Below are 57,266 nucleotides of genomic sequence, written 5' to 3'. Positions count from 1 at the left end.
GTCCGTCTCCTCCACCTGCGTGCCGCCGCCACGCGCCAGCGCCGTCACCCGGTAGCGCCAGTGGTTGCCCGAGTCGATGGCGCCGCCGAAGTCCACGGCCGCGTAGCCGTTGGCGAACTCGTTGACGCTCAGCTCCACGTGCCGGATGTGCCCTTCCACCGGCGGACGCTTGCCCACCATGTTGAGCAGACCGCCGGGAGACGTGCCGCCGTACAGCACGGAGGAGGGGCCGCGCACGGTCTCCACGCGCTCCAGGCCGAAGGTCTCCAGGCGCCAGGTGGCGAAGCTGCTGGAGTACAGCTGGAGCCCGTCCAGGAAGTAGCCGCCCTCCTGGGACGTGAAGCCGCGAATCAGGAACCAGTCGTTGCGCGGATCCGCGCCGAACGTGTCAGAGCGCACGCCCGGCGTGTAGCGCGTGGCCTCCGTCACGGACTGCACCTGCTGCGCGTCCATCTGCGCCCGGCCCACCACCGACACCGACTGCGGCGTGTCGCCAATCGCGGTGTCCGTCTTCGTGCCGCTGCCGCTGCGGCGCGCGGTGTAGCCCTGCACCGGGCCGTTGGCGCGCTCGCTCTCCACCACCACCGTGGGCAGGTCGTAGACGCCGTCGTCCGCGGGCGCGGCGGCGGGCTGCGGGTTCGAGGCCTGCGCGGGCGCCGGAGTCTCCGGAGCCGGGGCCTCCTGGGGCGCGGCGGGCTCCTGCGCCAGGGCAGGGGAGGCGAGGGAGATGGAGGCGCCAAGCAGCGCCCCCGGGACGAGGCGGCGCGGACGGCTGCGGAACGAAGTGGGCATGTTGAGAATGATTTGCGAAATCAGGGGGAGCGCCCTGCCTCGTAACACCCGCCCCCTGAGGCGGCAAGCCGGGAGTCGCCCACGCCCTCCCGGTCCTCGTCACGCCACACCGGATGTCTGCATTTACAGCCCCGGGTATGTGTTTACCCGGAGCTGTCTTTCCCTGCTATCCGGGGGGCCGGGTTTCAGGCGCGCTCGACGCGAAGCTTCGCGGGGAGGCCGTTGAGGCTGGCCTCCTCCTCCGTGCCGGTGAGCCCCTGGGGGCCCACGTGGATTTCGGAGGCGAGCGTCTCGCGGGCAATCTCGTCGCGGGCGGCGTCGACGACGCGCTTCACGCGATCATCGCCGTCCACCCACAGGCGGATCCGGTCGGTGTAGCCCAGGTTCATGTCCTTGCGGGAACCCTGCACACGCGCCAGCAGCTCGCGCACCAGGCCTTCGTCCACCAGGGCTTCCGTGAGCTGCGTGTGCATCACCACCACGCCCACGCCTCCGCCTGCGGCGGCGTAGCCCGGCTGCGCCTCCACCAGCGTCTCCAGCTCCTCGGCGGGGAAGACCATGTCCTCACCGCCCACGTTCAGGGCGACCTTGCCCGTCTGGAGCAGCTCCTGGTGCAGCGCGCGGCCATCCCCCGAGTCGAACGCCTTGCGCACCGGCGCGAGCTTGGGGCCCAGCCGGCTGCCCATGGCGCGCAGGTTGGGACGCACGCGGTAGCGCACCACGTCCGCCTCCGGGCTGCCCGGCTCCACCAGCTTCACGGTGTGCACGTTCAGCTCGTCGCTGATGAGCGCCTGGTACACCGCCACGCGCTCCGTCAGCTCGCGGCGCGACAGGATGACGTCCGCGCGCGACAGCGGCTGGCGCACCTTGAGCCGGTTGTCCGTGCGGACCTTGAGGCCCAGCGACACCAGCTCGCGCACGGCGCCCATCTCCGCGGCCAGCCCCTCGTCGATGAGGCTCGCGTCCACGTCCGGGAAGCTCGCCAGGTGCACGCTCTCCGGCTGCGCCGCGCCCCACGGCTTGCCCACCAGGTTGCCCCACATGTCATCCGCGAAGAACGGGATGAAGGGCGCGGACATGGCGGTGATGGTCGTCAGCGCTTCATAGAGCGTGAAGTACGCGTCCTGCTTGTCCTGCTCGAAGCCCGGCGCCCAGAAGCGCTCGCGGCTGCGGCGCAGGTACCAGTTGGACAGCGCGTCCACCAGCGCCACCATCCGCTGGGCCGCGTCGTAGACCTGGTACGTGTCCAGCGCCTTGGCCACGTCGCGCAGGGTGAGCTGCACCTCGGAGAGGATCCACCGGTCCAGCACCGGCCGGGCCTTCACCTCGCGCCAGCCCTGGCTCTTGCGGATGGCCAGCCACGGGGCCTCCGTGCTGGACGCGGTGCCCTTCGCCGGGTTGAACCCGTCGATGTTCGCGTAGATGGTGAAGAACGAGTAGACGTTGCGCAGCTTGACCTGGAAGTCCTTCTGCAACAGCCGCACGTTCGCCAGCGAGTGGCGCGTGTTGGACCAGGTGGGGCTGGCCGCGTAGAAGAACCACCGGAACGCGTCCGCGCCCGGCGCCTTGGTGGCGGGGTCCTTGAGCACCACGCGCTCGGTGGCCGCCAGCCGGGGCACCTCCACCGGCATCACGTCCACGCCGCGCGCGGAGGGCTTCACGCCCAGCTGCTGAAGCTCCTGCGGCGCCAGCAGCACCACGCGGCGCTTGAGCTTCTTGTGCACCTTCACGGTGACGCTGACGGGCGCGTCCGGCCGGTCCGGGCGGAAGAGCAGCACCTTCGCGCCCTCCTGCGTGTCCAGGCCCTCCAGGTCCTCGCGCGCGATGAGCGCCACGCCGGGCTCCGCCGGGACGCCGGCCTCCGTGGCGCTGAGCACCGCGAAGTCCATGCGCACCTCGTCCAGGATGATCTCCGGCGGGGTGTAGTTGCCCTTGGACTTGGACTCCTTCTTGCCCTCCTTGTCGGAGACGTGCCCCAGCACGATGCAGCTCTTGTACGGCATGGGCCACTCACGCTTGGGCGTCAGGCCCATGCGCTTCTGCGTCTCCTCGTCGAAGAGGAGCGTGCTCACCATCAGCAGCGAGTAGAACCAGCCGCGCGTCTGGTCGATGGCCTCCGAGATGAAGTCCGCCGGGAACGCGCGGTTGAAGGTCTCCTTGCTGCCTTCCGCATGCGGGAAGCCCCACTGCGCGAAGGGCATGCAGCCGGAGTCGAACCACACGTCCACCACTTCCGGGACGCGCTGGAACTTCCCTCCGGAGCCGGCCTTCTCGTACGTCACCTTGTCGATCCACGGCTTGTGGACCAGCAGGTGCTCCGCGTTGGACTCGTGCGGCTTGCCAGCGAGGAACGCCTTCAGCTCCGCCTCCACGGCGGCCACGTTGTTGCCCGGCTTCTGGCGCAGCTCCGCGATGGAGGCCACGGCCTCCGTCTCACCCGTCTCCGAGTGGATCCACAGCGGCAGCGGCGTGCCCCAGTAGCGCTCGCGCGACAGGGCCCAGTCCACGTTGTTGGCCAGGAAGTCGCCGAAGCGGCCGTCCTTGATGTTCTCCGGGACCCAGTTGACCTGCTGGTTGTTGGCCTTGGCCTGCTCGATGACGGAGGTGGTGCGGATGTACCAGGCGGGGCGGGCGTACTGGATGAGCGGGTCTTCGTCCGCGCGCCAGCAGAAGGGGTACTCGTGGCGGTACTGCTCCGTGTGGATGAGCAGCCCGCGCTCCTTCAGGTTGCGCTGCAGGTCCTTGTCCGCGTCCTTCACGAAGCGGCCGGCGACGAGCGGCACCTCTTCAGAGAACGTGCCGTCCGGCTTCACCGCGCAGCGCATGCCCAGCGCGTCCGGGTCCTGGAAGCGCGTGGCGTCCTTGCGGTAGGCCTTGTAGTCGTCCTCGCCGAACGCGGGCGCCGTGTGGACGATGCCCGTGCCGCTGTCCAGCGTGACGAAGTCCGCCGGAATCACGCGCCAGCCCACCGTGTCCGAGCCGCCGTCCTTCAGGGGCAGCGTGGCGTCCGCCTCCTTCGCGAAGTACGTGTCGAAGGGCGGCGTGTAGCGCTTGCCCACCAGGTCGCTGCCCTTCTGCGTGGACAGCACGGGCAGGTCCTTCTTCAGCTTCTTGGCCAGTTCCTCGCGCAGCGCGGCGGCGAGGATGAGCTTGCGGTCGCCCGCGTCCACCGTGACGTAGTCCACGGACGGGTTCACGGCCGCGTACATGTTGGACGGCAGCGTCCAGGGCGTCGTCGTCCAGATGAGCAGCGACGTGTCCGGAGCGTCGCGCAGCGGGAAGGCCACGTAGACGCTGGGGTCGTCCACCGTCTTGTAGCCCAGGCCCACTTCGGCGGCGGACAGCGCGGTGCCGCCGCGCGGCCACCACCACACCACCTTGTGGCCCTGGTACAGCAGGCCCTTCTTGTAGAGCTCGGAGAGCGCCCACCACACGCTCTGCACGAAGCCTCGGTGATAGGTGACGTAGGCCTCGTTGAGGTCCACCCAGAAGCCGATGCGCTGGGTCAGTCGCTCCCACTCCCCCGTGTAGCGGAACACGGACTCGATGCAGCGCTCCGTGAAGGGCTCCACGCCGTACTTTTCAATCTCCGCCTTGCCGTGGATGCGGAGCTCCTTCTCCACCTCCACCTCCACCGGTAGGCCGTGCGTGTCCCAGCCCGCCTTGCGCGGCACGTAGTGGCCTCGCATGGTCTGGTAGCGTGGGAACAGGTCCTTGATGACGCGCGTGAGGACGTGGCCGTTGTGGGGCAGGCCGTTCGCGGTGGGCGGGCCTTCGTAGAAGACGAAGGAGGGCTTGCCTTCGTTCGCCTTGAGCGATTTCTCGAAGATGCCGCGCTCCTTCCAGAAGGCCAGGATGCGGCGCTCCTCGGCCGGGAAGTCCATCTCCACGGGGACCGCGTTGAACAGGGGCGAAGGCGTTTCAGGCATGGTGGCCTGCTTGATAGCACCGGAGCGGCCCTTTGGCAGTGAATCCAGGGCCTTGCGAACCCGCCCGCACGCCGGTGGATAGATTCGCCTAAGCCGAAATTCGTGCAATTCACGTGTCGGAGGTGGCACCCTGGATGCTCCCCGGGCAGCCACTGGAGGTCCTTGCGTGACGCACGTCCCCCCGAAGCCATCCCTTTCCTTCCTTCTGGCCGCGCTGGTGCTGTGCCTGGGCGCGGGCCGCGCGAGCGCTCAGGTGTCCCGGACGCTGAGCACGCCCGGACCCACGGCGCAGGCGCAGAAGGTCTACAACCTGCTGACGGACCTGGAGAACAACAGCCGCAACGGCGGGACGAAGCAGACCATCATGGGCCAGCACTGCGAGGCCCAGAAGGAAGCCTACGCGGGCGAGTACTGGGTGAAGGTGGGGGACATCTCCGGCCGCCACCCGGGCTTCGTGGAGTTCGACTTCGGGCCGGGCAACTATCGCAACACCTACGCGGAAGCGTACGTGGACTACGCGGTGGGCTTCGCGCGAGACCGCTTCAGCTACGGCGAGGGCATCGTGGGGTTCAGCTTCCACATGTCCTATCCGGGCGCGTCCGTGAAGAGCTGGCCGAACAACTTCCGGCAGTCATGGATGGATTACGCCTGGTTCGGCCGGGTCATCAACTGGCAGGCCAACACGGCGGAGTACCAGGCGCTGCTGAGGGATTTGTCCTTCGCGGCGGACAAGCTCGCGTACCTGCAGCAGCAGGGCGTGCCGGTGCTGTACCGCCCCTTCCACGAGATGAACAAGAAGGGGAGCGCGTCACCGTTCTGGTGGGCGAATCAGGATCCCGCTCAGTACAAGCAGCTCTGGAATATCGCGCACGACTACCTGGTGAAGACGCGCGGTTTGAAGAACCTCATCTTCGTCTGGTCGCCGTACGAGTGGGACGGCACCTACGGCGGGGACCCGTGGAACTACTACCCGGGCAACGACCGCGTGGACGTGGTGGGCGTGGACATCTACCACGGCAATCCCTACTTCCCGGCCCAGTTCTACACGGGGCTCGCGGGCTACAACAAACCACGCATGCTGGCGGAGACGGACAAGCTTCCGGTGCGCTGGGGTGACAGCCGTTACGGCACGGTGTCTGAGTTGGACTCGCGCCCGTGGGCCATCTACTCCATCTGGGGCGACTCGCTCGTCTACAACCTGGGCACGACGAGCCCCAACGACTGGAACGTGTCCAGTGGCTACAAGGCCATCAAGGACACGTATGGCTATTACGGCACGTACTGGCGTGTGCTGACCGGCGGGAGCAACGCGACCTACAACTGGGGCGCGTTGCGCTGAGGGCCGGGGCTCACCAGTTCGTGGGGCGGTAGTCCTTGAAGAAGTTGCCCCAGACGTACTCGCCGGTGTTCACGGCGGTGATGACGGGGTCCACGATGCGCGCGGCCCCGTCCAGGATGTCCAGCGGGGGCTGGAAGTCCAGCTCCTGCACCTTGCGCTCGGCATGATGGGCGGGGTCCTCGTCGGTGACCCAGCCGGTGTCCGCCGCGTTCATGAAGATGTTGTCGCGCGCGTAGTCCGGCGCGGACGTCAGCGTCATCATGTTCAACGCGGCCTTGGCCATGTTGGTGTGCGGGTGCTTGTCCGTCTTCGTCCCTCGGGAGAAGCTGCCCTCCATCGCGGACACGTTGACGATGTGGCCCGGCCGCGAGCGGTCCTTCAGCATCAGCGGCCTCAACTTCCCACACAGGATGAAGGGCGCCACCGCGTTCACCAGGTGGACCTCCAGCATCTCCGCGGTGCGCACCTCCCCCAGCCGCAGGCGCCAGGAGTTCGTGGCCCTCAGGTCCACCTGCTGGAGGTCCGCGTCCAGCCGGCCTTCCGGGAAGAGGGCGCGCGTGTCGCCCTCCTGCTCCATGGCGTAGGGCATCAGGGACAGCGCGGCGGAGGAGTGGATGCCCAATGCCGGGTCGCCGCTGCGCCAGGTCGCCACGGGCAGTGACGTGTTGCCCATCTCGCCCGGGCCCAGCGCGGGACGGAGCGCGGCGATGCAGGCCTCATGGCCCGCGAGCAGCGCGCGCAGCTGGGGCTCCAGGGTGCCGGCGTCGCGCAGCTCGCCCTCCAGCAGGTGCTGGTAGAAGCCCGGTGGCCGGCGCACGGTCTGCGCGGCGTTGTTGATGAGGATGTCCAGCCGCTCGTGCGTCTGTTCGATGTGGCGCGCGAACAGCTCCACGCTGGGCGCGTGTCGCAGGTCCAGGCCGTGCACCTGGAGCCGGTGGGCCCAGTCCGAGAAGTCCGGCTCGCGCGCGTAGCGGTGCACCGCGTCCTGGGGGAAGCGCGTGGTGGCGATGACGGTCGCGCCCGAGCGCAGCAGCATCAGCGACGCCTGGAAGCCAATCTTCACCCGCGCGCCGGTGATGAGCGCCACCTGGCCCTTGAGGTCCGCGCGCTGCGTGCGCCGGGCGTAGTTCAGGTCCCCGCACGGGAGGCACATGGCGTCGTAGAAGAAGTGGAGCTTGCGGTACTCCGCCTTGCACACGTAGCACTTGCGCGGCACCTCCAGCAGGCGCTCCGGGCCCGCTTCCGGCGGCGGCGCGGGCAGCGCGGGCAGACTGAGCACAGGCGCCTTGCGCAGCATGCGGATCTCCGTGCTGGAGCGCACGGCCCGGTCGTTGGCGCGCTGCGCGTCCTTACGCTCCTTCTTGAGCGCGCTCTGGAGCCGGTTCTTCGAGGCCTTGTCCGGGTAGACGAGCCGGCTCGCGGCGGCCAGCAGGGCGTGGTGGTCCTCGTCTGGGAGTCGGTGCAAGAGCACGCGGTGCTTGGCGAGCATGTTGAGCAGCGCCGTGGCGCGGCGCACGTCCTCGACGGAGACATCGGAGGGCGGGGCCGAGTCAGGTTCAGGGGACGACGGCGGGAGGTTCTCGACGGCCAGGTTCTTCACGCCCTGGTGCTTACCCTCCCGGGCGCGCCAGGGAAAGGTGCGACTTGAGCGGGCCTGGAGGGCGAGCGGCCAGGCCCCGGTTTCAGCCCAGGCCCAGGCGGGGGAGCGTCACCTCGCGCACGCGGGGGATGCGGAAGCGGTAGAGGAACGCGTCCGCGAAGTAGTGCGCCAGCACCACCGCGTTGGTGGCGAGGACCCCCAGGGACCACAGCGGCTGCTGCCTCAGGAAGAAGGCCGTCGCCGCGCCCTGGGTGACGCCGTCCGCCAGGGTGACGAAGGGGCTGTTGACCACGCCCACCAGGATGATGGGGGCCATCACGGCCAGCATCGCCGCCCACACGCGCGGGCCGCGCAGGCGGGTCGTGGTCTCCCCTGGCGTGGGCTGGAGCATGCGGCCGGTGAGGAAGAAGTACTCCAGACCATGGATGCACGCGCTCAGGATGGCGCCCCACAGCGGCCACACGAGGTACACCGCCACCACCGCCACGTGCGCCAGGAGGTACACGCGCCGGGGCCCGCTCTGTCCCGGAGGCCCGCGCAGCGCGAGCAGCAGCTTCGCGGCGAAGACGCACCAGACCGCGAGCAACACCCAGGTGAGTCCGTGCGGCAGCGAGCCTGCTTCCGCCTGACCGATGTTGATCATCGGCCGCGAGCCCAGGGCGCTGGTGACGGGCAGGGCCAGTGAGCGGAGCATCATCAAGGTCAGCGCGACGGGGACGAACTGGCGCTGGAGCGTGCGCTCGGACTCGGACAGGGGCGGGGCGCCCGCGGCGCGGGCCCGGAGGCCGTGCAGCGCCCAGAGCCCCTTCACCTACGACAGCGTGTGGTGCGCCGCGAGGACGTGGATGCCCGCGCCCAGCAGCAGCGCGAGCAGCGGCGCGTAGTTGTCCCCGTACCAGAGCAGCGCGAAGGTGAGCGCGAACACCGCCGACGCGCCGCCCACGAGCAGCCGGGATTGGTGGGGCGTGGTGTGCAGCAATTCGCGCCGCGTGCCCACCAACAGGAAGGTGAGGATGACGTGCGTGCCGTTGAGGAAGACGTACTGCGACGTCCACCGGCCAATGGACTGGGCGAACCCCTGCGAGCCCTCGCCGGTGAGGCTCGCGAGCCACACGGAGGCGAGCATCAGCAGCGTGGGCAGCACGAGGATGCTCAGGTCCGCCCGGGGCGAGAAGAGCCACAGCCCCTGGAAGCGCACGGACGCCGGGGCTGCGGACGCTTCGAGGGCGGGGGCGGGCAGGGTGGACATGCGCGCCGCAGTATAGACGTGTGTGGGACGGGGAGGGTCCGGTGGGCCTCCTCCTCCCATGCAGGGCGGGCGGGGAGGCTTCCTACGGGAGCGTGAAGAGGCTCCGGTACTGGGCCCACGTGGTCCGGTCTCCCGGCAGCCGGCCCTGCCAGTAGCGCACCATCAAGAACAGCTCGTACGCGACGAGCAACGCCAGCACCGCGCTCACGGCCTTGCGGACCGCGGAGCGCTCCAGGTGCGCGAGGAAGCCCGCGAGGCCCAGCGCGAAGAACGCGCTGCCCTCGGTGAAGGCGCGGTGGCCGAAGCTCAGGCCATAGGGCCAGTGCCACCAAGCGGCCGTGAGGTAGACCTGGAAGAGGGAGAAGAGCAGCACCGGCAACAGGTAGTCGCGCAGGTGCTCCCGGTCCCGCACGAAGCCCACCACCGCGAAGAGCCACACCGGCGTCCAGAAGAAGAGCCCCTTGCGGAGGCTGAAGAGGACGGCGAGGAACTGGGGTTGGGTGAACTCGAAGCCCTGGCCCCGGTAGGAGTACATCACCCAGCGGCCGGTGGCGTAGTGCCAGTAGAAGAACAGGATGCTCAGCACCGCGCCCATCGCCAGCAGCACCAGCGCGCCGCCGCCCTTGTGCTTCCAGAGGAACGCCAGCCGCGTCCGCTGCGTCAGGCCGTCATAGACGCCGTACAGCGGCACCAGGACGAGCGCCAGCCCGTTGGGGGGCCGCACCAGCATGATGTAGCCCGCCACCGCGCCCAGCAGCAGCGACGTGCGCACCGTGGGCGCCTGGTACCACGCGGGCACCAGGAGGAGCAGCGCGGCGTAGAGGGCGAAGGAATAGACGTGACTGAAGATGGCGTCCGCGGTGCCGTAGTGGAACAGGTTGGTGCCGAAGGTGACGACGGTCAGGGTCGCCAGCACCACTCCGGCGGGGAAGAGCGCTTCCAGGGCCCTGCGCAGCAGCGTCAGCCCGATGAGCAGCGCGCACAGTCCGCTGAGCGCCGCCGCGAAATGGTAGGGCAGCGAGAAGCCGTCCTGCCGGAACCCCAGGAGCGGCGCGCTGAAGTGCGCGGCCAGGAAGGCGGGCAGCATCAGCAGGGCCTGACCCGGAGGGAAGCGGTTCAGGTAGCGGCCGGTGGTCTCATCCCGCGTGAGCCCCATGTTGTAGTCCAGGTCCGCGCCCCACTCGGCGGCCTCGGTGCGGAAGGACAGGTCGTGCTGGACGAAGGCGGCCGTGAGGTAGAGGTGGTAGCCGTAGCCGTCTGACCGGATGAACGGAAGGTCCGGGTGCATCCGGTAGTAGGTGACCAGTGACAACAGCCCGAGGACCCCCACCACCGGAACGAAGAGCCTCAGCGCACGGTGGACCCACGTTCGCGCGGGCGGGGCGGACGAGGCCAGGGACGGGGTGGCGGAGGTCATGGCGCGGACTCTAGTCTCCGTTCATCACGACGACTTGAAGGTCTGGCTCCAGGTGGGAGCCACCTTCTCGATGAGCGTCACCAGCTCCGGCGGGATGTCTCCGGCGCCGGTGAGGGGGCGGACTTCCATCACGTCGTCGTTGCCCATGCCGCCCGGATAGCGGCGGGCCCATTCGATGGCCTCCTCCTTCGACTTCACCTCCAGCACGTAGAAGCCGCCGATGAGCTCCTTCGTCTCCGCGAAGGGGCCATCCTTCACGCTGGACTTGCCGTCCTTGAAGACGACGTGCGCGCCCGGGGAGGGGCTGAGGCCTTCCGAGGCGACGAGCACTCCGGCCTTGTGCATTTCCTCGTTGAATTTCATCTGCGCGATGAAGACGGCCTCGTCGAAGGGCGCGTCCGAGTGCGTGGGCTCGAGGGTGGAAGGGCGGGGGATGAGCATGAAGCGCATGGGGGCTCCTGGGTGTGAGGTGTGGCTCCATCCGCACGACGAACGGCCGTGCGGCGGATCGACACGGGTATTTCACGAGCCGGTGCGCTTGAAGCGCAACCCCCGGGCTCAGTTCAAGCGGGTCCGCTCCAGCTCCACGGCGTCCGCGCCGGCGGGCTGGCGGAGCGGAAGCGAGGGCTCGTTTACCGCGCGCCAGATGACCTCCGCCACGTCGAGCGACCGGGTGACCGGATCCGAGGTTTGCCCCTTCATCCGCTCGAGGAAGCTCCGCGCGAAGTCGGCGTACGGCTCGGGGACGGTGACGCCCTGGTCCTGCATCCGGGTCCGGGCGTTCTGGCCGAAGGGCGTCTCCGGGGACCGCCCCGGAATCACCAGGCTCACCCGCACACCGACGGACTGCAGCTCCAACGCGAGCGACTCCGTGAACGCGTTGAGCGCTGCTTTGCTCGCGGTGTACACGGAGAGCATCGGGAGCGGCTTCTGCGTCGTGCTCGACGAGACGTTCACGATGACCCCGGCCTTGCGTCGCGAGAACTGGGGGAGGAACGCCTGGGTCACGGCCATGGCGCCGAACGTGTTCGTTTCGAAGGTGCCTCGGATCGTCTCCATCGAGGTGCCTTCGAAGATGCTCATCAGGCCGATGCCCGCGTTGTTGACCAGCACGTCGATGGGGCCGGCGTCCTCCACCAGCTTGCGGATGCTCGCCGGGTCGGTGACGTCGAGCGGGAGCACGCGCAGGTGCTCGGAGTGGGGCAGCACGTCCTCGCGCGGCGTGCGCATCGTGGCGATGACCTTCCAGTCCCGCTCGAGGAAGTAGCGGGCCGTCTCGAGGCCAAATCCAGTCGAGCATCCGGTGATGAGAATCGTCTTCATGGTGGCTCCTTCGCGGTGGTGGCTTCGGTGACGGATATACGGAGCCGGAACCGGACGTGCTACAACAGGGAGTCCAGATTTCATTCGCAGGAGTCCAGCCCTGGTCGATCCGCTCGCTGAAGTGGTCACGCTGCTCCAACCGGGCGCGCCGTTCTCGAAGCGCGTCAGCGGGGCGGGCCTGTGGCGCGTGCGGCGCTCGGATCCCGGGCGGACCTTCTACTGCGCGGTCCTCGAGGGGCTGTGTCGCCTCGCGGTCACGGGAAGCGCGCCCGTGACGCTCCAGAAGGGGGACTTCGTCCTGGTTCCCTCGGCGCTCGAGTTCACGGTGTCGAGCGTCGAACCTCCGAAGGGGAAGCGCGACCCCGCGCACGTCATGTTGCCCGACGGCGAAATCCGCCATGGCGACCCCAGCGCCGCGCCGGACGTCCGGATGCTGGTGGGCCACTGCGTCTTCGCCTCACCGGACGCGCACCTGCTCGTCTCGCTCCTCCCTCGGTTCGTGCACGTTCGCGGTGAGCGGAGGCTCGCCACCCTCGTGGAGCTCGTGAGGGAGGAGTCCCGCGAACAGCGGCCCGCGCGCGACGTCATCCTCTCCCGCCTCCTGGAGGTGCTCCTCATCGAAGCGCTCCGCTCCTCGGCGGGCACCGCGGCATCTCCGGGTCTCTTGCGCGGGCTCGCCGACGAACGCTTGTCTGTCGCGATCCGCCGGATGCACGAGCGCCCGACCCAGGCGTGGACCGTGGCGCAGCTGGCGAAGGAGGCCGCGCTGTCCCGTTCCTCGTTCTTCGAGCGCTTCAACCGCGCGATGGGCGTGGCCCCGATGGAGTACCTGCTCGGCTGGCGCATGGCCCTGGCGAAGGACCTGCTGAGGCGCAAGCAGGAGGTCACCGTCGCCGAGGTCGCGGAGCAGGTCGGCTACAGCTCCGCGAGCACCTTCAGCGTGGCCTTCACCCGCCACGTCGGACTGCCGCCCACGCATTACGCGCGGGAGCAGGCGGCATCGTGACGAGCCTTCACGGAGACCCGCCGAGCGGCCAGTCCCCGGGCGGACGACCTGGAGGGGCGCCGGACGCGGCCCCATGCGTCGGACCCCGGTGGTAGAGCTGTCCCGCCATGGATGATCCCACCGACAGGGACCCGGACCGCCGCCGGGAACCTCGCAAACCGAAGCCGCCCCGGAAGGTGTCGCAGCGCTACCTGGAGAACGCGGCGCTGCACTACCTCAAGCGGTACGCGGCCACGGTGAGCCAGCTCAAGCGCGTGCTGATGCGCCGGGTGGACCGCTCCGTGAAGTTCCACGGCACCGACCGCGCGGAGGCCGTGGGCTGGGTGAATGCGCTGGCGGAGAAGCTCATCCGCAACGGCCTCGTCAACGACCGGACCTACGCGGAGACGCGCGTGCACTCGCTGCGCGCGTCCGGCCGCAGCGCCCGCGTCATCACCCAGAAGCTGCGCATGAAGGGCGTGGCGCCGGAGCTGGTGCAGGAGAAGCTGGCGGAGGCCACCCAGGACGTGCCCGAGGACGCCGCCGCCCGCATCTGGGCGCGCAAGAAGCGGCTGGGCCCCTTCCGGCGCGACCTGAGCACGCGCGAGGAGAACCGCAAGAAGGACCTGGCGGCGCTCGCCCGCGCGGGCTTCTCCTTCACCATCGCGAAGCGCGTCATCGACGGGACGGCGGAAGACCTGCCGCCCCGCGACTGACGGCGCTGGGGCTCAGTACATCTTCAGGTCGTACTTCGCGGTGGGCGTGTAGTCGGACCCCGACGGCCGGCCGCGCGTGTCGGTGATCTTCACCGCGTAGACGCCGTTCGCCACGACGTTCGCCGTCGCGCGGTAGACGAAGCAGGACGGGGTGATTTGCGAGCAGATGGTGCTCGACGTGCTGCCCACGAGCGAGCCCAGCGTGCGGGTGGCGTAGTTGTACGCGTAGATGTCGATGCGCATCCACGGGCCGTTGCGCAGGTTGTAGGTCTCCACCGTCATCACCTGGTTGATGGGCGTGGCCACCAGCACCCAGTCCACGTCGTTCTGACGGTGGAAGGAGTGGTTGAGCTGCGGCGTGCCCAGGTACGAGGACGCGGTGGTGTGCGTGTTGTCGCTCTCGTACGAATCCGGAGGCGCCAGCAGGCAGTTGGCGGGCGGGCTGAAGCCGCCGTCGTTGACGCAGACGTTGCTCACGCAGTTGCAGCCGGAGGTGCAGTCCGCCCCGGTGGTGCAGGCACGCACGGGGGCCTGGTCGCAATAGCCCGCGGGCGGCGGCGGACCGAAGACGGAGATGCACTGGCCACCTTCGCAGCCACAGCCGGACACGCAGTCGAGGTCCGTGGAACAGACCCGCAGCTCCGACTCCTGCGTCGCCAGCGCCTCCGACTGCAGCGTGGCCTCCTCCACGCTCCCGCAGCCCACGACGAACAGCGCCAGCACCGCCGCACTCCAACGAAGCATCTTCACAGAGCCCCCTCGGGTGGGAATCCCGGAAAGGGGCGCGGAAGTGCGCCGCCTGAAGGGAATCCTTGTTTCACCCAAAGTGAAGTCTGCCTTCCAGGGATTGGCTTGGCAATCCCTATCAAGTTCAACAATGGGTGAGACTCGGGACCTGGGAAAGTGCGCTTCCCAGAGGGGGGTTCCCTGCCCTGCAGGTGTTTGACGCGACATTGAGGGCTGCGGATTTGTGATGCCATTGCTACTTTCCGGCGCGAGCATTCTTCTCGTCCCCCGCGAGCCCCCTCTCATGTCTCTTTCTTTGTGGACCATCGATCCGGCCCATTCGGCCGTGCTCTTCATTGCCCGTCACATGGTGGTCGCCCGCGTGCACGGCCGCTTCGAACGCGTGTCCGGCACGCTGAAGGTGGATCCCCAGTCCCCCATGCAGGGCGAAGTGGACGTGCGGGTGGAGCTGGACATCCAGGCCACGCCCTCGAAGGGCTGAAAACACCACGGCCCGGCGCCCTCTCGCTTGGTGGAGGGACACCGGGCCGTTTTCGGCCTGCTGTCTGGCTTTGACTACTCCTGGAGGTGCGTGACGGTCAGCGCCGGGTCCGCGGCGATCTCCGCCTCCGTGTAGCGACGGTCCACCCACTGCTTCTGGGAGAACATCGCCGTCTGGTCCGCGTACCAGGGCGAGGCCGGGTTGGTGGACTGGGAGTAGGTGAGCACGGACTTCGCCACGGGGCCCGCGTCCGTGAAGGACACGGCCATGACGAAGCTGGAGCCCAGGACGGGCTCATACGTGCCGTCCGGCAGCAGCTGGTTGGCGATCTGGTTGAAGCAGCCCTCGTCGTGGGCGCAGCCGTGCACCGGGTAGAAGATGCCGTTCTTGCGCTTGCCCTGCACGGAGCCCGTCGTCGCGTCCAGGGCGATGCCGCGCTCGCGCAGCGTGCGGATGGCGGTGCCCAGCGCCTGGGCCACCTGCGGGTTCAGCGTGTTGAGCGTGCGCGGCGTGTTGACGGGGTCGTTCGCGTTGAAGGGCACCAGGTACGGACCGCCGGTGGCGCCCACCGCGGTGAAGAGGAACACGCGCCAGAGCAGCTCGCCCCGGCTGTCCAGGTCGCCCTTCAAATCCCACGCGGCCAGCACGGGGCAGGCGGGGCGCAGGTCCTCGAAGGAGAGGTCCGGCATCAGCACGAAGGGCGTGCGGCGGCACAGCGACACCGCGGCGTCGCGCAGCAGCTCGCCGGAGTAGTTGCGGTTGTTGAACATCACCGTCTGGAGCTGCTCGAGCGTGAAGCCCTGGCCCGCCAGTCCGTCCGTGCCCGCGATGCGGCCCTGCACCATCTTCAGGCCCAGGCGGGTGCGCAGGCTGCGCACGTTCTTCTCACCGCCCAGGATGCGCGGGAAGCCGGTGAGCGGCTGGGCGGGGTTGGGCAGCCAATAGCTGTCATTGGAGTTGGTGACGTAGTCGGCGCGGGTGAGGCGCGGCAGGCTGCCCGGGCCGAAGATGCCCGGCTCCACCGCGTCCGCGTCGCTGCCCAGCGCGCAGTCGGAGCGCGAGCCGTCCAGCACCGGCAGCCCCGCGCTCGCGAGCACCAGCAGCGGGATGGGGGACAGCACGCAGCGCAAGAGCTTCGCGTCGGTGACGTGCGGCACCACGCTCATGTCCGCGTAGTACGCGCGGCCCTGCGCGTCCGTGGCGATGGTGTTCACCCACGGGATGCCCTGCCAGGTGGCCTGCGCCGTGTGCAGTTCTTCCACGTTCGCCGCGCGGTCCATGGCGAAGAAGGCGTCCAGCAGGCGCAGGTTGGAGGCGTTGGCGTCATGGAACGCGTAGCCGGTGAGGCCGTTCCACGTCATCAGGCCGGACGGGTACTCCATCATCGGGCCCAGGTGCGAACGGTAGAAGGTGTGCTGCCGCGGCGTGAGCGAGCCGTCCGCCGCCTTCGCCTGCACCGTGACGGTGCGGGTGGTCATGTCGCGAATCTGGCCGTCGTACAGGTACTTCGTGGGGAAGCCCGGGATGAGCTTCAGCTCGAAGGGGGTGAAGCGGTACGCGGTGGAGACGGTGTGGCTCCAGGCCAGCGTCTCGTTGTGGCCGATGAGGATGGCGGGCACGCCCAGCAGGCTCACACCGGAGACGTTGAGCTTGCCCGGCACCGTGAGGTGGGCCTCGTAGAAGCGCTCCGAGCCTTCCCAGGGGAAGTGCGGGTTGGCCAGCAGCATGCCCTTGCCGTTGCGCGTGGCCTGGCTGCCCAGGCCGAAGGCGTTGCTGCCCAGGCCCAGCGTCTCGGAGCTGGGGAACACCTTGCGGTCCAGCGTGGCGGGCGCGGGCAACGGCAGGGGCAGCGTTCCGTCCGGCAGGAGGGATGGGGGCTTCGCGTCCACCAGCGCGTCCAGGAAGAAGAGGGAGCTGGCGAAGAGGCTGAGCTGGTAGTAGCGCCGGTACAGGTCGCGCTCGGTGATGGGGCGCACCCAGGCCGCGCCCTTGCAGCGAGGATCCGTCAGCCCGTCCACGCCGGTCTCCGCCAGGTAGCGGTTGAGGCCCGCGGTGTAGCCGCGCACCAGTTCGCGCGCGTCCTGGGACGGCCCCAGGGGCGGCGGCTTCGCCAGCAGTGCCTCCACCGTGCCGTCGTCGTTGATGGCCTGGTAGAAGAAGTCGCTCTTCAGGTTGTTGTACTGGCTGCCCAGCGCGGCCAGGTACGTGCCGTCCGGCCCGAAGTAGCGCGAGCGTTCGGCATTCACCGTCACCAGCGCGTCCATCAGCGCACAGAAGTTGTCCTGCGCGAACGCGTAGCCGTAGCCGTAGCCCACGCCCGCGAAGTCGTCCGCCAGCACGTGGGGAATGCCGTGCGCGGTCCTGCGCACGGTGGCGGAGAGGCTGCCCGCTCCCAGCTTCATCTCCGCCGTGGAGCCTTCCGGCGCCGGAGGCGTCGCGGTGCGCGGCTCACACCCGGTGGCCAGCAGCAGCGCCGTCAGCGGCAGCAGCCGGGCGCCGCCGGTCCTTCCGTTACGTCCATCCATTCGAGGGATTCCTTTCACGGCGAGGAGAAATTCCCTTCTAATTGTAGAAACGCATCACTCCTGGATCGCGCCGGGCCGCGAGCCGAGCGGAATCCCGTGTTTACGTGTATGGCTGCGGCCTGGGAGCCCGGAGTGCCGGTCATGGCGCGCGGGCCCGGTGTTTCACGAAAGGAAACCAGCACATGAAACGGATGTTCGCGGGCGCGCTCGTCGTCGCGGCGTTGGGGACCCTGGGGTGTGGTGGGGCGAAGGCCTCCGGGCAGGGCGCGGAGGTCGGGACGGCGCGGCAGTCGCTGGAGGATTTGCGCGCGGGTTTGAGGGCGGCGGACCAGGCCATGTCGGACGCGGCGGAGAAGGCCGGTTCGGCGCAGGCGTTCTCGGACTTCGTCGCGGACGACGCGGTGCTGCTGGTGGACGGCACGTACGCGCCGAAGGGCAAGGAGGCCATCCGCGCGTGGCTGGCCGCGCATCCGCTGGAGGCGGAGGGCAAGGTGCGCTGGGCGCCTGTGCGTTGGGACGTCAGCGCGGACGGGACGCTGGGGTACTCGGTGGGCAACGTGTCCGTGGAGTCGGGCGGCACGTCGGTGCGGCCGTCCTCGCGCTACATCACCGCGTGGAAGCGTCAGCCAGACGGGCAGTGGCGCGTGGCGGTGGCGGTGCTCAACGCAGCCAAGACGGCGATGACGGCGCCCGCGGGCTTCGCTCCTTCGTCCACGCTGCCGGCGCCGGAGCCGCGCGCGCTCGCGCCCGCGCAGGCGCTGGAGGAGGCGAAGGCCGCGGACCGCGCGTTCTCCTCCATGTCCACGTCCGAGGGCATGGGCAAGGCCTTCGCCGCCTACGCCGCGGAGGACGTGGTGATGCCGCTCGGATCCGCGGGCATCTTCGGCCATGACGCCATCGCGAAGGCGTACGCGCCGTTCACGCTGGAGGCCATCGACCTGCGCTGGGAGCCGGTGCTGGGAGACGCGGCGGGCTCTGGCGACCTCGCGTACACGGTGGGCCGCGCCATCGCCACGGGCAAGGACGAGAAGGGCCAGCCGGAGGTGGACCACGTGAAGTACCTCACCGTCTGGCGCCGGCAGGCCGACGGCCAGTGGCGCTACGTCACCGACGGCGGCAACTCCAGCCCCGGCCCTCAGGGGCCGTGACACATCGCCGTGGTTGGCCCCTCGGCGTGAATGTTTCAGCAATATTCCGTCAATAGCTGAAATAGCTGTTTAGTCTTGTATTCCGGACTGACGCACCGCAAGAAGGGAGCTCCCCCGTGGTGAGGAGTTCCCCTTCATGCGTACCCCTCGTTCCGTGCGTCGGTTGTCGCTGTCGTTCGTTCCGCTGTTCGCGCTCGCGGCCTGTGGTGGCCCGGCCGAGCCCGTCGCTCCTGAAGCTCCGGCACTCACCGCTCAGAAGGCCGCGCTCACCGAGTTGCTCACGAACGGCACCTTCAACTCCGGCTCGGTGGCGCCGTGGTGGAACAACGTCAGCACGCAGTCGTATGTGGAGAGCGGCAAGTGGCGTGTGGACGTGGCTGCGAACACGGCGAACCCGTGGGACGCCATCGTGGGACAGAGCGGCCTGACGCTCACCGCCGGGAAGACGTACACGCTGGCGTTCACCGCCACCGCCACGGCGACCATCACCGCGCAAACCACCGTGCAGCAGGAGGTGGCGCCGTACACGGCCACGCTCACGCGGACCTTCACGCTGGATGGCACGTCGCGCCGGTTCTCGTTTCCCTTCACGTCCTCGTTCTCGTCCGGCCAGGGGCAGGTGACGTTCCAGCTGGGCGGCCGCGCCAACGCCGTCACCGTGCGGCTGGATGACATCTCGCTCACCACCGAGAGCGGTACCGGCTCCGGTCCGGTGGCGATGACGAGCGGCTTCTACGTGGACCCCAACTCCAACCCCGCGGTGTGGGCGCGCAACAACAGCGGTGATGGCCGCGCGGCGCGCATCAACGCGTCCATCGCCTCGAAGCCGATGGCTCGCTGGTTCGGCAACTGGAACGGCAACATCGCCCAGGATGTGTCCAACTTCGTGGCCGCGGCGGACACTGCGGACAAGCTGCCCGTGCTGGTGGCGTACAACATCCCCGGCCGTGACTGCGGCAGCCACTCCGGCGGTGGTGCGGGCAGCGCGGACGCGTACCGCACCTGGATCTCCGCCTTCGCGACGGCCATCGGCAACCGGCCGGCGGTAGTCATCGTGGAGCCGGACGCCGTCGCGCAGCTCGACTGCCTCCCGAACGACGCGGAGCGCACCACGCGGCTGGGCCTCATCCGCTATGCCTCCGAGCAGCTGCGCGACCGCGCGCCCAACACCTGGACGTACCTGGACGGCGGCAACGCGAGCTGGATCGCCGCAGACACCATGGCGCAGCGTCTGGAGTCCGCGGGCGTGCGCAACGTGCGCGGCTTCTCCCTCAACGTCTCCAACTTCTATCCCACCGCTCAGTCCACCACGTACGGCAACGCGGTGAACGCCGCGCTGAACAGCCGCTACGGCTACACGCGGCAGTACACCATCGACACCAGCCGCAACGGCAACGGCTCCAACGGCGAGTGGTGCAACCCCGGTGGCCGCAAGCTGGGCGTGACGTCGCAGACGGGCGGCGGCGCGGAGATGCTCCTGTGGGTGAAGACGCCGGGGGACTCGGATGGCCAGTGCGGCATTGCTCCGGGCACGCCCGCCGGACAGTTCAGCCCGGACCTGGCGAACCGCCTCATCGACGGCACCTGAGCTCCTCGCGGTGGCTGTACGAGCAGGGCTCCGCGCAGTGGCCGGAGGCGCGGCTGAAGAGCATCATCCAGGGGGGCACTCGCAACCCGTGCATCGTCCAGAGTATCGGTCCCGTCACGCTGGTGGTGGGCGAGCCCCTGTAGTCCTCACGACGTGAAAACGCCTTCCCTGGCGCGAGGCTGGGGAAGGCGTTGGGACGACACTGGGATGCGCGGGTCCTAGCTGGACTCGCCCACGCTCAGGCGCCGGCTGGCTCCGCCGTTGCCCTTGCCCAGGGGCTGGGTGCGCTCCAGGTTGGCTTGGGCCAGGGCCTCGCGCTGCTCGGTCGTCTTCGCGGTGCCGTCCTTCTTCACCGTCATCACGCCGCCGCTGCCGTGCTGCTCCTGCGCCTGGGAGATGCTCTTCTTCAGGTCGCTGGCCTTCACCCAGTAGGCGCCGTTGACGGGGTCGCGCACACGGTAGAGGTCGTCGTCCGTGCTCTTGCTCTTGCCCGGGTTCACGCCGTCGATGGTGAGCCAGTGCAGCTCGCCGCTGTCCGGGCCCTTCTCGCCCTCCGCCAGCGTCGTGTTGAGCAGGGCGTTGGAGTCCACCAGTGCCAGGGCCATCTGCCCGTTCTTCAGCGCGCCGCTCAGCGCGTCCGTGTTGCACTCGTCGAAGCCGTTGGTGACCTTGATGCCCATGCTGCCCAGCATGGCGCCCATCTCGTCCGCGGTCGCGCCGTCATCCAGGTTCACGTCCACGCGGTCCTTCACCGACGTGGTCATGGTGTCCGCCTTGTTGCGGACCTTCTCGCGGGCCTCCTGCTGCGTCAGCGGGGCGGCCTCTTCGGCGCTGGACTGCTCCAGGTAGGTGAGGGTGGCCTCCGCGCAGCCCTTCTTGCTCGTCTGCGCCACGGTCGTCTGCGGCGCGTTCCAGCCCTGCTCCTTCTGGGCCTGCGTCGCTTCGTTGGTGGGGATGGCGCTGGCGGCCGGATCCGTGCCCGGAGGCGGGGGGGCGGCCAGGGACGGCATGCCCATCTTCTGGGCGCGCTCCTCCTCGAAGGAGTCCAGGTAGCGGCCTTCAGCGGGGTTGACCGCCTTGGCGTCCGGAGCGTCCGGCAGGGGCTCCTTCACGGACTGGGCGGCCGCCGCCATGTCCGCGCGGGCCTGCTCCGCGGCCTGGCGGATGCGGGCCATGACCGAATCGAGCTTGGAGCCAATTCCGAGAGCCATCGACGTCTCCTGTCGCGTCTGGGTCTTTTTCCTCCCGCATTATCCGCGCAGGACTTTGGAGGTTGCTTCCGGATCACGGCTTTTGAGGGAAGCGCGTGATTTCAGACGCAACCGGGCAGGCGGCCGTGCCGAGAAACATGGAATCCTGGAGTGAGGGGTACACTGGACCCATGGCGAACCGGCATGACAGGGACGACGGGCCTTCCGCGCCCGGCTCCGCGCCGCGCGTTTCGACGTCGCGAGAAACTTACGGTACGGGTCGCGGCAGCGCGCCCGCGACGGGGCGGGGTGGGGCGGAGGCGTCGGCGCCCTCGCGAGGGGCGGGGGGCGGCGAGTCGCAGCGGCTGTCCTCGCGTCAGGTGGGCCGGTTCGTTCCTCTGAAGGTGCTGGGGCAGGGAGGCATGGGGGTGGTGTACGCCGCCTATGATCCGGACCTGGACCGCAAGGTGGCGCTGAAGCTCCTGCGGGTGAAGGGCGGCCACGAGGACGTGGAGCAGGGGCGGGCGCGGCTGTTGCGCGAGGCCCAGGCCATGGCGCGCATCTCGCATCCCAACGTCATCCCCGTTTTCGAGGTGGGGCAGTGGGACCACCAGGTCTACGTGGCGATGGCGCTGGTGGACGGCGGCACGCTGCGCGACTGGACGAAGGCGAAGCCCCGGTCGTGGCAGGAGCTGTTGGACAAGTACCTGGCGGCGGGGCGGGGCCTGGAGGCGGCGCACACGGCGGGGCTGGTGCACCGGGACTTCAAGCCGGCCAACGTGCTGGTGGGCAAGGACGGGCGCGTCTACGTCACGGACTTCGGGCTGGCTCGGCCCATGGGCGAGGCGGAGGACGACGACGGCGAGCGCACGCGGCCGGTGGGGGACGACTCGCCGTTGAACTCGCAGCTGACGCAGGCGGGCCTGGTGATGGGCACGCCCGCGTACATGTCCCCGGAGCAGTTCCGGGGCGAGCTGCTGGACTCGCGGTCGGATCAATTCAGCTTCTGCGCGGCGCTGTACCGCGCGCTGTATGGCATCCGCCCGTTCGACCCGGACGAGCTTTCGCGGGTGGCGTCCCAGCTGCGGCCCCAGAGTGGGGCGGATGACGAGCCCGGCGTGACGGGCGCCGCGGCGGTGCAGGTGCTGCCGCCGTCGCCCATCCTGGAGCCGCCGCGCGAATCGAAGGTGCCGGCGTGGGTGCGCCGTGCGCTGATGAAGGGACTGTCGCTGGAGCCTCGCGACCGGTTCCGCTCCATGGCGGAGCTGTTGACGGTGCTGGGCCAGCGGGAGCGGCGGGCCCTGCTCCAGCGCCGCGCGGGAGCGGCGGTGGCGGCCACGGTGGTGCTGGGCGTGGCGGGCGGGGTGGCGTGGTCTCGCTCCCAGGTGTGCGAAGGGGCGCCGGCCCTGGTGGCGGAGCGCTGGGGACCGGACGCGCGCGAGAAGGTGATGCAGTCATTCCTCGCGACGAAGAGCCCGGTGGCGCAGGACATGGCTCGCCGGGTGGGCGTGGTGCTGGACGGCTACGGCGCGGAGTGGGCGAAGCAGCACACGGCGGCGTGCGAGGACACGCGCGTGCGCGAGGTGCAGACGGAAGAGCTGTTGTCCCAGCGCTTCGTGTGCCTGGAGCGGCGGCGCAAGGACCTGGGCGCGCTGGTGGCCACGCTGCAGACGGCGGACGTGGCGCTGGTGGACAAGTCGCTGGACGCGGCGTACGCGCTGCCCTCGCCGGGCGACTGCGCGGACGTGGAGTCGCTGACGGAGCTGCAGCCCCGGCCCGCGGATCCCGCGAAGCGCGCGGAGCTGGATGCACTGGAGGGGACGCTGGCGGAGGTGAAGGCCCGCGTGGACCTGAGCCGGGTGCCCAAGGCGCTGGAGATGGCGAAGGCCGCGGAAGCGCGCGTGATGGCCACGGGCTACCTGCCGCTGATGGCGGAGCTGCGATTCCACCTGGGCTGGGCTCAGGCGGTGCTGGGCGACAAGGCCGCGGGCGGCGCGGTGCTGGAGCAGGCCGTCTACGACGCGGAGGCCGGCAGGGCGGATCGGCTCGCGGTGTCGGTGATGAACAAGCTGCTCTACGTGGACGGCGAGCAGGAGCAGTTCGTGCTCGCGCAGCGCTGGGGCCGATTGGGCGAGGCGACGCTCAAGCGCGTGGGTGGCGACGCGGTGCTGGAGAGCGACCTGAAGGTGAACGCGGCCAACCTCGCGCTGATGCAGGACCATCCGGACGACGCGTTGAAGCTGCTGGAGCAGGCGTCGGGGCTGCTGGCGAAGGCGCTGCCGGAGGGGCACCCCAAGCGGGCGCGGGTGGCGTTCACGCTGGGGCGCACGCTGCTGGAGACGGGCAAGAGCGCGCAGGCGGTGACGGTGCTGAAGGACGCGCTCGTCCAGACGGAGAAGGCGGTGGGGCCCGTGCACCTGGACACGGCGCGCCGGCATCAGGCGCTGTCCATGGCGCTGCGCGAACAGCGGGACTTCACCGGGGCGCTGGAGCACGCGCGGGTGTCGGTGTCGCTGCACCGCACGCTCCTGGGGAACGAGAGCGTGAAGCTGGCGGAGGCGCTGGACGAGGAGGGCATGAGCCTGCTCGCGCTCAAGCGCTACCCGGACGCGCTGCGGGACTACGAGGAAGCGCTGAAGGTGAAGGAGGCGAAGCTTGGGCCAGAGGACGAGCTGGTCTACTACTCGCTGGACGGAGTGGGTCAGGCGCAGCTGGGTCTGGGCCGCACGCGCGACGCGATTGCCTCGCTGAAGCAGGCGCTGTCCTTCAAGGAAGTGCAGGAGGACTCTCTGGGTGAGTCCGGCTTCGCGCTGGCGCAGGCGCTGTGGACGGAGGGCGAGGAGGCTGAGGCGCGCGACTCGGCGTCACAGGCGCTCGCGCGCTTCAGGTCCGCGGGACGCACGGCGCAGTCGAAGGAGGTGGAGGCGTGGCTCTCTGCTCGGCCCGCGCCGGTGGTGAAGGCGAAGGCGGTGCCCGTGTCCGCCGGGCGCGGTGGTAAGCGCAGGCGGTAGGCTTGGCCGCGCCGGTGCCTCGGGGTGTTGTCTGCGTCCGTCACGCGCAGCGAGCGCAGTCGGTAGGCCTATCCGCGCGGGTGTCGCGGGCTGCTGCCTGCGTCCATTACGAGCGGTGAGCACGGGCGGTAGGCCTGACCGCATCGGTGCTGCAGAGCGCTGCCTACGTCCGCCACGCGTGGTGCATGCGGACGGGCGCGCTTCAGGCCTCCGGAGGGCTCAGCACTCCGGCAGGCCGACGCTGAGGTTCGCGACTTCCAGGACGTTGACCGCGAGGCCGCCGCGCGCGGTTTCCTTGTACTTGTCCTTCATGTCGCGGCCGGTGTCGCGCATCGTCTTGATGACCTTATCCAGGCTGACGAAGTGCCTCCCGTCGCCAGACAGTGCCATGCGCACGGCGTTGATGGCCTTCACGGACGCCATCGCGTTGCGCTCGATGCAGGGCACCTGCACCAGCCCGCCAATCGGGTCGCAGGTGAGCCCCAGGTTGTGCTCCATGGCGATCTCCGCCGCGTTCTCCACCTGCAACGGCGTGCCGCCCAGCACCTCCGCGAGCCCTCCCGCCGCCATGGAGCACGCGCTGCCCACCTCCCCCTGGCAGCCCACCTCCGCGCCGCTGATGGACGCGTTCTCCTTGTAGAGCGAGCCAATGGCCCCCGCCGTGAGGAGGAAGCGCACCACGCCGTCCGCGTTCGCTCCCGGCACGAAGCGCCAGTAGTAGTGGAGCACCGCCGGGATGATGCCCGCCGCGCCGTTGGTGGGCGCCGTGACGACGCGCCCTCCCGCCGCGTTCTCCTCGTTCACCGCGAGCGCGTACAGGTTCACCCAGTCCAGCACCGTCAACGGATTGGTGAGCCCCGCTTCCGGCCGGCTGATGAGCCGCTGGTACATCGCCGCCGCGCGCCGCTCCACCTTCAACCCGCCGGGCAGGATGCCACCCGTGGTGTACCCGCGCGTCACGCACGCCTGCATCACCGTCCAGATGCGCAGGAGCCCCGCCCGGATGTCCTCCTCGCTCCGCAACGTCAGTTCGTTGCGCAGCATCACGGAGCTGATGGGCTGCTTCTCCCGCTCGCAGTGCTTGAGCAGCTCCTCCGCGGACTTGAAGGGCAGCGGCACCGACGCGCTCTCCGCGCGCAGCGGATCCGCGCCCGTCGTCGCCTGCTCGTCCACCACGAAGCCGCCGCCCACCGAGTAGTAGATGCGGCAGGCCAGCGTCTCCCCGCCCTCGCTGAACGCGGTGAAGCGCATGCCGTTGGGGTGGTAGGGCAGCACCTTGCGCTTGTGCATCACCAGGTGCTCGCCGTCGCGGAAGGGGAGCACCAGCCGCTGGAGCAGCGACACGCGCCCCTCCGTGCGCCAGTGCGCGACGATGGCCGGCACCTTCTCCACGTCCACGTCCTCGGGCGTGTCGCCGCGCAGGCCCAGCAACACCGCCTTGTCGCTGCCGTGTCCCTTGCCCGTCGCGCCCAGCGAACCGAACAGCTCCACCTTGAGCCGCGTCACGCGCTCCAGGAGTCCTGCGTCCGACAGCCCCACCACGAACGTGCGGGCCGCGCGCATGGGCCCCACCGTGTGCGAGCTAGAGGGTCCAATTCCAATCTTGAAGAGGTCGAAGACGCTGACAGGCATGGCGCTTCCCACCATGCCACGTTCATCGCGCGCCGCCTGTGACACCCCACTCACGACGCGCTGCATGCATCCACTTCAAGTCATGCAGGCTGAAAGACAACACGTCCCGCGTGCGCCCGCTCCTCCGGGCGTAGGGGAAGTTGCCATGCCAAGCATGACGCGAGCGGGCTAACCGGCGGCGGGCTGGGGGCCCGTGGCGGGCTGGGGCGGCGAGGCGGGCGTCTTCGGACGGAAGGCGAGCAGGCGCAGGCCGTTGAAGACGACGAGCAGCGTGCTGCCCTCGTGGAGCACCACGGCCTGGCTGATGCGCGTGATGCCCAGCACGGCGGCCACGACGAGCACCGCGCTCACGCCCAGCGCGATGACCAGGTTCTGCTTCATCACCGCCGTGGCGCGCTTGGACAGCTCCAGCGCGAAGGGCAGCTTCGCCAGGTCGTCGCTCATCAGCACCACGTCCGCCGTCTCCAGCGCCGCGTCACTGCCGGCGCCGCCCATGGCCACGCCCACCGCGGCGGCGGCGAGCGCGGGCGCGTCGTTGACGCCGTCGCCCACCATGGCCACCGGGTACGTGCGGCCCAGCTCCTTCACCGCCGTCACCTTGTCCACGGGCATCAGCGGCGCCTTCGCCTCGTCCAGGCCCACCTGCTGCGCGATGGAGCGGGCCACGAGCGCGTTGTCGCCGGACAGCATCACCGTGCGCTCGATGCCGCCCGCCTTCAGCGCCTGCACCACCTGCCGGGCGCCGCCGCGCAGCGTGTCCGCCACGCCCAGCACGCCCAGGTAGCGGCCCGCGCGGCGCACCACCATCGTCGTCTGGCCCGCCTCCTCCAGCCGCGCCACCTCGGCGGTGACTTCCGCGGGAATCGCCTCGCCCGCGAAGAGGGCCGTGCTGCCCACCTCCACCGCGTCATCGCCCACCTTCGCGCGGATGCCCTGGCCGTGGATGGCCTCCAGGTCGCGGCCTACGGGCACGGCGACGCGAGCCTCGGCGGCGCCGTCCACCACCGCCTTGGCCAGCGGGTGCGCGGACAGCGCCTCCACGCTCGCGGCGGTGCCCAGCAGCTCCTCGCGCGTCACGCCCGGCGCGGCCCACGTGGTGAGCAGTCGGGGACGGCCCACGGTGAGGGTCCCCGTCTTGTCGAAGGCGATGGCGCGGATGCCGCTCAAGAGCTCCAGGTAGATGCCGCCCTTGATGAGCACGCCGCCGCGCGCGGCCGCCGCCACCGCGGAGAGCACGGCGGACGGCGTGGAGATGGCGAGCGCGCACGGCGACGCGGCCACCAGCAGCCCCACCGCGCGCAGCACCGCTTCCTTCATCGGCGTACCCAGCAGCACCAGCACCACCGGGAACACCACCGCGGACGCCATCACGAGCGGCGCCACGGTGCGCTCCAGGCGCTGGGCGAAGCGCTGCCGCTTGCCCTTCTGCGCCTCTGCCTGCGCCACCATGTCCACCACGCGCGCCAGCACGGACTCCGACGACAGGCGCGTCACCTCCACCTCCAGCGCCGCCTCGCAGTTGATCGTGCCGGAGAACACCTCGTCGCCCGGCTTGCGCGCCACCGGCATGGACTCGCCGGTGATGGCCGCCTGGTCCAGGGAGCTCTTGCCTTCGAGGATGACGCCGTCCAGCGGGACGCGGTCGCCCGGGCGCACGACGATGCGCTCACCGCGCTTCACGTCCGCCACCGGCACCTCCACCACCTCCGAGCCCCGGCGCACGCGCGCCACCTCCGGACGCAGCTGGCCCAGCGCTTCGATGGAGCGGCGCGCCTTTTCCATGGCCCGGTGCTCCAGCGCGTGGCCCGCGCTGAAGAGGAAGAGCAGGAACGCGCCCTCGAACCAGGCGCCGAGCACCGCCGCGCCCAGCGCCGCCACCACCATCATCGTCTCGATGTCGATTCGCAGCTGCGCGATGGACTGCACCGAGCCGCGAATGGCGAAGAAGCCGCCGCTCGCCATCGACAGCGCCCAGAGCACCGTGGCCACCAGCGGCGGCGCCAGCGCGAAATGGTCCACCACGAAGCCCGCCGCCAGCAGCACGCCGGAGACGACCACCAGGGGCAGCTCCAGCAGCGGCGCAAGTCCGCCACCGTGCGCGTGGTGCGAACAGGCGTGGCCCGCCATGGGCACTTCCAGCCCGTACCCGAGCGCCTTCACCCGGGCCTCCACGTCCGGGAGCTTCAACTCCACCTTGTCGTATTCGATGACCAGGCGCTCGCTGGCGTACGCGACGCTGGCGGTGAGCACGCCCTTCATCTTGGAGACCGCATGCTCGATGACCTGGGCCGCGTCCGCGGAGTCCATCCCGCGCACGAACCAGGTGTGATGCAGGTAGCGCGCGGCCACCTGCGCGCCCGTCTTCTGCGCGAGCGCGACCAGCTTCGACACACTCACCAGCGACGGCTGGTAGTGGATGCACACCTCCGCGTGGCCCGCGTCGCGGCGCAGGTGCACGTCGGTGATGCCGTGCTGCGACTCCAGAGCCGCCTCCAGCCGCGCGAAGCGGCCCTGGTCATCCGTCTCTCCCGGCAGCGTGCCCTCCAAGTCCAACTGGAGCGCCGAGCCGCCTCCTTCCGCCGGACGGTGGTCCGGCGGACGGATGACGCGCTGGGAGTGGGCATGGCCGTGGTGGTCATGCCCGTGGTCATGGTCATGGAGGCAGGAGGCAGAATGGACGTGCGTCAGGCCGTCCGCTTCGTCGTGGTCGTGACCGTGATGGTCATGACCATGATGATCATGGCCATGGTCGTGGTTGCACCCCGGGCCGTGGACGTGGCGCTGCACGGCGTTGCCGGCGGGCTGCGCCTCCTTGAGGCCCTTGATGTTCAACGCGCCGAACCGCGAACCGCTCTTCTTCTGCTCCGACATGGCTTGGCTCTTCCTGTCGCCTTAGTGGCGGTGTCCGCGGCGTGAGTGAGAGGGCGCGGCGGCCGGAGGCGGGGCTTCCGCCTTGTGGTCGTCGTCCTCATCCTCGTCGTGGTCTCCGTCCTCGTGCTCCTCGGGGACGGGCTGGTCGAAGCGCTGGCCGGCGACCTCCAGCGTGAAGCGCTTGCACGTCGGGGGAATGTCGAACTCCAGCACCGCGGGCAGGCGGCCCTCGTACGTCTTCAGCACATTGCCCTGCTCGTCGTAGACGGTGCCGCCGGCGGCGACCGTCATCGTCTCGTCCACCAGCACGGCCACGAGCTCCGCCATCTCCTCCATGCGGTCCGCGTGGCGGTGGCACCAGAGGTGTCCCACGCCCGGATAGGTCGTATGGGAGATCTCCTCCATCTGCTCCTCGTCCACGTGCTCGCCCACGCCCATGAAGACGAAGTTGATGCGCGGCAGGCGGCCGGAGGCGATCTCCTTGGCCACCTGCGTGGCGTAGGCCGTCACGTCATGGGCGTCGTTGATCTGCGAGTCCGTGATGATGACCGCCAGGCCCCGCTTGGCGCCTTCGCCCACCTGCTGCTTGATGTGCGCCACGAAGTCGCGCAGCACCGGCAGCATCACCGTGGCCTTGCCGTAGGACTTCGGCCCGGGGAAGCGGTAGCCCTTGGCCTGCGGGCCCGTGAGGTCGCCCACCATCTCCAGCTGGGTGCCGTCGCCGCAGGCCCAGTAGGTGACGCGCACCTTGCCGTCCCGGTCCTTGTTGGCCAGGTACTCCAGCATCCACTGCATCTGCGGCTCGACCTGGTTCTTCACCGGGGCGAGCTTCGCCAGGATGCCGCGCGGCCCGTACGCGTTCTCCATGCTCGCGGAGCCGTCCATGTAGAGGGCCACGTCCAGGCCCTCCACGGTGGGGTCGTGCAGCAGCGTCGCGACGACCTTGTTGCCCATCCGGTGGACGTCGGAGAAGGGGCGGTTGATGACTTCGTGGCCGGCCATCAGTGGTGGTCCTCGTCTTCGTCCTCGTCGTGGTGCTCTTCATCGGGGAGCGGCTGGGTGTAGCGCTGGCCGTTCACCTCCAGCGTGAAGCTCTTGGCTTCCTCCGGCACGTCGAACTCCAGCACCGCGGGCAGGCGGCCCTCATACGTCTTCAGCACCGTGCCCTTGTCGTCGTAGATGGTTCCGCCGGCAGCGACCGTCATGGTCTCGTCCACCAGCACGGCGACCAGCTCCGCGACCTGGGTGATCTCCTTCGCGATGCGGTGGCACCAGAGGTGGCCCACGCCCGGGTACTCCGCGTGGGCGATGTGCTCCAGCTGCTCCTCGTCGATGTCGTCGCCCACGCCCACCAGCACGAAGTTGATGCGCGGCAGGCGCCCGGAGGCGATCTTCTTCGCCACCTCCGCGGAGAACTTCTCCACCGCTTCGGCGTCATGGAGGCGGCCGTCGGTGACGATGATGGCGCAGCCGCGCTTGGCGCCCACCTTCACCTGCTCCTCCAGGTACTTCACGTAGTCGCGAAGCGCGGGCTCCATGTACGTGTAGCCACCCAGCTGCTTCGCACCGGGGAACTTGTACTGCTTCACGTCGGTGCCCTTGAGCTCACCCACGGGCTCCACCTGGCGGCCGCTGGTGCCACAGGCCCAGTAGGCCACGCGGAGCAGACCGTTGCGGTCCTTGGTGGCCAGATACTCCAGCATCCACCGGACCTGCGGCTCCACGTCGTTGGAAGCCTCCTTCATCGGGGCGCCGCGCAGCCACTCCAGGAAGGTGCGCTGCTGCGTCTTGTAGGCGTACTCCTCGCGCATGCTGCCGGACGCGTCCATGTAGATGGCCATGTCCAGGCCTTCCACCGTGGGGTCGTGCAGCAGCACCGCGCGCACGCGGTCTCCTTCGCGGTGCAGGTCCGAAAACGGCTCGATCGGCTTCTCGTGTCCCATGGTCTGCCTTTCTGGAGGGTGAAAACGCTATCGCCCGGTGTGCGAGCACCGCAAACGGACGGGGTCAGTCATCGAAGTCGCTCATCCAGTCCGGCTTCTTGCCGGGCGGAGCGGGCGCCTTCTCTTGCTGCTTGGGCGCCGGACGGGCGGGCGCGGCCGGGGCCGGACCGAAGTCCGTCTGCCATGTGGCCGGGGATGAAGGCTTCGCGGGAGGCGGCCGGGGCGCGGGCTTCGGTTGCAGCTGCGTGAGGCGCGGCTTCGCGCCGCCGGGTTTGCCATGCGCGCCGATGAAGTCCTGCATCCAGTCGCTGGAGCGCACCGGCGGCGTGGGCCGGCGCGGCGGGATGGACGCAGGCGGCGTGGGCGCGCGAGGCACCGTGGGGCGCATCACCGGCGTGCCCGGAGAAAGCGTGCCCGCGGACACATGGGCGCGCAGCGTGCGCTCCGTCTCCGTGGGCCAGCCCGGCAGGAGCGGCAGCACGCGGCGCGCGAGCTCCAGGAACTCGGGAGGCGGCGCTTCCCGGGGCACGCGCACGGTCTCGTCCTGGAGCCAGCCGGCGAGCTTCCCCACCAGCCCGCCCTTCGTGGGGCGCGGCGTGGCGATGTCGCCCTTCACCTCGTAGCCGCGCAGCTCCAGGTCCGCGATGGCCATCGCGCGGCTCGGCACGGGCAGCTCCAGCGAAGCGATGGCCTGGGGCCCCTGGTTCGTGTGCGCGTCGTCCTGGAGCTGGGTGAGCACCGCGTGCAGCATGCTCGCGACCTGCGCGCCGTTGGCGGCGTGGTGGGCCTGCAACTCCGCGGGCACGGCCGGGTAGGTGAGGACGAGCCCGCGCCCCTGCGCCAATTGATCCGCGCGGTCGCCCGGCAACAGCGCGTGGTACGCGCGGGGCGCGTCGCGGCTCTCCGCGTCCTTCACGTAGTGGAAGGCGTCCTGCGCGCCATGCGCGAAGCCCGCGAGCACGTCGCCCCGGGTGACGGTGAGCTGTCCGTTCACGCGCGTGACGGCGTTGCCCGGCCACGGGCCCGTGAGCGTGCCGTAGAGGTAGACGGGGTCGTTGAAGCCCTCCGTGTTGGACGGGTGCTCCACCACCTCCGGGGAGAAGAAGAACAGCTCCGTCGCGGCCAGGCGGCGCGGGGGTTTGCCGGAGGCGACCTCGTGGTGCGCGAGCTGCGTCTGCACGGACGCGGGCAGCCGCGCGCGCTCGCTGCCGGGGATGAGCTGGAGCTGGCCCACGACGTCGGTGCAGACGAGCCATTCGGCTTCGCCCAGGTACGCGGGCTCCAGCCGGAAGGCGTCCAGGACGTGGACGACCTCCGAGGCATCGCACGGCACGGGTTCGACCGGGCTGGCGGCGTGGGGAACGAAGTAGCGGGGCGGGCTCACGGAGGCCGCGACAGGCTGGCGCAAGCCGCTGGGGCAATCAAGTGTCGGGGCGGCATCCCCGGGTCCGCGCAACGGCGTGGATTCCATCGTTCGTTCCACGCCCCTTAAGGGGACAGGGCGTGGAGCGAAAGTGGGAGCAGGGCCTCAGGAGGGCTCGATGAAGTTGAGCCGGTAGCCGTCCGGGTCCGTGACGACGATTTCGCGGGTGTACCAGGGCTGCACCGTGGGGCCCTCCACGTGCGCGCCCAGCGCCGCCGCCTTCGCGGCCACCGCGTCCACACCGTCCGAGCCCGCGCGGAAGCCCACGAGCACGCCCATGCCCTTTCGTCCCTCCAGCTTCAGGTTTGGAGGAGGGCTCACGAGGTACACGTCCGACTCGCCGCCCCACTGGAGGCGGAGGATGGGAGGTTCCGACGCGATGCGTTCGAAGCCGAGGCCTTCATAGAAGCTCACGGAGGCCTGAGCATCCGTCACCAGCAGCTTCACGAACGACCGCATTGTCTGGGGCTTGTCCATGGGCGCGGCAGTCTGCCCGGAGCGATGGACGGGCGCCACGCACACGAGGGCCAATATCGGGCCCGGGACGGAAGTGACGTATCGTCGGGCGCGGATCCGGGTGGGACCGGGCTGAAGCGGCAAGGGGACGGATTCATGGGTGACGTGACACGGACGCGGCAGGGCCCTGGGGCCGTCGCCTATGACGACGTCAACGAGCTCATCGCCACCGCCACCCGGCTGATGCAGAAGGACGCCGCGCCGGACACGCTCACCCCGGACGACCTGCGGCGCATCGGCGAGGAGCTGGACATCCCCGCGCGCTACGTGGACCAGGCGCTGGAGGCGCTGGCCCGCCGCCGTGAGGAGCAGGCCCGCGAGGCCCAGGCCCGTGAGCGTCTGGCGCGTCAGCGCCGCGCGAGGCTCAAGCAGGGCGCGTGGGCGGGAGTGGCGCTCGCGGGCGTGCTGGCCGTGTCGGGGCTCGTCGTTCGCAATGGGCTCACCGCCTCGTTGGCGGAGGTGGCGCAGAAGCGGGCCCAGGTGCGCAACGTGTTGGAGCGTCGCGAGACCCTGCATGCGCGCTTGGATCAGCTCACGCCCGGTCTGAACCGCGACGCGGAGGTGGCGGGCGCGGACAACCGCGTGGCGGTGGAGCAGCGCCGCTATGACGAGCGCGCCTCGGCGTACAACGCCTCCGCCACTTCCTTCCCCACGAGCTGGGTGGTCCGCCTGAGCGGGCTGCCTGCTTCGCTGCCGTTGTCCTCGGAGGTCTCCTCATGGTGAAGACCGTCCTCCTGACGTTGCTGTTGCCAGCGCTGGCCCTGGCCGCGGTTCCCTCCATCACGCGGCCGGTGACGGATCAGCGGTGGATGCTGACCTCGCGGGAGATGGAAACGGTCTCCAGGGCCCTGGTGGACCTGCGCGCCACGAAGCAGGTGCAGATGGCGGTGCTGCTCGTGGACACCACGGACGGTCAGCCCATCGAGGACTACGCGGCGGCGGTCTTCCGGCAATGGAAGGGCGGTGCGGCGGGCCGGAACAATGGCGTGCTGCTCGTCATCGCGCGCGCGGACCGCCGCTCCCGGCTGGAGGTGGGCTACGGGATGGAGTCCTGGCTGACGGATGGCGAGGCGACGGCCCTGCTGCACGCGCAGGGACCACTTCTGCGCGAGGGCCGATTCGAACCGGCGCTGCTCGCCATCATCGCGGGCGTGGATGCGCAGGTGCTCGCGGGGGCGTTCGCGGGGGGCAGCGCCACGACACCGCCCTGGACCCCGGCGGAGTCGGCCTGGTTCCTCGTGGCGATCTTCCTCACGGCGTGCGCGATGGCGCGGTTGCTGCTCCAGGTCCAGGCTTCGGGCTTCCGGGGCTCGCGAGGGCTCACGATGGCGACGCTGCTGGTGGTGCTGCCGGCGGCCGCGCTCGTTTCCGTCGGGTGGTCCGGGCCCAGGTCCCCGCTGTTCATCCTCGTCGCGTATGTCGCGCTGATGGGGCTGTTCTTCTGGGGGTGGCGGTTGTTCCAGCGGCGGGAGCGTGCGGCGTGGGGACTGCTGCTGCTCCTCATGCCCATGGCGGCCCTCGCGTACAGCCAGCTGTGGTCGCATGACCCCGTCCTCGGACTGGGGGACTTCTTCCTCTGGGTGATGCTGGGCTCCCTCTTCTCGGTTCCCCTCCTGCTGCCCCTCAGCATGTTGGGCGTCCTCCTCTTCCAGAACGTGTTGTGGCCCTCGAGACCCCAGCGGGCCTGGCGTTCGAGCGGGAACGCGTCGTCGGACTGGAGCTCCAGCACCTCGTCCTCGGGCTACGACACCTTCTCCTCGTCGAGCTACGATTCCTCGTCGTCCTCCAGCAGCGACTCGTCCAGTTCGTCCTCGGACTGGGGCGGAGGCGGCGGAGACTTCGGCGGCGGCGGCGGCAGCGACTCCTGGTAGCCCCTGGCTGCCCGCCTGCCCACCAGCCGAGCGCCATCTCCACGTTGGGTCAACCCAGAACGGCATGTGGAGGCCCGTCGCCTGCCTGGAAGGTGCTCCCTACCTTGGGGGCATGAGGCCTGCGCGTAAGGGACTCCCGGTCTACGTACCGCCCCGGACGGTGTGGTCGGTCGGGGCCCAGGTGGTGTTGCTCGTGTTGCTAGGCACGGCGATGCAGAGCCTGGGGCCCGTGCTCACGCTGCTGGCTGCGGCGCTGCTGCTGGGACTGGCGGCGGAGCCCGTCGTGCGCCGGTTGCAGTCCTGGGGCCTGCGCCGGGGCCTGGGCGTGGCGCTCATCGCGCTGACGCTCTTGGGAGTCATCGGCCTGCTCATCCTCACGCTGGTGCCGCTGCTCGTGGAGCAGCTCCAGCACCTGGTGGAGGCGGCGCCGGTCTTCCTCACGGAGCTGACCCAGGCTCCCTGGGTGCGGAAGCTGGATGAGCACTTCGGTGTGCTGTCGCATCCGCAGGACGCGTTCAACGTGGAGCCTGGCGTGCTGGCCAGGCCGCTCATCACCGTGCTGTCGTCCACGGTGCAGTTGCTGGGCGCGGGCATCACCGTATTGGCGCTGGCCGTGTTCGGACTGCTCTTCGGGCACGACCTTTACGCGAGCATCCTGGGCTGGGTGCGGCCGCGCAGCCGTCCCCGTGTGCGGCGCGTGGTGGGCCGGATGCGCGAGGCGGTGGGCAACTACCTCGTCGGCACGCTGCTCATCGTCACGGTGGGCGGCGCCTTCACGGCCGGCATGTCGCTGGCGCTGGGCGTGCCGTACTTCCTACCGCTCGGCCTGGTGGCGATGGTGTTGGGGCTCATCCCGTACATCGGCAGCGTCATCACCGCGATACTGGTGAGCGTCACGACGCTGGCGTCGGTGGGCTCGAAGCGGGCGCTCCTCGCGCTGGCGCTGTTCATGGTCTACCAGCAGTTCGAGGCCCACCTGTTCAGCCCCCTGGTGCAGCGGCGCGCCATCAAGATGAACCCGCTGCTCATCTCACTGGTGGCGCTGGTGGGCGGCTCCGTCGCGGGGCTCTTGGGCGTCATCCTCGCGGTGCCGGCGGCGGCGGCGGGGCAGGTGTTGCTCACGGAGGTGCAGCGCGAGCGTCGCAAGACGTGGAAGCGCGAGAGTCGTCTGGCGGCGGCCCTGCCTTCCGGACTGGGGAACGCGGACGAGGCACTGTTGGCGGGTCCACTCGCGCCGCCGCGAAGTGAAGCGCGGCGTGCGCCCCCGGCCGACTCCGGGCATCCTGGGACGCCGCACTGAAGCAGCCTTTCTTCCCTAGAGCCCTCCATGACTTCCGACGAGAGTGTTTCGGCTTCACAGAAGCGCGTGGCGGCGGAGCGCGCGGTGGACTTCATCCAGCCGGGCATGGTGGTGGGGCTGGGAACGGGCAGCACGGCCGCGTACGCGGTGCGGCGGCTGGGCGCGCTGCTCTCCGCCGGGACGTTGAAGGACGTGGTGGGCGTCCCCACGTCACGCGCGACGGAGGCTCTGGCCGCGTCGCTGGGAGTGCCGCTCACCACATTGGATGTGCACCCGGTGGTGGACCTCACCATCGACGGCGCGGACGAGGTGGCCCCGGACCTGTCGCTCATCAAGGGCGGCGGTGGGGCGCTCCTGCGCGAGAAGGTGGTGGCTCAGGCGAGCCGCCGAGAAATCATCGTGGTGGACGCGGCGAAGCTGTCTCCCCGGCTGGGCACGAAGTGGCCGGTGCCGGTGGAGGTGCTTCCCTTCGGCTGGCGCTCGCAGGCGCTGTTCCTGGAGTCGCTGGGCGCGCGCGTGGTGGTGCGGCTCGCGCTGGACGGGGCGCCGTACCACACGGATCAGGGCAACGTGGTGCTGGACTGTGACTTCGGTCCCATTGGCGACCCGGTGGCGCTGGCCGCGAAGCTGGAGTCTCGCGCAGGGGTGATGGAGCACGGCCTGTTCCTGAACCTGGCCACCGACCTGTTGGTGGCCGGGCCGGAGGGCATCACCCACCGCGTCCGGGGCGCATGAGGCGCAGGGCGTCCTCGTCGGTGTCCACGTCCTCCTCTCCGCCGGGCAGTGGAACCTCCACGACGCGCGAAGGATCGCGAGCGATGAGCCCGCGTGCGCCGCCCGTGGGAGGCAGGGCCTCCAGCTCAGGGAAGAGGGCACGGGAGAAGAGGGCGGGGACGCCCCGGGTGCCCGCATAGGTGGACGCGACGATGGGGGCGCGCGTGCGCTCGAAGGTGGCGATGAGCGAGCGCAGGTGGGGCGCGTCCACGCGGAGTTGGTCGCAGAGCATCAGGAGGGCGCCGTCCACGTCCGGGGGAAGCGCCCGCAGGCCCGCGTGCAGTGACGAGCCCTGGCCCAGCGCCCAGTCCGGGTTGTCCACGCACCGCACGGCAAGCCCGTCCAGCTCCGCTGCGACGTCGTCACGCCGCGCGCCGAGTACCACGGCCACCACCGGGCTCGCGGCCAGGGCTCGCTCCGCCGCGCGCCGCACCAGTGACACGCCTTCGTGGCGCAGGAGCTGCTTGGGCTGTCCCAGCCGCGAAGAACCACCGGCGGCGAGCAGCACGATGGCGACGGTCATGCACGCCTCCGCGCGTGGGTGGGCGCATGCATCGTGCGCGTTCCGAGCATCCCGACGCCCAATGGTTCGGGTTGTCCCAGCCGCGAAGAACCTCTCGCAGACGCGCGGACGGGCGCATGCGCCGTGCGCGTTCCGAGCCCATCGGTCGCGTGCGTCTCGCTGATGCGGTCCCTCACGCCGACCTGCGCTCCGGTGCGATGGCATCCGCGTGGATGGGTGCCTGCCGTTCGCGCAGCCGTCCCCCGTCGCGTCCGGCCAGCACCGCCTGTACCTCCGCGATGATGGACAGGGCAATCTCGTCCGCGCCCTCCGCTCCCAGGTCCAACCCCATGGGCGCGTGCAGCTTCTCCAACTGATCGGTGGTCGGAGGCCGCGCCAGCTCCCGCAGGATGCGCTCCGTCCTCGCACGAGGCCCGAGCACTCCCAGGTAACGCACCGGCAGCGGCACCAGCCGCTCCAGCAGCTCCCTGTCCTGCGGCAGGCTGTGCGTCATCACCAGCACCACGCTGCGCGCGGACAGAGGCACCTTCTCCAGCACTTCGCTGGCCCGCGACGCGACATGCGCCTGGGCCCCAGGGAACCTGCGGCGCAGCAGCTCCACGGGCCGGTCCGCCACCACCGAGAGATGCCACCCCAACCCCTGCGCGCGCGACACCACGGGCGCGACGTCGAAGCCGCTGCCGAACACCACCACCGGCGGCGCTGGCTCCACCACCTCCACCAGCACCTCCGCGCCCTCGCACGCGCCGCTCCAGGGCACGCCGCGCGCCAACGTCTCCGTCGCCGCCGCGCGCACTGGCTCGAGCAGTGCGCCCTTGAGGTTTCCCTCCGACACGCCGTCCTCGCGCAACATCAGCCGCGAACCCACCGCGTCCTCGGGGCCCCGGTACACGGTGGCCACCACCGCGCGCAGCGACTGCTTGCGCGCCTCTGCCGCGAAGCCGAGCGCGTCACCCGGGCCGGGCTCCCAGCGCTCCAACAGGATGTCCACCACGCCGTTGCACCCGAGCGCGAACGACAGGCCGCCCTCGTCCTCCGCGGCGTCGCCCGTGGTGTCGTAGCGCAGCACTCGCGGCCCCGCCGACGTCCAGAAGAAGGCCTTGCGCACGAGGTCTCCCTCCAGACACCCGCCGCTCACCCCGCCCGCGAGCCAGCCGTCCGCGCCCATCAACATGCGGGCCCCCGGACGCCGATACGACGAACCGGACACCGCCACCACCGTCGCCAACACCACCGGACCGGAGGCGCGACCGCATGCCCGCAGCAGGTCATCGAGTTCCTTCATCGCCCACCCATCTAACCACCCACGCCCCATGCCCGGGCCGATTCCGCCCCGGACGGATGTGCACCGTCCGACGTCCGGTTCATGCCCGGCGCACGCAGGGCAACCCTCCGGCCGACCGCCCGTCCCCTACGTGACGCTGGCGGACAAGGCCTCCCGCCACGAACTTGAGCGGAGGACTTTTGATGGAGGCTCGGTGGAATCCAAAGCGCGACGGCATGACGCCCGACATCGCTTCCCCTTTGCTCATGGCACCGTGCGGGCCTGGCGCCCCAGCAAGGGGAGGGCGGCATGAAGATGCCCGAAGTGCTGGAACACCTGCCCGCCGTTGGACACCTGCTCGGACGCAAGCCGAGCGGGCAGGAGGACGTTTTGCCGAAGCGTGACCCCACCCTGACCCTGCCGGACTTCCAGGCCGTGCCGCTGCCCTCGAGCGAGCGCCGGCTGGGAGACGGCCGCACCTTCATCGTGCACCACCCCGCGCCGCGCGCGCCCCGGGGACCGGGCCTCACGGTGATGAGCTACAACATCCTCATGGGCGGCGAGCGTCAGGAGGCGCTGCTGGAGTACTTCACCCAACTGGAGGCCCAGGACCGCATGCCGGACGTCATCGGCCTGCAGGAGGCGGGCGTGCCCATGTCGGTGCTGCTCGCGTCCCGCTTCGGCTTCCACCTGGCGTACCAGGGCAGCGACGGCGACGACGGCACCCGGCTGGTGAACGGCAAGGCCTGGCTCAGCCGCCACCCCATCGTGGACGCCGCGCACTTCACCTACGTCCTCACCGAAGCCGAGCGCAATGAAGCCATCGCGCGCCAGGGCTACGCGGGAGAGCTGGTGGAGGACCGAGGCGTGCTGTGGCTGAAGCTCCACGTGGAGGGCCGCCCGCTCTACCTCTACAACCTGCACCACGCGCTGGGGGACTCGGCCATCAACGCCCTCAACCTGCGCCAGCTCAACTCGCTCCTGAGCCGCCGCGAGGGCGTCCCCGCCGTCGTGCTGGGCGACTTCAACGCCAACACCGCCATCAAGCGGGGCGGCTCCTGGCTGGTGGCGCACCTGCTGCACCCGAAGCAGGACAACGACACGGACACCATCGAGGAGTTCCGTCAGCGCTACGGCGACGACATGCACAACGTCACGGTGGGCGACCGCGGCGTGGGCAACATCTCGGACCCGCGCCTGCGCCACGAACTGCACACGATGGAGCAGGACCTGCCGGAGACGGTGTGTCACGCGACGACGGTGCGCGTGCGGCTGGCGGACCACTCGCTGACGACGCCCCACCACGCTCGTCAGGAGCTGAGCTCCGGCCAGATTCCCAAGCACAGCCCCGCGTGGTGGCGCCTGCAGGACATCGCGGATTGCGCCACGCTCACCTCGCACCCGGACAGCCACGGCGTGGTGCACGCCACCGGCAAGCGCTTCGACAACTTCTACGCGACGCGCTCCCTGGTCCCGGTCCTCTTCGAGGTGGACCGCTCCACCGAGTCCTCGGACCACCAGCCGGTGGTGGCCCACTACCGCTTCGGCGACGGACAGGTGAAGTCCCCGCCGCACCACTGACGTCCTGCCCCCGCTACGCGGCGAGGGCCGCGGAGCGGTGGCGCGCGAAGAGGTCCTTCACGTAGCGGCGCAGCAGGGCCGCGTCGATGTCCGGGCACTGGATGTCCGTGCCCGCCAGCGCGGCGCGGGTGTGGTCCGTGCGCACGCGCGGCGTGCGGTGGTGCAGCTCCAGCACCGTGCGGGTGCCGTGGTAGACCTTCTCCCGCAGGAACGCGACCAGCGGGAAGAGGGCGTTGTCCGGCCCCACCCGTCCCAGCTCGCGCAGCCACACCGCTGGCGCCACGCGGCGCACCGGGTGCCCGTGCACGCCCAGCATGTCGAAGAGGGCGTTGTGGCTCGGCTCCTGCTCGCGCTCCGGCGCCAGGTTGTACGTGCCGCCCGGGGCCTGGGTGAGCACCAGGTGCGCGGTGGCGCTGGCCACGTAGTCCACCGGCACCGGCAGCCAGTACTTGTCCGGCAGGTCCGGCGACATGCCCAGCTGCGCGTTGCCCACCAGCAGCCGGCACAGCATGTCGTCCGCGTTGCCGATGCCCGTGCGGCTGTGGCCCTGGATGAAGCCCGGCCGGTAGATGCTGACCGGCAGGCCGCTGTCGCGCGCGTCCATGGCGATCCGCTCCGCGACCCACTTGGCCCGCGTGTAGCCGTTCTCGTAGACCATCAGGTCCAACGAGCGCTCCAGCGCGAAGTCCTCGTCCACCTCCTCCAGGCCCAGCAGCGTGCCCACCGCGCCGTGGACGCTGAGCGAGGACACGTGGTGCAGGGGCTTCGCGCGGCCGTGCGCGCAGAAGGCCAGCACCTGCTGCGTGCCGGCGACGTTGGGCCGCCCCGCGTCCGCGTACGGCAGGATGTAGCTGATGCTCGCGGCCGAGTGCACCACCGCGTCGCACTGGAGCGCCAGGTCGTCATACACGGACGCTTCCAGTCCCAGCCGCGTCCGGGTGATGTCGCCCGCCACCGCCTGGATGCGCCCGTCGCGCCAGGGCAGGTGCACGCCGTACTTGCGAGCGGTGGCGCGAAGCCGCGCGCCCGCCTCCGCGTCGTCGCGCGCCCGCACCAGGCAGTGGATGCGCTCCACGCGGGGCGCCAGCGCGGCCAGCAGGTGGATGCCCAGGAACCCCGTCGCCCCCGTGAGCAGGAGCGTGCGCGGCGGCTGCTTGACGAGCGCGGGGGCCGTGAGCCGGGGCAGGGCGGCGGACCGCGCGTCGGTCAGCAGTGTGGCGCGCACGCTCTGGGGGCCCGCTTCGGCCGGAGCCGCGCCGGCCTCGCAGAAGGGCAGGAGCAGCTGGGGCGTGGGGTGCGAGTACACGCGGCGCGACGGCAGCGACACGCCGAAGTCCTCCTCCACCTGGGCCAGCACGTGCGCCACGCCCAGCGAGTCACCGCCCGCCTGGAAGAAGTGCGTGTTCGCCGTGACCGTGCCCGGGGCCGAGCCCAGGCCCCGCTCGAAGGCGCGGCACAGCCGGTCGATCGGAGTGGCGGGCGTTGAGAGCGCGGTGGGCTGCGCGGCGCGGGAATCGGACGCGGTGGCGCCCACCCAGTCCGCCGGGGGCGGCAGGGCCCCCCGGTCCACCTTGCCCAGGTGGGGCATGAGCGGCAGGCGCGGCAGCTCCACGAAGCGGTGCGGCACCATGTAGTCCGGCAGCACGACGCCCAGGTGCGCGCGCAGCGCTTCCAGCGACACCGTGTGGCCCTCCTGCACGCTGTGGTACGCCACCAGCAGGCCCGACGTCTGGCCCTGCACGTCCGTGTGCTCGAAGACCGTCACCGCCGCCTGCGCGACGCCCGGGTACGCGTACAGCGCCTGCTCGATGGCCTCCAGTTCGATGCGGAAGCCGCGCAGCTTCACCTGCTGATCCATCCGTCCCAGGAACACGAGCGCCCCATCCGCGCGGCGCACGGCCTCGTCACCGGTGCGGTACCACCGGGAGCCCTGGGCGTCCGTGGGGAAGCGCTCCCGCGTGCGCTCGGGCTGGTTGCGGTAGCCCTCCGCCACGCCCTCGCCGCCAATCCACACCTCGCCCGTCGCGCCTACCGCGACGTCCTGTCCGTCCGGCCCCACCACGCGCAGGTGCACGCCCGGCAGCGCCTGTCCAATGGGCACGGGCGACTCGCCGCCCTTCACCCGGTACGCGGTCGCGCAGACGGTCCCCTCCGTGGGGCCGTAGGCGTTGAAGACGCGGCGGCCGGACGCATGCCACCGCTCCGCGAGCGGCGCCGGGCAGCGCTCGCCCGCCATCACCACGCACGCCACATCCGGCAGCGTGTCCACGTGCGGCCCTAGCTGCCCCAGTACGGACGGCGGCAGGCACAGGTGTGTCACGCGCTGCTGGCGCAGGTACTCCGCCATGCGCCGGCCGGGCAGCAGGTCCTCGCGCGTGCCCTGCACCACGGCGCCGCCCGCGAACAGCGTGGGGAACACCTCCCACACGGACGCGTCGAAGTTGATGCTGGCGAACTGGAGGTGCCGCGTGTCCGGCCCCAGGCCCAACAGCGGCCCCACGCCGTGCACCAGGTTCACGAGCCCCCGGAACGTGCACACCACGCCCTTGGGCTCACCCGTGCTGCCAGAGGTGTAGATGAGGTACGCGGGCCGGTCCGGCGGCGCGTCGATGACGTCCGAGACGTCGATGTCCTCCGCGCCGTCCACCGCCGTCGCATCCGCCTCCAGGAAGGGCAGGGGAGTCCCCAACCACGTCTCCAGGAGCCCCACGGAGACGCGGTGCATTCGCTGTGTGACGACACCGCGCAGGCCCGCGTCGCGCAGGATGCGCAGGAGCCGCTCGTCGGGGAGGAAGGGATCCAACGGCACGTAGGCCGCGCCCGCCATCCAGATGCCCAGGATGGCCGGGATGACCTCCGGCCCGGGCACCACCATCAACCCCACGCGGTCTCCCGGCTGCACGTTCCACTCGGTCCGCAGCCTCCGCGCCACCCGGGCCGCCCGGCGCAACAGCTCCGGCTGCTTCAGCACCGTGGAGCCGAAGGCGATCTCCGCGGTCGGGGGAAGACGCAGCGTGGACGGAAGGGCCATGGTGCATTCCTTGGATGTGGTGACTCGCGCGCGGGTGCTTCGCGTTTGAAAATTCTAAAGACTGGCAGCGCTCGCGCAATACGTAGGAACCGCGCGGTGATACACGCGGAGTCTTGATTGCAACACACACGCTCGGGTCATCCATGCCCCCGTCTCCGTCAGGGGACTCCCGCACGCGGTGTATGTCATTCCTGTCTGGATATATCTTTGGAACACTGCGGGCGCGCACCGCCACGGCAGGGTGACGATGTCTGTCTTTTTCCCGTGGGGGTGTGCCGCCGCCGCGTGCGGGCCTTCAGCGGGTGGGTGCAACCTGATTCGTTGGGGTGGGTCCGCACCCCCTGTCGCGCTGGATGATTCAAGGGGGCTGGGCTGTAGTGGAGGACCGGATGCCTTCGCTACGACACGCCTTCCTGCTCAACGCCGTCCGCGAGCTTGGCCGCTCGGTGCCGGACATCGCCCACTCGCGCGCCTCCTGGGATGCGTGCCTGGAGCGGATCCGCGAGGTGTGCATCACGACGCTGGGCATGGAGTACGACACGCTCGCCCGCTTCGACGCGCGCTCCGTCGTCGGGCTCTTCGCCCACCCGGAGCAGGCGCGCATCCTCGCCCGGCTGGTGGATGAGCGGGCCCGCTTGTGCGAGGCCCACGGGCGCTACGCGGACGCGCTGGCGGACAGCGTCTTCGCGGGCCAGCTCCTCATGTGCTCGCGCGCCCGCTTCGGTCTGCCCCGGGATGCCCGCGCCGCGGACGTCCTGGAGCGCGAGGCAGGGACTCCCACGCCCCTGCCCCTGCCAGAAGAGTGACGTCGAGTGACGTCAGCCGGCCTTCACCTTCAGCACGACCTTGCCCACGGCCTGACGCGACTCCAGCTCGCGCAGCGCCTGCGCGCCGTCCTCGAAGGGGAAGACGCGGCCCACCACCGGATTGACGAAGCCCTTCGCCGCGAGCGCCTCCAGGTCCCTGGCGATTTCGCCCGGCAGCTCCGGCGCCTGCATCAGGAAGGCTCCCCACGCCACGCCCACCACGGAGACGTTGCGCAAGAGCAGCCGGTTCACCGCGACGGAGGGAATCTGGCCGCTGGCGAAGCCCACCACCAGGAGCCGCCCCTCCGGCGCCAGCACCTTGAGGCTCTTCTCGAAGACGTCGCCGCCCACGGGATCCACCACCACGTCCGCGCCCCGGCCGTCCGTGGCCTCGCGCACGCCGGCCTGGAAGTCCTTCAATAGAAGGACGACGTCCGCGCCCGCGCGCTTCGCCACCTCCTTCTTCCGCTCGTCGCTCACCACCGCCAGCACGCGCGCCCCGGCGCCCTTCGCCACCTGTACGGCCGCGGTGCCCACGCCGCCCGCCGCGCCGTGCACCACCACCGTCTCTCCCTGGCGCAGCTGCCCGCGCCGGTGCAGCGCGAAGTGCGCCGTGTGGTAGTTCATCACCACGCCCGCCGCCTGCTCGAAGCTCCACGCTTCCGGAATGGGGAAGGCCAGCTCCGGCGCCACCACGCAGGCCTCCGCGAAGCCGCCCAGGGTGAAGGAGAAGCCCATCACCCTGTCGCCGGGCTTCACCCGTGCCCCTGCCGGCGCGGCGCGCACCACGCCCGCCACCTCCACTCCCGGCACGAAGGGCACCTCCGGCTTCATCTGGTACTGGCCACGGGTGAGCAGCAGATCCGGGAAGCTCACCCCGGCCGCCACCACATCAATGAGGACCCCGTCTCCGGCCTCCGGCTCCGGGACCTCCACCATCGCCAGGCCCTCGGGTCCCTCCATCCGCTGAAGCTGCAACGCGCGCATGTGTGTCGCCTCCTTGAGAGCGGGACGCTAGCCCGCCTGCCCCGCCCCCAAAGCCCTCCTGGATGTCAACGGTGATGAAGGACCCACCCGGGTCGGGAATAAATGAGACGGCAATTTCTCCCCGTCGTTCACTCATTGCACGCATCCGCCGACAGACGCTTCAACCATGAAGTAACTGCCTTGCCGGTTTGAAGCTTCAACCCCGTTTTCGCCGGGCTGCGTGAGTTCCTCCGTCATTTCAAGCAGTTGCGAGATACTCTCGAAGTCTGAGAAGAGATGTAAAAGTAGAAATCTCGCCTGTACTTGAAATACGCGCCTCTCCTGTGGCACAGTGTTTCCTAATCTTTCCCCTTAGGAGGATTACATGTACGAGAAGCGAGTACGCGGCGCCCTGGGTGCCGCAGCCCTGTCCCTGATGGTTGGCGCTTGCACCGATGGCGCTCCTGCGGCGAACACCGAGGACGCCAACATCCAGAAGGCTTCCGCCAATCTGTCGGCGGGCCAGAAGGTCATCGCGGCGGACACCGACGCGGTCCCCACCTTCCTCACCGGTTCCTTCGGTTCCGTTCCCGCTCCCTCGGCCATCCAGGGCATCGCGGCCCAGCAGCAGCTGGCGCCGGTGCTCGCGGGCGTGGCTCCGCTGTTCCGCCTGAACCCGAACGACCTGTTCCTGAAGCGCGCCTACGTCGGCTTCGACGGTGACACCCACTACCGTTACGGCGTGACCCAGAACGGCATCCTGGTTCAGGACGCCGAGGTTCGCCTGCACGCGCGCAACGGCACCGTGTTCGCGGTGAACACCAACGCCCGCGGCGACCTGCAGGGCGAGCTGAAGGCCTCCATCGCGTCCGACGCGGCCATCTCCGCGGCGGTCGGTGATCGCGGCTCCCCGGAGCGCGCGGCCGCCAACGGCGAGCCCCAGCTGGTGTACCGCCGCTCGGGCAACGAGCTCATCCTCGCGTACGAAATTCGCGTCGTGGGCGAGCTGAAGGACTCCACCCCGGTGGATGACTCCGTGTACGTGAACGCCAAGACGGGCGACGTCTTCGAGCGCGTTCCGCACATCCACTCGGCGAAGAACCGCCAGGTGAATGACATGCAGCACCGCACGAACGTCCCCACGGGCGGCGTTCGGGCTCGGTGGGAGGGTGACGCGGCCCACGCCGACGTGGTGGTGAACAACAACTACAACCACCTGGGCACGGTCTACGACTGCTACCAGAACCTGTTCGGTCGCGACTCGATCGACAACGCCGGTGGCGTGCTGAAGAGCTTCGTCCACTACAGCAACAACTACGTCAACGCCTACTGGGACGGCACCCAGATGGTGTACGGCGATGGCGACGGCGTGAACGCCTCCAACCTGGCGAACTCGCTGGACGTGACGGCGCACGAGCTGACGCACGCCGTGACCGAGCACGAGTCCAACCTCACCTACTCCGGTGAGTCCGGCGGCCTGAACGAGTCCCTCTCGGACATCTTCGGCGCGGTGTGCGAGTGGTACGGCAAGGGCAAGGTCATCGACGACGGCACCTGGATCGTCGGCGACGACGTCTGGACCCCGAGCATCCCGGGTGACGGCCTGCGCTACATGAAGAACCCCACGCAGGACGGGGACTCGCTCGACTACTACCCGGACTACGGCTCGGGCGTGGACGTGCACTACAGCTCGGGTATCTCCAACCTGGCGTTCTACCTGATGTCCGAGGGTGGCACGCACCCGCGCGCCAAGACGACCCAGGTCGTCACCGGCATCGGCTTCGAGAAGGCCGCTCGCGTCTTCTACAAGATCAACGCCGACCTGCTGGTTGCGTCCTCCAACTTCGAGGCGGCGAAGACCGCCTCCGAGCAGGCCGCGACGCAGCTGGGCTTCACCGCGGCGGAGATCGCCTCGGTGGGCAACGCCTGGAAGGCCGTGGGCGTGGGCGTGCCCGTGCCTCCTCCGGTGACCACGCCGATCGAGAAGGGCGTGCCCGTGACGGGCATCAACGGCACCTCCGGCAGCAAGGTGTACTACTCGGTGACCATCCCCGAGGGCGCCACGGACGTGACCTTCACCCTGGCCGGTGGCACGGGTGACGCGGACCTCTACGTCCGCAAGAACAACGCCCCGACGGACTCCCTGTACGACTGCCGTCCGTACAAGTCTGGCAACGCGGAGACCTGCACCTTCGCCACCTCTGGCGCCAAGGGCATCTGGTACGTGATGATCAAGGGCTTCACCACCTACACGGGCACCAGCCTGTCCGTGACCTGGAAGGGTGGCTTCGAGGACATCGGCAACGAGACCCGCATCGAGGGCCTCTCCGGCGTGCCGGGCTCCACCCGCACCTTCATCATCGACGTGCCTGAGTACAAGAAGGACTCCGGCATCAACACGCTGTCCATCGCGCTGGGCGAGGGCGAGGGCAACGCCGACGTCTACGTGCAGGCCGCCGCCGCCCCGACGTTCACGTCCTACCTGGGCCGTGGCGTGAGGGAGAGCGCGACGGAGAGCGTCATCCTGCGCAACATCGCGGCGGGCAAGTACTACATCACGATCGTCGGTGTGCCGAGCCTGGTCGACACCGAGGTCGACGGCTACATCAACACCGTGTTCGCGGCCTCCTACAAGGTCAAGTAGTGCCTGAAGGTGTGGAGCGCGGCGAAGGTGCCGCGCTCCGCTCCTGAAACCCCGGGCTCCCGCTTCCTCGCGGGACCCGGGGTTCTTTTTTTGTCCCGCTTCAGTTCACCGCGTGCGCCGCGGTGGGGCCCAGGCGCATGGGCTGGGCGCGGCCGTAGGTGAGCGAGCGCCACAGCCACTCCACCGGGCCGAAGCGGAAGCGCGCCAGCCACCAGTGGCTGAAGGCCACCTGTCCCGCGAACAGCAGCAGGCTGAAGACCACCGTGAGCGACGGCGGCGTGCGGCCCACCAGTCCCAGGCCCCAGCCGTCATACAGCGCGATGCTGAGCACGGACTGCATGAGGTAGAGCGTCAGGGCCATGCGGCCCGCGGGGGTGAAGACGCCCAGCGCCTTGCGCCAGCGCTCCTTCTGGAAGAGCAGCGCGAAGGCCGCCGCGTAGCCCACGCCCAAAAAGAGGATGCCCACGTCCTTGGGGATGCGCATCCACACCAGCCACCCCGGCAGGCTCGTCACGCCCCGGTACGTGAGGTTGAGCGCCAGGACGACGAGCCCGATGACGCTGCCCACCCCCAGTCCCCAGACGGCCAGCTTCCGCAGCAGCGGACGGTGGCGCTCCACGTCCTGCAGCAGCCCTCGGCGCCCGGCCCACAGGCCCAGCAGGAAGCGGCCCAGGATGATGGACAGCAGCACCGGGCGGTTGGGGTTGGGGATGCTGGCCCAGCCGTAGGCCGCGTTGGCCTGCTGGCTGGTCACCACCGAGTCGCTGGAGAGGCCGGCGAAGAAGGCCGCGCGGCGCTCCGCGTCCTCCTCCCGCGTGGCCTTCTGGGCGCGCTCCGTCGCCGCCGCGCCGTCCAGCATCACCGGGAGCACCCGCTGCCCGATGGAGAAGACGGTGGGCACCACGAACAGGAACAGCGCCGCCCAGACGAGCACCGTCTTTTCGGAGCACTGGCGGAACGACAGCAGCAGGAAGCCCACCAGCGCGTAGGTGGTGAGGATGTCGCCCAGCCAGAGGGCGAACATGTGCACCAGGCCGATGCCCAACAGCACGAGCAGGCGGCGCCGGTACACCGGCACGATGGAGGTGCCCCGCCCTTCCGCGCGCGTCATCTGCAGCGCGAAGCCCAGGCCGAAGAGGAGGGTGAAGAGGGTGACGAACTTCTGCTCGATGAGCAGCGCGAAGAGCGAATTGACCGTGAGCTCCAGCGGCGACGCGGCCAGCGCCAGGGCCTGCTCTTTCGGCAGGAACAGCCGACCGTTGAACCAGTTCAGGCTGTTGGAGATGAAGACGCCCAGGAGCGCGAAGCCGCGCAGGGCGTCCAGGGCGTGGACGCGCTGCGCGCTTTCAATGGGACCGGCGGAAGGGGACTCGGACATGCCGGGCACTACATGCTGGCGCCCTCGGCAGCGTCAAATCACGCGCCCGCCCTGATACAGCGATACATCTCAGTGCGCCGCGCGCGCCTCGCCGGCGGGGGCCAGGCGCATGGGCTGGAGGCGGCCGTAGGTGAGCGAGCGCCACAGCCACTCCACTGGCCCGAAGCGGAAGCGCGCCAGCCACCAGTGACTGAAGGCGACCTGCGCCGCGAAGACGCCCAGGCACATGAGCACCGTGCGCGACGGCGGCGTGTGGCCCACCAGCCCCAGGCCCCAGCCGTCATACAGCGCGATGCTGATCACCGACTGCGTGAGGTAGAGCGTCAGCGCCATGCGGCCCGCGGGCGTGAGCACGCCCAGCACCTTGCGCCAGCGCTCCTTCTGGAAGAGCAGCGCGAAGGCCGCCGCGTACCCGCAGCCCATGAACAGGTAGCCCACCTCCCGCAGGGTGCGCATGCCCACCATCCACGGCGGCTGGCTGGTCTGTCCCCAGGGGCCGCCGGGGGCGCCCCGGCTCCTGAGATAGAGCACCAACGACACGGTGGCGACGGCGCTGCCCACGCCCAGCCCCCATGCCATCACCCGCACCAGCAGCTTGCGGTGGCGCTCCACGTCCTCCAGCAGCTTCTGGCGTCCGGTCCACAGGCCCAGCAGGAAGCGGCCCAGGATGATGCACAGCCAGATGGGACGCCCCGGGTTGGGCAGGTTCTGCCAGGCGAAGAGGGCGTTGGCCTTCTGCGACGTCAGCACGGACTCGCTGGACAGGCCGGTGAGGAACGCCGTGCGGTGCGCGGCCTCCAGGTCGCGCGTGGCCTTGGCGGCGGCTTCCGCGGCCTCCTTGCCGTGCAGCAGCTCCGGGCCAAAGCGCTGCGCGATGGACAGCGTGAGGGGCAGGACGACGAAGAGCACCGCCACCCAGGTGAGCACCGTCCTGTCCGAGCGCTGGCGGAACAACAGCAGCACGAAGCCCACCAGCGCGTAGGTGCTGAGGATGTCACCCACCCAGAGGGCGAACATGTGCACCAGGCCGATGCCCAGGAGCACGAGCAGCCGGCGCCGGTACACCGGCACGATGGAGGTGCCCCGCCCTTCCGCGCGCGTCATCTGCAGCGCGAAGCCCATTCCGAAGAGGAGGGAGAAGAGGGTGACGAACTTCTGGTCCACGAAGAAGGCGTAGAGCTGGCGGACCACCACTTCCAGCATGGGCGCGGCCAGTGCCTGTGCCTGTTCGTTCGGTAGCAGCGACCGGCCGCTGAACCAGCTCAGGCTGTTGGAGACGAAGACGCCCAGGAGCGCGAAGCCGCGCAGGGCGTCCAGCAGGTGCACGCGCTCGGAGAGCTCGACGGGGCCAGCGGAGGAGGGCTCGGGCATGGCGTGCAACTACACGCCCGAGGCTCCGCACCGTCAAACGCGTTGGGTGTGGCGCGGCCCGCGTCGAGGGGTGACTCGCGACGTCATGGCTGCGGGGCGGGCTTCTGAGGACCGGGAAGGACCTCGCGCAGGCAGCGCTCCAGGCCGCCCCGGTGGCGCCATTGCATGGGGTAGCCCAGGGACACCTCCTCGAAGCGCACGCCGTCGCGCCACAGCGTGGCCGGCATGTGCAAATGCCCCGTCACCACCACCTCCGCGCGGTAGCGCGTGTGCCAGTCCTCGGTGAGGCGCGTGCCGCACCAGATGGAGAAGCGCGGGATGCGCGGCAGCCGCACGTGCTCGTAGCGCAGCGGGTAGTGGTTGATGAGGATGGTGGAGCACTCCGGCGGCAGCCGCTCCAGCCGCGCGCGGGTGCGCTCCACGCGTGCGTGGCACCAGGCCTGACGGGTGGGGTAGGGCTCCGGATGCAGGAGCACCTCGTCCGTGCACATCAAGTCGTCCTCCCAGGCCCACTCCAGCGCCTTGTCCGCGGGCACGGTGTCCGGGCGGAAGGTGTAGTCGTAGCCCAGGAACATGGGGACGATGACGCGGGGCGGGCCCTCGCCGGGCCAGCGCGGATACGGGTCCTCCGGCGTGAGCGCGCCGTAGCGGTGGCACAGGTCCACCATGCGCAGGTAGCGCGCCTCGCCCTTCAGCGGAGGCTGCTCGGAGGGCATGGTCCACAGCTCGTGGTTGCCTGGCACCCAGACGACCTGGCGGAAGCGCGCGGTGAGCGTGCGCAGCATCAGCTCCATGTCCGCGAGCGTTTCGCCCACGTCGCCGCCGACGATGAGCCAGTCGTCCGGGCGTGGCGCGAGTGCCGCCAGCGCCTCGTGGTTCTCCTTGTGCCGCAGGTGCAGGTCGCTGATGGCGTAGAGCTTCATGGCGTGCTTGGGGGAGTCCCTACCTTAACGCTCCCCGCCGCGCACGCCATGGGAACGCCCGGCCGTCAGCTCAAGGAGGTCAGGAGCGCCAGCACCTGCTGCGGCGGCGCGGCGCGGTCCATCCAGGTGATGCCCTCCTCCCGCAGCCCGCGAGACGGGGGATGCGTGGTGTGCAGCGCGCACGCGGCGCGAGGATGCCGGGCGCGCACGCACGAGAGCAGGCACAGCCCGTCACCATCCGGCAGGCCGTAGCCGCACACCACCACGGACGGCGCCGCTTCCCCCATCAGCCGCTCCGCTTCGCGCACGCCCAGGGCGAAGCGCTTGTCTCCGGGCAGGTACCTGGAGAGCCGGCGCAGCGCGGCCAGCGCACGCGGATCCGCGTCCACGAAGAGGAAGCTGGGTGGGCTGGAGGACTCTCGCATGAAGGCAATGGGTGGTGCGGACGGGCTAGACGCAAGAGGTTGTGTCGCGAAAAGCCTACCCCGGAAGTTCTTGGAAGCCAACCTCTCAAGTCATATCGACATGGGCGAACCCGGTAGGTTAACGACCCCATGGAAAAGACCCTCGCATCCCGGCTCGGAGGCGCGGCCCGCGTCGCCCGCACTCGCCTGAACCTGACCCAGGCGGACGTGGCGGAGCGCATCGGCATCGCCAGTGAGGTCTACGGGCGCCTGGAGCGCGGCCACATGCTGCCCAGCATCCAGACCTTCCGCCGGTTGTGCGTGGTGCTGTCCATCTCCGCGGACGAGGCGCTGGGCCTGAAGCCGTCGCAGGACGTGAAGTGGGCCGCGGAGCCTCCGTCCGACTACGGCGAATCCGCGGAGCTGCGCCGGCTCCTGCGTCGCGCGAAGCAGTTGGATCGGGGCTCCGTCCGCATCCTCAGCGTGCTGGCCTCGCAGTTCAAACCCCGGGGCTGAAGGCGCTCCGGTGCTCAGCCGGCCTTCGCCGCGCCGTCCCATCGCGCGAGCCGTTCCCTCAGTTTCCGGACGGAGGGAAAGCCGTTGAAGAGCACCACCTGCGGGTGATCTTCCAGCACCTGCCGCTCCGCCGCTTCCTTCGCCAGCGCGCGGTCCACGCCCAGGAGCAGCCCCGCGTCCGGACGCGCGCGCAGCTCCGCCAGCCGGCGTGACAGCGGCGCCGCGTGCCACGGGTGGAACAGCTCCAGCGCGACCTCCTGGCGCGACTTCCGGTGGCGGAAGGTGAGGTCCGGCACGCACAGGCCAGCGGCGCCGGTGTGGCGGGGCAGGGGCGTCAGGTCCAGCTCCCAGGCCTCATCCTCGAAGCCTTCCGCCAGCGCGGCCACCTCCGGCGGCACGTGCCCCAGCGCGGCGGGCAGCGGGGACACCAGCGGATCCTCATGGGACAGCTGGAGCGTGGACTGCTTGCGCGCGTCCTCCAGCACCGCGGAGAGTTCCCAGCGCTCCAGGATGGGGACCACGGAGAGGAAGCTCGCGAGCTGCAGGCCGTACTTCTTCTGCAGGGACAGCATGGCGCCGGGGCCCTCCACCTCCAGGGCCCAGTCCTCGCCGTCGCGCCGCACCTCCGCCACCAGCCGGCAGAACTTCAACCAGCGCAACAGCTTGCGCACGCGCAGCAGCTCTGGCGATCGCGCGCGCAGGGTGAGGCGCCGGGCGTTGAGCAGCGGCCCCTGTGCGAGCGCCAGGTTGTAGCGGTCGAGCAACCCCTGCGGAGTGAGCGCTTCGCCGTCCCACCCGAGCAGCTTCCGGTTGCCGGGCAGGTCCGAGTAGAGCGCCTCGCGCGTGTCCGCCAGCGGCGCGTCCAGGGCCTCCGTGAGGCGCGCTTCGTAGGCCTCCAGCGTGGTGTCCGGCGGAAGGGTCCGCAGCACCTTCGTGCCCACGAGCAGCGTGCGCCAGCGCGCCTCCGTGGCGCCTTCGCCAGCCTCGTCGAAGATGAGCCGGTCGAGGAGCAGCTTCACCAGCCCGCGCGCGACCTTGGGACGGCTGAACGCTCCGGCCTTGAGGCTGAAGGCCTCTTCTACATCGTCGCGGCTCTGGCCCCGGAAGGACTCCGCGTCCGCGAGCAGCTCCTTCGCGAGCGCCTGGAGGGACGGGTCGTGGGTCTTCACGAAGGAAGGGCGCAGGATGCCTTCGCGCACGCGCGAGGCGAGCAGCTCACGCGTCAGCATGTGGACGTCTCCCTTGTGCGGCACGAGGTGGCGAGCCGCACTCCGCGCCTCGGGAACCCGCGAGGGGGACGGCCGTCATGCGCTGGCATCTGGCGATCCCTCCGGTTCCTGGTAGGCGAGCCGCACCCGTGCCTCGGGCATCCTCGAAGGGGACGGCCGTCATGCGCTGGCATCGGGCGATCCCTCCGGCTCCTGGTAGGCGCGATGTTGCCGACGCCGCTCGCTGATGCCGCTCTCCGCGGTCTGCGCGGAGCACACCTCGTACAAGAGAGCGCGCTTGCCGGGGCGTTTTCGCAGGATGCGGCCAAGGCGTTGGACGTGTTCGCGCACGCTGCCGCTGCCACTGAGCACCACGCCCACGCGCGCGTCCGGCACGTCCACGCCTTCGTTGAGCACTCGCGAGGTGAGCAGCACCGGCAGCTCCGCGCTGGCGAACGCGGCCAGCAGCGCCTTGCGCTCCGGCAGCGGCGTGTGGTGCGTGAGCGCGGGCAGGAGCAGTTTGCGCGCCAGCGTGTAGACCGTCTCGTTGTCGTCCGTGAAGACGATGACGCGGTCCTCGCGGTGCTCCAGCAATATCTTCCAGAGCGCATCCAGCTTGCCGCTGGAGGTGAGCGCGATGCGGCGCTGCTCCCGGTAGCCCCGGTACGCCGCGCGTCCCTCGTCGCTCCGCTGGCTCTGCGCCAGGAAGCGCGCCCAACCCTCCGGTGACGCGAGCGGCACGCCGAGCTTGCGCACGAACGTGATGTAGCGGCCTCGCGCCTCGTCGTAGCGAGTCTTCTCGTCGGGTGTGAGCGGCACCTCGATGCGGCGGACCTCGTAGGGCGCCAGGTACTGGCCCTGGAGCTCGTCGATGCCGGTGCGGTGCACCAGCGGGCCCAGGAGCTCCTCGCACACGCGCTCGCCGCCGTCCGCGCGCTCCAGTGTCGCGGTGAGTCCCAGCCGGTAGGGCGCGAGCGTCCCCTCCGCGATGAAGCGGTAGCTGGGCGCGGGCAGGTGGTGGCACTCGTCGCAGATGAGCAGGCCGAAGCGGTTGCCCGTGAACTCCATCTGCATCGCCGCGGAGTCGTACGTCGTCACCGTGAGCGTCTGACGGTCGTTGACGCCGCCGCCCACCATGCCCACCGGGGTGGCGAAGTGCTTCGCCAGCACGCCCTGCCACTGCGCCATCAAATCCAACGTGGGCACCACCACCAGCGTGGGACGTTTCACCCACGCGATGGCCAGCACCGCCAGCAGCGTCTTGCCCGCGCCGGTGGGCAGCTCCACCAGCCCCCGGCCTCCCGCGCGCGTCCAGGCGTCCAGCGCCGCGCGCTGATGCGGAAACGGCTCGATGGGCACCGCGAGGGGCAGTTCCGCCGGCTCGAAGCGCTTCGCTCGGTCCTCGTAGGGCAGCCCGCATTCGCGCAGGCGCAGGACGACGTCGCGGTAGTGCAGCGCGGGCGCGCGGAAGACGCCCGTGCGCGCGTCCTTCTGGAAGAGCGCGTGCAGACGCTCGTCGTCGGGCAGCGTCGGGGCCACCAGCGTGCCGCTGTCGTAGTGCAGCTCGGTGAGGGGGGAGGGCAGGGGCTCGATGGCGGACGCTCGGGACTCTGGGGGAACCGACGTGGGGGGAGACTCGCGCGGGATGGGAAGTAGCGGGTTGGGAGGCGCGCCGCCACTCTGGCCCGCATGGCCGGAAGAAGCCACGGGCGCGGACGATTGGCTGCCTGGCGGCACGGCGTGCCTTCTGGACGCGGGGCGGATTGCTTTGAGGGGGGCTCGGGCGTTACCTGCTCCACCCATGCCCTGGATCCGCCTCGCCACTGGTCGCCCTGTACCGCCCTCGGGTGGGAGTCCCGCATCCTTCCAGGCGTTGGCCCGCTGATGCGGATCCTCGTCGTCAGCCCGCATGCGGCGTCCCGTGCGCTGCTCAGCCGCTTCCTGGACTCGGAGCCGGACGTGGAGGTGTCCGCCACGGGCGAGCCCGATGACGCCTTCGCCTCCATCGCGGAGCACACGCCCGCGCTGGTGGTGGTGGACCTGCGCCGTCCGGACGAGGACCACCCGCTGTTCCTGGGACTCTTGCGCAAGCGACACCCGTCGCTGCCGGTCATCTCGCTGGTGCCCGGCCGGCTGCGCATCTTCGACGGCCGCTCCGAGCGCGTGCGCGAAGCCCACGGAGACACCGCGGAGGCGTTGCACCACCTGATGGGGTCGGTGCTCCAGGCCACGCGCGACCTGCTGGCCCAGCACCTGCTGCGGATGTTGCGCCCGCCGGTGGGACGGGCCTGAGCCACCGCTCGACTACAGGCGCAGCCGGTAGCCCAGGGCGGCGAGCACCGCGCCCGCGTTCACGTCGCCGGTGGTGAGGAAGTCCACCGGAGCGAAGTGGAACTTCGCCTCCAGGAAGGCGCCGCCCGGACCCAGCGGCAGCTCCGCGCCCGCGAGCGCCTGGAAGCCCAGCCCGCCGCCGCTCTCCGACGTGGTGCTGTCGAACGACTCCACCGTCGCGCGGTGCAGATACAGGCCAGGGCCCGCGCCCACGTAGGGCGTGAGCGGACCGAGCGCGCGGGGGAAGCGGAACACGGCGGACAGCTGGATGGCCACCTCGCGCTCGGCGAGCGTGTACGGCGCTTCGATGGGCTGGCCCAGGTTGTCCAGCTGGGGCCCGCGCAGCGTCCCGGTCGTGGAGGGCCGGTGGTAGTTCACCTCCAGCACCAGCGCGAGGCGCCGCTGGAGGAAGGGCGTGAGGTAGCCCACCTCGCCGCCCAGGAAGAGGTCGCCGCCGAGCGACGTGACGGGCTTGATGAAGCCCACCTTGGGCGCGATGAAGAGAGGGCCTCCGTTGTCCTTCTTGGAGGAAGGGGCGGCGGCCAGCGCCGCGGCCGCGAGCAGGGCGAGGGCGTTCATGGGGACACGGTGAAGCCGGAGGACGCGGGGAGGGTTCCGAAGGCACCGCTGGGGTCCGCGACGATGAACCCGTAGGTGCCGGGCACGATGCCGCCGGGACACGAGGGATCCGTGACGGGCCGCGAGTCGAAGCCCGAGCAGTTCGGCACGGTGGCCCGGAGCTGCGACGAGGAGACGAAGGTCACGTCGTACAGCGGGATGTTCACCGTCTGGCTGGGATCCGTCTTCACGGGCGCGACGAGGTATACGTCGTGGGTGCCGGGCGTCGTGAAGGGCCTCGACGCGCCAGACGCGGTGTTGGTGAGGGTGATGACCGTGTCGCTCTTCGCGGGGCCGCTCGCGGGCGACACGGAGAGGGCGCCCAGCCTCGGATAGGTGATGGTGAGCGCCTGGGGACGCGTGACGGAGCAGCCCTCGGGGTTGGTGAGGGTGAGCGCGTAGGTGCCTTCCGGTGTCGCGGGAGGCACTTCGGTTTCGATGCGCGTGTCGGAGACGATGGTGAGGGTGAAGAGGGGCTGATCCTCTTCGCCCTGCCGCTGAAGGACGATGAGCGGCAACGCGTCCGAGCGGAAGCCGCTGCCTTCGATGACGAGAGGGCTGGCGGCGTTGTAGCGGAAGCCGTCGGGCGCGGTGAGGCTCGTGATTTCCGGCGGCGGCACGACGCGCAGGGCGTCCTCGAGCTCGGAGGTGCCGCCGAGGGGGTTCGTCACGGAGACCGAATAGGCGCCGGGCGGGAGCGTGTTCGACGGCGTGCTGTCGCGGGTGGGCAGGTCCATCCGCATGAGCTCGGTGCGCGCGAAGAAGAGGTGGTCCGCGGGGAGCGTGTAGTCGGTCGGGCCGCTCAGTGAGACCAGAGGCAGCTCCACGGACGGCGTGTCGGTGAGCGCGTCGCGAGGCACGGGGATGAAGCGGCTGCCGATGAGCTCCAGGCGCCATCCTTCCGTGCCGCCACCGGCGTTGCAGACGCGCGCGGGGGTGATGAGCCGCTGCCGCGGATTGATGAGTCCCTCGAGCTTCGGGGTGGTGCCTTCGGTCGATTCAGAGCAGGCGACCAGGCTGAGCAGTGCGGCGGCGACCGGAAGGCGCACGGGTTCCTCCATCATCCCGTCAACAAGGCTGTCACACGTTAGGCCGGGGCCCCGGAGGGTCAGGAGTTTTTTCCGGCTCCGAGCCCGCAGCCCGGCTCGTTCTGCGGGGCTGATTGACGCAAACGACTGATATTTCAGGGGAATATCTCGCAAAGGAGCGTCGGCACGGCGAATGCTTAAGTACCCCGGCAGCAGGGACGGGCAGCACGGCGGGGGGACGGAGTCGGTGGGGGGGAAGCCGCACTGCTTCAGGGGGAACAGGGCGGGACGGGGCAGCAAGGGC

The 57,266-nt window shown here is 70.1% G+C and carries 45 protein-coding genes (1 of these 45 running past the window's edge); 16 read left to right on the top strand and 29 right to left on the bottom strand.

The window, feature by feature from the left end:
• Positions 1-792, bottom strand: the beginning of a protein-coding gene (locus D7Y04_RS31975; protein WP_121761722.1) for a TonB-dependent siderophore receptor. 1,434 nt of this gene lie to the left of the window's left edge; the window shows 792 of its 2,226 coding nt (coding positions 1-792); it begins with the start codon at positions 790-792; the stop codon falls past the left edge of the window.
• Positions 793-977: 185 nt separating this feature from the next.
• Positions 978-4,721 (bottom strand): isoleucine--tRNA ligase, encoded by a 3,744-nt coding sequence (ileS, locus tag D7Y04_RS31970; RefSeq protein ID WP_121761721.1) that lies wholly within the window; start codon positions 4,719-4,721, stop codon positions 978-980.
• 166 nt (positions 4,722-4,887) lie between these two features.
• Between ileS and D7Y04_RS31965 the strand changes: the two genes are divergently transcribed.
• A complete protein-coding gene (locus D7Y04_RS31965; protein ID WP_121761720.1) occupies positions 4,888-6,060 on the top strand; it encodes a glycosyl hydrolase in 1,173 nt (390 codons plus the stop codon).
• Between the two features lie 10 nt (positions 6,061-6,070).
• Here the strand turns inward: D7Y04_RS31965 and D7Y04_RS31960 are convergent, their stop codons facing one another.
• The 6 genes from D7Y04_RS31960 to D7Y04_RS31940 all read right to left on the bottom strand — a co-directional run bounded on the left by D7Y04_RS31960 (position 6,071) and on the right by D7Y04_RS31940 (position 11,649).
• Positions 6,071-7,660 carry an SDR family NAD(P)-dependent oxidoreductase gene (locus D7Y04_RS31960; RefSeq protein ID WP_120599682.1) on the bottom strand — a complete coding sequence of 530 codons (1,590 nt, stop codon included), beginning with the start codon at positions 7,658-7,660 and terminating at the stop codon, positions 6,071-6,073.
• 82 nt (positions 7,661-7,742) lie between these two features.
• On the bottom strand, positions 7,743-8,471 hold the full coding sequence (locus tag D7Y04_RS45925; protein ID WP_233601663.1) for a hypothetical protein: 729 nt from the start codon (positions 8,469-8,471) through the stop codon (positions 7,743-7,745).
• Positions 8,472-8,909: a hypothetical protein gene (locus D7Y04_RS45920; protein WP_233601662.1), complete on the bottom strand. Its 438-nt coding sequence runs from the start codon at positions 8,907-8,909 to the stop codon at positions 8,472-8,474.
• An 82-nt stretch (positions 8,910-8,991) separates the two neighbouring features.
• Positions 8,992-10,326 carry a hypothetical protein gene (locus D7Y04_RS31950; RefSeq protein ID WP_121761719.1) on the bottom strand — a complete coding sequence of 445 codons (1,335 nt, stop codon included), beginning with the start codon at positions 10,324-10,326 and terminating at the stop codon, positions 8,992-8,994.
• A 24-nt stretch (positions 10,327-10,350) separates the two neighbouring features.
• Complete coding sequence (locus D7Y04_RS31945; protein ID WP_120599031.1) at positions 10,351-10,776, bottom strand: YciI family protein; 426 nt, start codon at positions 10,774-10,776, stop codon at positions 10,351-10,353.
• 108 nt (positions 10,777-10,884) lie between these two features.
• A complete protein-coding gene (locus D7Y04_RS31940) occupies positions 10,885-11,649 on the bottom strand; it encodes an SDR family oxidoreductase (protein ID WP_121761718.1) in 765 nt (254 codons plus the stop codon).
• Between the two features lie 121 nt (positions 11,650-11,770).
• On the opposite strand from D7Y04_RS31940, the gene D7Y04_RS31935 reads away from it, so the two are divergent.
• Both D7Y04_RS31935 and D7Y04_RS31930 read left to right on the top strand, forming a co-directional pair.
• Positions 11,771-12,655 (top strand): AraC family transcriptional regulator, encoded by an 885-nt coding sequence (locus tag D7Y04_RS31935; protein ID WP_304988643.1) that lies wholly within the window; start codon positions 11,771-11,773, stop codon positions 12,653-12,655.
• Between the two features lie 107 nt (positions 12,656-12,762).
• A complete protein-coding gene (locus D7Y04_RS31930; RefSeq protein ID WP_120599034.1) occupies positions 12,763-13,350 on the top strand; it encodes a regulatory protein RecX in 588 nt (195 codons plus the stop codon).
• Between the two features lie 12 nt (positions 13,351-13,362).
• On the opposite strand, the gene D7Y04_RS31925 is transcribed toward D7Y04_RS31930, so the two are convergent.
• Entirely contained in the window at positions 13,363-14,094 is a 732-nt protein-coding gene (locus D7Y04_RS31925; protein WP_147477229.1) for a hypothetical protein, read from the bottom strand.
• Positions 14,095-14,380: 286 nt separating this feature from the next.
• Between D7Y04_RS31925 and D7Y04_RS31920 the strand changes: the two genes are divergently transcribed.
• The gene (locus tag D7Y04_RS31920) at positions 14,381-14,578 is read left to right on the top strand and encodes a YceI family protein (protein ID WP_121761715.1); all 198 of its coding nucleotides are present in this window, start codon (positions 14,381-14,383) and stop codon (positions 14,576-14,578) included.
• Between the two features lie 74 nt (positions 14,579-14,652).
• Here D7Y04_RS31920 and D7Y04_RS31915 read toward each other — a convergent pair whose 3' ends face one another.
• Positions 14,653-17,103, bottom strand: coding sequence for an acylase (locus D7Y04_RS31915; RefSeq protein WP_121761714.1), 2,451 nt, complete (start codon positions 17,101-17,103; stop codon positions 14,653-14,655).
• Between the two features lie 182 nt (positions 17,104-17,285).
• Between D7Y04_RS31915 and D7Y04_RS31910 the strand changes: the two genes are divergently transcribed.
• Positions 17,286-18,251, top strand: a complete 966-nt coding sequence (locus D7Y04_RS31910; RefSeq protein ID WP_121761713.1) for a DUF4440 domain-containing protein — start codon at positions 17,286-17,288, stop codon at positions 18,249-18,251.
• A gap of 136 nt (positions 18,252-18,387) precedes the next feature.
• A complete protein-coding gene (locus D7Y04_RS31905) occupies positions 18,388-19,839 on the top strand; it encodes a glycoside hydrolase family 6 protein (protein ID WP_121761712.1) in 1,452 nt (483 codons plus the stop codon).
• Between the two features lie 218 nt (positions 19,840-20,057).
• Here D7Y04_RS31905 and D7Y04_RS31900 read toward each other — a convergent pair whose 3' ends face one another.
• Entirely contained in the window at positions 20,058-21,050 is a 993-nt protein-coding gene (locus D7Y04_RS31900; RefSeq protein WP_121761711.1) for a hypothetical protein, read from the bottom strand.
• Between the two features lie 170 nt (positions 21,051-21,220).
• Here D7Y04_RS31900 and D7Y04_RS31895 point away from each other — a divergent pair, with 170 nt between their 5' ends.
• Positions 21,221-24,040, top strand: a complete 2,820-nt coding sequence (locus tag D7Y04_RS31895) for a serine/threonine-protein kinase (protein WP_121761710.1) — start codon at positions 21,221-21,223, stop codon at positions 24,038-24,040.
• A gap of 219 nt (positions 24,041-24,259) precedes the next feature.
• Here the strand turns inward: D7Y04_RS31895 and D7Y04_RS31890 are convergent, their stop codons facing one another.
• From D7Y04_RS31890 to D7Y04_RS31865, 6 genes are all read right to left on the bottom strand, one after another.
• Positions 24,260-25,672: an L-serine ammonia-lyase gene (locus D7Y04_RS31890; protein ID WP_121761911.1), complete on the bottom strand. Its 1,413-nt coding sequence runs from the start codon at positions 25,670-25,672 to the stop codon at positions 24,260-24,262.
• A 168-nt stretch (positions 25,673-25,840) separates the two neighbouring features.
• Entirely contained in the window at positions 25,841-28,543 is a 2,703-nt protein-coding gene (locus D7Y04_RS31885; RefSeq protein ID WP_120596720.1) for a cation-translocating P-type ATPase, read from the bottom strand.
• A 21-nt stretch (positions 28,544-28,564) separates the two neighbouring features.
• The gene (locus D7Y04_RS31880) at positions 28,565-29,545 is read right to left on the bottom strand and encodes a VWA domain-containing protein (RefSeq protein ID WP_120596719.1); all 981 of its coding nucleotides are present in this window, start codon (positions 29,543-29,545) and stop codon (positions 28,565-28,567) included.
• Positions 29,545-30,486, bottom strand: a complete 942-nt coding sequence (locus D7Y04_RS31875; RefSeq protein WP_120596718.1) for a vWA domain-containing protein — start codon at positions 30,484-30,486, stop codon at positions 29,545-29,547. Before D7Y04_RS31875 ends, D7Y04_RS31880 begins: the two co-directional genes overlap by 1 nt.
• Before the next feature lie 64 nt (positions 30,487-30,550).
• Complete coding sequence (locus tag D7Y04_RS31870; protein ID WP_233601661.1) at positions 30,551-31,894, bottom strand: hypothetical protein; 1,344 nt, start codon at positions 31,892-31,894, stop codon at positions 30,551-30,553.
• Positions 31,895-32,014: 120 nt separating this feature from the next.
• Positions 32,015-32,368, bottom strand: coding sequence for a VOC family protein (locus tag D7Y04_RS31865; RefSeq protein ID WP_233601660.1), 354 nt, complete (start codon positions 32,366-32,368; stop codon positions 32,015-32,017).
• Between the two features lie 153 nt (positions 32,369-32,521).
• Between D7Y04_RS31865 and D7Y04_RS31860 the strand changes: the two genes are divergently transcribed.
• The 4 genes from D7Y04_RS31860 (at position 32,522) to rpiA (ending at position 36,331) form a co-directional block, all read left to right on the top strand.
• Entirely contained in the window at positions 32,522-33,148 is a 627-nt protein-coding gene (locus tag D7Y04_RS31860) for a hypothetical protein (protein ID WP_121761708.1), read from the top strand.
• Complete coding sequence (locus tag D7Y04_RS31855; RefSeq protein WP_120596722.1) at positions 33,142-34,296, top strand: YgcG family protein; 1,155 nt, start codon at positions 33,142-33,144, stop codon at positions 34,294-34,296. The genes D7Y04_RS31860 and D7Y04_RS31855 overlap by 7 nt, the downstream gene beginning before the upstream one ends.
• 112 nt (positions 34,297-34,408) lie before the next feature.
• Positions 34,409-35,596, top strand: a complete 1,188-nt coding sequence (locus tag D7Y04_RS31850; protein ID WP_121761707.1) for an AI-2E family transporter — start codon at positions 34,409-34,411, stop codon at positions 35,594-35,596.
• Positions 35,597-35,623: 27 nt separating this feature from the next.
• On the top strand, positions 35,624-36,331 hold the full coding sequence (gene rpiA / locus D7Y04_RS31845) for a ribose-5-phosphate isomerase RpiA (RefSeq protein ID WP_121761706.1): 708 nt from the start codon (positions 35,624-35,626) through the stop codon (positions 36,329-36,331).
• On the opposite strand, the gene D7Y04_RS31840 is transcribed toward rpiA, so the two are convergent.
• On the bottom strand, positions 36,306-36,893 hold the full coding sequence (locus D7Y04_RS31840) for an NTP transferase domain-containing protein (RefSeq protein WP_121761705.1): 588 nt from the start codon (positions 36,891-36,893) through the stop codon (positions 36,306-36,308). The two genes, rpiA and D7Y04_RS31840, sit on opposite strands and share 26 nt — an antisense overlap.
• A 172-nt stretch (positions 36,894-37,065) precedes the next feature.
• Positions 37,066-38,178, bottom strand: a complete 1,113-nt coding sequence (locus D7Y04_RS31835; protein ID WP_121761704.1) for an XdhC family protein — start codon at positions 38,176-38,178, stop codon at positions 37,066-37,068.
• A 288-nt stretch (positions 38,179-38,466) separates the two neighbouring features.
• Here D7Y04_RS31835 and D7Y04_RS31830 point away from each other — a divergent pair, with 288 nt between their 5' ends.
• Entirely contained in the window at positions 38,467-39,738 is a 1,272-nt protein-coding gene (locus D7Y04_RS31830; RefSeq protein WP_121761703.1) for an endonuclease/exonuclease/phosphatase family protein, read from the top strand.
• Positions 39,739-39,751: 13 nt separating this feature from the next.
• Here the strand turns inward: D7Y04_RS31830 and D7Y04_RS31825 are convergent, their stop codons facing one another.
• Positions 39,752-42,769 (bottom strand): amino acid adenylation domain-containing protein, encoded by a 3,018-nt coding sequence (locus D7Y04_RS31825; RefSeq protein WP_121761702.1) that lies wholly within the window; start codon positions 42,767-42,769, stop codon positions 39,752-39,754.
• A 389-nt stretch (positions 42,770-43,158) separates the two neighbouring features.
• Here D7Y04_RS31825 and D7Y04_RS31820 point away from each other — a divergent pair, with 389 nt between their 5' ends.
• On the top strand, positions 43,159-43,575 hold the full coding sequence (locus D7Y04_RS31820; protein ID WP_120596708.1) for a hypothetical protein: 417 nt from the start codon (positions 43,159-43,161) through the stop codon (positions 43,573-43,575).
• 12 nt (positions 43,576-43,587) lie between these two features.
• Here D7Y04_RS31820 and D7Y04_RS31815 read toward each other — a convergent pair whose 3' ends face one another.
• A complete protein-coding gene (locus D7Y04_RS31815) occupies positions 43,588-44,562 on the bottom strand; it encodes an NADPH:quinone oxidoreductase family protein (protein WP_121761701.1) in 975 nt (324 codons plus the stop codon).
• A gap of 364 nt (positions 44,563-44,926) precedes the next feature.
• Between D7Y04_RS31815 and D7Y04_RS31810 the strand changes: the two genes are divergently transcribed.
• A complete protein-coding gene (locus D7Y04_RS31810; RefSeq protein ID WP_121761700.1) occupies positions 44,927-47,185 on the top strand; it encodes a M4 family metallopeptidase in 2,259 nt (752 codons plus the stop codon).
• Positions 47,186-47,285: 100 nt separating this feature from the next.
• On the opposite strand, the gene D7Y04_RS31805 is transcribed toward D7Y04_RS31810, so the two are convergent.
• The 4 genes from D7Y04_RS31805 to D7Y04_RS31790 form a co-directional block, all read right to left on the bottom strand.
• A complete protein-coding gene (locus D7Y04_RS31805) occupies positions 47,286-48,563 on the bottom strand; it encodes a DUF418 domain-containing protein (RefSeq protein ID WP_121761699.1) in 1,278 nt (425 codons plus the stop codon).
• A 69-nt stretch (positions 48,564-48,632) separates the two neighbouring features.
• Entirely contained in the window at positions 48,633-49,934 is a 1,302-nt protein-coding gene (locus tag D7Y04_RS31800) for a DUF418 domain-containing protein (protein WP_121761698.1), read from the bottom strand.
• Positions 49,935-50,017: 83 nt separating this feature from the next.
• Positions 50,018-50,857 carry a metallophosphoesterase gene (locus tag D7Y04_RS31795; protein ID WP_121761697.1) on the bottom strand — a complete coding sequence of 280 codons (840 nt, stop codon included), beginning with the start codon at positions 50,855-50,857 and terminating at the stop codon, positions 50,018-50,020.
• Between the two features lie 65 nt (positions 50,858-50,922).
• Positions 50,923-51,282 (bottom strand): response regulator transcription factor, encoded by a 360-nt coding sequence (locus tag D7Y04_RS31790; RefSeq protein ID WP_121761696.1) that lies wholly within the window; start codon positions 51,280-51,282, stop codon positions 50,923-50,925.
• A gap of 129 nt (positions 51,283-51,411) precedes the next feature.
• Here D7Y04_RS31790 and D7Y04_RS31785 point away from each other — a divergent pair, with 129 nt between their 5' ends.
• A complete protein-coding gene (locus D7Y04_RS31785) occupies positions 51,412-51,777 on the top strand; it encodes a helix-turn-helix transcriptional regulator (RefSeq protein WP_121761695.1) in 366 nt (121 codons plus the stop codon).
• A gap of 14 nt (positions 51,778-51,791) precedes the next feature.
• Here D7Y04_RS31785 and D7Y04_RS31780 read toward each other — a convergent pair whose 3' ends face one another.
• Together D7Y04_RS31780 and D7Y04_RS31775 are read right to left on the bottom strand one after the other, a co-directional pair.
• Positions 51,792-53,006, bottom strand: coding sequence for a DUF790 family protein (locus tag D7Y04_RS31780; protein ID WP_121761694.1), 1,215 nt, complete (start codon positions 53,004-53,006; stop codon positions 51,792-51,794).
• Positions 53,007-53,165: 159 nt separating this feature from the next.
• Positions 53,166-54,569, bottom strand: a complete 1,404-nt coding sequence (locus tag D7Y04_RS31775) for a DEAD/DEAH box helicase (protein ID WP_121761910.1) — start codon at positions 54,567-54,569, stop codon at positions 53,166-53,168.
• A 297-nt stretch (positions 54,570-54,866) separates the two neighbouring features.
• Between D7Y04_RS31775 and D7Y04_RS31770 the strand changes: the two genes are divergently transcribed.
• A complete protein-coding gene (locus tag D7Y04_RS31770) occupies positions 54,867-55,277 on the top strand; it encodes a response regulator (RefSeq protein WP_120577307.1) in 411 nt (136 codons plus the stop codon).
• A gap of 12 nt (positions 55,278-55,289) precedes the next feature.
• Here the strand turns inward: D7Y04_RS31770 and D7Y04_RS31765 are convergent, their stop codons facing one another.
• The gene (locus D7Y04_RS31765; protein WP_120600312.1) at positions 55,290-55,895 is read right to left on the bottom strand and encodes an outer membrane beta-barrel protein; all 606 of its coding nucleotides are present in this window, start codon (positions 55,893-55,895) and stop codon (positions 55,290-55,292) included.
• Positions 55,892-56,983: a hypothetical protein gene (locus D7Y04_RS31760; RefSeq protein WP_147477228.1), complete on the bottom strand. Its 1,092-nt coding sequence runs from the start codon at positions 56,981-56,983 to the stop codon at positions 55,892-55,894. The genes D7Y04_RS31765 and D7Y04_RS31760 overlap by 4 nt, the downstream gene beginning before the upstream one ends.
• Positions 56,984-57,266: the final 283 nt, after the last annotated feature.

This window comes from Corallococcus sp. AB038B, from assembly GCF_003668955.1.
Classification (GTDB): Bacteria; Myxococcota; Myxococcia; order Myxococcales; family Myxococcaceae; genus Corallococcus; species Corallococcus exiguus.
This window is presented reverse-complemented; position numbering and strand designations above follow the sequence as displayed.

What these genes read in the sequence shown, in the direction of transcription:
- ileS (WP_121761721.1), bottom strand. Translation starts at nt 4,721, where the DNA reads ATGCCTGAAACGCCTTCGCCCCTGTTCAACGCGGTCCCCGTGGAGATG.
- D7Y04_RS45920 (WP_233601662.1), bottom strand. Translation starts at nt 8,909, where the DNA reads ATGTCCACCCTGCCCGCCCCCGCCCTCGAAGCGTCCGCAGCCCCGGCG.
- D7Y04_RS31950 (WP_121761719.1), bottom strand. Translation starts at nt 10,326, where the DNA reads ATGACCTCCGCCACCCCGTCCCTGGCCTCGTCCGCCCCGCCCGCGCGA.
- D7Y04_RS31945 (WP_120599031.1), bottom strand. Translation starts at nt 10,776, where the DNA reads ATGCGCTTCATGCTCATCCCCCGCCCTTCCACCCTCGAGCCCACGCAC.
- D7Y04_RS31940 (WP_121761718.1), bottom strand. Translation starts at nt 11,649, where the DNA reads ATGAAGACGATTCTCATCACCGGATGCTCGACTGGATTTGGCCTCGAG.
- D7Y04_RS31930 (WP_120599034.1), top strand. Translation starts at nt 12,763, where the DNA reads ATGGATGATCCCACCGACAGGGACCCGGACCGCCGCCGGGAACCTCGC.
- D7Y04_RS31925 (WP_147477229.1), bottom strand. Translation starts at nt 14,094, where the DNA reads ATGCTTCGTTGGAGTGCGGCGGTGCTGGCGCTGTTCGTCGTGGGCTGC.
- D7Y04_RS31920 (WP_121761715.1), top strand. Translation starts at nt 14,381, where the DNA reads ATGTCTCTTTCTTTGTGGACCATCGATCCGGCCCATTCGGCCGTGCTC.
- D7Y04_RS31915 (WP_121761714.1), bottom strand. Translation starts at nt 17,103, where the DNA reads ATGGATGGACGTAACGGAAGGACCGGCGGCGCCCGGCTGCTGCCGCTG.
- D7Y04_RS31910 (WP_121761713.1), top strand. Translation starts at nt 17,286, where the DNA reads ATGAAACGGATGTTCGCGGGCGCGCTCGTCGTCGCGGCGTTGGGGACC.
- D7Y04_RS31905 (WP_121761712.1), top strand. Translation starts at nt 18,388, where the DNA reads ATGCGTACCCCTCGTTCCGTGCGTCGGTTGTCGCTGTCGTTCGTTCCG.
- D7Y04_RS31900 (WP_121761711.1), bottom strand. Translation starts at nt 21,050, where the DNA reads ATGGCTCTCGGAATTGGCTCCAAGCTCGATTCGGTCATGGCCCGCATC.
- D7Y04_RS31895 (WP_121761710.1), top strand. Translation starts at nt 21,221, where the DNA reads ATGGCGAACCGGCATGACAGGGACGACGGGCCTTCCGCGCCCGGCTCC.
- D7Y04_RS31890 (WP_121761911.1), bottom strand. Translation starts at nt 25,672, where the DNA reads ATGCCTGTCAGCGTCTTCGACCTCTTCAAGATTGGAATTGGACCCTCT.
- D7Y04_RS31885 (WP_120596720.1), bottom strand. Translation starts at nt 28,543, where the DNA reads ATGTCGGAGCAGAAGAAGAGCGGTTCGCGGTTCGGCGCGTTGAACATC.
- D7Y04_RS31880 (WP_120596719.1), bottom strand. Translation starts at nt 29,545, where the DNA reads ATGGCCGGCCACGAAGTCATCAACCGCCCCTTCTCCGACGTCCACCGG.
- D7Y04_RS31875 (WP_120596718.1), bottom strand. Translation starts at nt 30,486, where the DNA reads ATGGGACACGAGAAGCCGATCGAGCCGTTTTCGGACCTGCACCGCGAA.
- D7Y04_RS31865 (WP_233601660.1), bottom strand. Translation starts at nt 32,368, where the DNA reads ATGCGGTCGTTCGTGAAGCTGCTGGTGACGGATGCTCAGGCCTCCGTG.
- D7Y04_RS31860 (WP_121761708.1), top strand. Translation starts at nt 32,522, where the DNA reads ATGGGTGACGTGACACGGACGCGGCAGGGCCCTGGGGCCGTCGCCTAT.
- D7Y04_RS31855 (WP_120596722.1), top strand. Translation starts at nt 33,142, where the DNA reads ATGGTGAAGACCGTCCTCCTGACGTTGCTGTTGCCAGCGCTGGCCCTG.
- D7Y04_RS31850 (WP_121761707.1), top strand. Translation starts at nt 34,409, where the DNA reads ATGAGGCCTGCGCGTAAGGGACTCCCGGTCTACGTACCGCCCCGGACG.
- rpiA (WP_121761706.1), top strand. Translation starts at nt 35,624, where the DNA reads ATGACTTCCGACGAGAGTGTTTCGGCTTCACAGAAGCGCGTGGCGGCG.
- D7Y04_RS31840 (WP_121761705.1), bottom strand. Translation starts at nt 36,893, where the DNA reads ATGACCGTCGCCATCGTGCTGCTCGCCGCCGGTGGTTCTTCGCGGCTG.
- D7Y04_RS31835 (WP_121761704.1), bottom strand. Translation starts at nt 38,178, where the DNA reads ATGAAGGAACTCGATGACCTGCTGCGGGCATGCGGTCGCGCCTCCGGT.
- D7Y04_RS31830 (WP_121761703.1), top strand. Translation starts at nt 38,467, where the DNA reads ATGAAGATGCCCGAAGTGCTGGAACACCTGCCCGCCGTTGGACACCTG.
- D7Y04_RS31825 (WP_121761702.1), bottom strand. Translation starts at nt 42,769, where the DNA reads ATGGCCCTTCCGTCCACGCTGCGTCTTCCCCCGACCGCGGAGATCGCC.
- D7Y04_RS31820 (WP_120596708.1), top strand. Translation starts at nt 43,159, where the DNA reads ATGCCTTCGCTACGACACGCCTTCCTGCTCAACGCCGTCCGCGAGCTT.
- D7Y04_RS31815 (WP_121761701.1), bottom strand. Translation starts at nt 44,562, where the DNA reads ATGCGCGCGTTGCAGCTTCAGCGGATGGAGGGACCCGAGGGCCTGGCG.
- D7Y04_RS31810 (WP_121761700.1), top strand. Translation starts at nt 44,927, where the DNA reads ATGTACGAGAAGCGAGTACGCGGCGCCCTGGGTGCCGCAGCCCTGTCC.
- D7Y04_RS31805 (WP_121761699.1), bottom strand. Translation starts at nt 48,563, where the DNA reads ATGTCCGAGTCCCCTTCCGCCGGTCCCATTGAAAGCGCGCAGCGCGTC.
- D7Y04_RS31800 (WP_121761698.1), bottom strand. Translation starts at nt 49,934, where the DNA reads ATGCCCGAGCCCTCCTCCGCTGGCCCCGTCGAGCTCTCCGAGCGCGTG.
- D7Y04_RS31795 (WP_121761697.1), bottom strand. Translation starts at nt 50,857, where the DNA reads ATGAAGCTCTACGCCATCAGCGACCTGCACCTGCGGCACAAGGAGAAC.
- D7Y04_RS31790 (WP_121761696.1), bottom strand. Translation starts at nt 51,282, where the DNA reads ATGCGAGAGTCCTCCAGCCCACCCAGCTTCCTCTTCGTGGACGCGGAT.
- D7Y04_RS31785 (WP_121761695.1), top strand. Translation starts at nt 51,412, where the DNA reads ATGGAAAAGACCCTCGCATCCCGGCTCGGAGGCGCGGCCCGCGTCGCC.
- D7Y04_RS31780 (WP_121761694.1), bottom strand. Translation starts at nt 53,006, where the DNA reads ATGCTGACGCGTGAGCTGCTCGCCTCGCGCGTGCGCGAAGGCATCCTG.
- D7Y04_RS31765 (WP_120600312.1), bottom strand. Translation starts at nt 55,895, where the DNA reads ATGAACGCCCTCGCCCTGCTCGCGGCCGCGGCGCTGGCCGCCGCCCCT.